This is a genomic window from Roseateles sp. P5_E8, from assembly GCF_054177665.1.
In genome coordinates this window covers 1-57,671 of record NZ_JBGCUM010000006.1, presented here as the reverse complement: position 1 = coordinate 57,671, position 57,671 = coordinate 1, and the positions used below count along the sequence as shown (strand labels likewise).

At 67.9% G+C, this 57,671-nt stretch carries 46 protein-coding genes (1 of these 46 running past the window's edge); 31 read left to right on the top strand and 15 right to left on the bottom strand.

The window, feature by feature from the left end; all coding sequences use genetic code 11:
- The 10 genes from ACXRVZ_RS05115 to ACXRVZ_RS05070 form a co-directional block, all read right to left on the bottom strand.
- Positions 1-349, bottom strand: the start of a protein-coding gene (locus tag ACXRVZ_RS05115; protein WP_457420810.1) for an ABC transporter ATP-binding protein. It extends 647 nt beyond the left edge of the window; the window shows 349 of its 996 coding nt (coding positions 1-349); it begins with the start codon at positions 347-349; its stop codon lies beyond the left edge, outside the window.
- The gene (locus tag ACXRVZ_RS05110; RefSeq protein WP_457420808.1) at positions 346-1,326 is read right to left on the bottom strand and encodes an ABC transporter ATP-binding protein; all 981 of its coding nucleotides are present in this window, start codon (positions 1,324-1,326) and stop codon (positions 346-348) included. The genes ACXRVZ_RS05115 and ACXRVZ_RS05110 overlap by 4 nt, the downstream gene beginning before the upstream one ends.
- Positions 1,323-2,267, bottom strand: coding sequence for an ABC transporter permease (locus ACXRVZ_RS05105; RefSeq protein ID WP_458232222.1), 945 nt, complete (start codon positions 2,265-2,267; stop codon positions 1,323-1,325). The genes ACXRVZ_RS05110 and ACXRVZ_RS05105 overlap by 4 nt, the downstream gene beginning before the upstream one ends.
- A 7-nt stretch (positions 2,268-2,274) precedes the next feature.
- The gene (locus ACXRVZ_RS05100) at positions 2,275-3,252 is read right to left on the bottom strand and encodes an ABC transporter permease (RefSeq protein WP_457420804.1); all 978 of its coding nucleotides are present in this window, start codon (positions 3,250-3,252) and stop codon (positions 2,275-2,277) included.
- Between the two features lie 328 nt (positions 3,253-3,580).
- Entirely contained in the window at positions 3,581-4,123 is a 543-nt protein-coding gene (locus tag ACXRVZ_RS05095; protein ID WP_457420802.1) for a hypothetical protein, read from the bottom strand.
- 16 nt (positions 4,124-4,139) lie between these two features.
- The gene (locus tag ACXRVZ_RS05090) at positions 4,140-5,048 is read right to left on the bottom strand and encodes a glycoside hydrolase family 16 protein (RefSeq protein ID WP_457420800.1); all 909 of its coding nucleotides are present in this window, start codon (positions 5,046-5,048) and stop codon (positions 4,140-4,142) included.
- Positions 5,049-5,078: 30 nt separating this feature from the next.
- Positions 5,079-6,410: a GH1 family beta-glucosidase gene (locus tag ACXRVZ_RS05085; protein WP_457420798.1), complete on the bottom strand. Its 1,332-nt coding sequence runs from the start codon at positions 6,408-6,410 to the stop codon at positions 5,079-5,081.
- Between the two features lie 9 nt (positions 6,411-6,419).
- Complete coding sequence (locus tag ACXRVZ_RS05080; RefSeq protein ID WP_457420796.1) at positions 6,420-7,238, bottom strand: carbohydrate ABC transporter permease; 819 nt, start codon at positions 7,236-7,238, stop codon at positions 6,420-6,422.
- Entirely contained in the window at positions 7,235-8,134 is a 900-nt protein-coding gene (locus ACXRVZ_RS05075) for a carbohydrate ABC transporter permease (protein WP_458232221.1), read from the bottom strand. The genes ACXRVZ_RS05080 and ACXRVZ_RS05075 overlap by 4 nt, the downstream gene beginning before the upstream one ends.
- A 619-nt stretch (positions 8,135-8,753) precedes the next feature.
- Positions 8,754-10,049: an ABC transporter substrate-binding protein gene (locus tag ACXRVZ_RS05070; protein ID WP_458232220.1), complete on the bottom strand. Its 1,296-nt coding sequence runs from the start codon at positions 10,047-10,049 to the stop codon at positions 8,754-8,756.
- Positions 10,050-10,398: 349 nt separating this feature from the next.
- Between ACXRVZ_RS05070 and ACXRVZ_RS05065 the strand changes: the two genes are divergently transcribed.
- From ACXRVZ_RS05065 to ACXRVZ_RS05020, 10 genes are all read left to right on the top strand, one after another.
- Positions 10,399-11,886 (top strand): glycosyl hydrolase family 18 protein, encoded by a 1,488-nt coding sequence (locus tag ACXRVZ_RS05065; protein WP_457420790.1) that lies wholly within the window; start codon positions 10,399-10,401, stop codon positions 11,884-11,886.
- 224 nt (positions 11,887-12,110) lie between these two features.
- Positions 12,111-13,166, top strand: coding sequence for a LacI family DNA-binding transcriptional regulator (locus tag ACXRVZ_RS05060; protein WP_457420789.1), 1,056 nt, complete (start codon positions 12,111-12,113; stop codon positions 13,164-13,166).
- Positions 13,167-13,883: 717 nt separating this feature from the next.
- Positions 13,884-16,907, top strand: a complete 3,024-nt coding sequence (locus ACXRVZ_RS05055) for a TonB-dependent receptor (protein WP_457420787.1) — start codon at positions 13,884-13,886, stop codon at positions 16,905-16,907.
- Between the two features lie 96 nt (positions 16,908-17,003).
- The gene (locus ACXRVZ_RS05050) at positions 17,004-18,536 is read left to right on the top strand and encodes a tryptophan halogenase family protein (protein ID WP_457420785.1); all 1,533 of its coding nucleotides are present in this window, start codon (positions 17,004-17,006) and stop codon (positions 18,534-18,536) included.
- Positions 18,533-19,243 (top strand): SapC family protein, encoded by a 711-nt coding sequence (locus tag ACXRVZ_RS05045; RefSeq protein ID WP_457420783.1) that lies wholly within the window; start codon positions 18,533-18,535, stop codon positions 19,241-19,243. The genes ACXRVZ_RS05050 and ACXRVZ_RS05045 overlap by 4 nt, the downstream gene beginning before the upstream one ends.
- 8 nt (positions 19,244-19,251) lie before the next feature.
- Complete coding sequence (locus tag ACXRVZ_RS05040; RefSeq protein ID WP_457420781.1) at positions 19,252-20,268, top strand: cupin-like domain-containing protein; 1,017 nt, start codon at positions 19,252-19,254, stop codon at positions 20,266-20,268.
- Positions 20,265-21,812 carry a tryptophan halogenase family protein gene (locus ACXRVZ_RS05035; RefSeq protein ID WP_457420779.1) on the top strand — a complete coding sequence of 516 codons (1,548 nt, stop codon included), beginning with the start codon at positions 20,265-20,267 and terminating at the stop codon, positions 21,810-21,812. Before ACXRVZ_RS05040 ends, ACXRVZ_RS05035 begins: the two co-directional genes overlap by 4 nt.
- 151 nt (positions 21,813-21,963) lie before the next feature.
- On the top strand, positions 21,964-22,125 hold the full coding sequence (locus ACXRVZ_RS05030) for a hypothetical protein (RefSeq protein ID WP_457420777.1): 162 nt from the start codon (positions 21,964-21,966) through the stop codon (positions 22,123-22,125).
- Positions 22,122-23,213 (top strand): serine hydrolase domain-containing protein, encoded by a 1,092-nt coding sequence (locus ACXRVZ_RS05025; protein WP_457420775.1) that lies wholly within the window; start codon positions 22,122-22,124, stop codon positions 23,211-23,213. The genes ACXRVZ_RS05030 and ACXRVZ_RS05025 overlap by 4 nt, the downstream gene beginning before the upstream one ends.
- A gap of 88 nt (positions 23,214-23,301) precedes the next feature.
- The gene (locus ACXRVZ_RS05020) at positions 23,302-23,733 is read left to right on the top strand and encodes a hypothetical protein (protein ID WP_458232219.1); all 432 of its coding nucleotides are present in this window, start codon (positions 23,302-23,304) and stop codon (positions 23,731-23,733) included.
- A 248-nt stretch (positions 23,734-23,981) separates the two neighbouring features.
- Here the strand turns inward: ACXRVZ_RS05020 and ACXRVZ_RS05015 are convergent, their stop codons facing one another.
- Together ACXRVZ_RS05015 and ACXRVZ_RS05010 are read right to left on the bottom strand one after the other, a co-directional pair.
- Positions 23,982-25,583, bottom strand: a complete 1,602-nt coding sequence (locus ACXRVZ_RS05015) for a rhamnogalacturonan lyase B N-terminal domain-containing protein (RefSeq protein ID WP_457424726.1) — start codon at positions 25,581-25,583, stop codon at positions 23,982-23,984.
- A 185-nt stretch (positions 25,584-25,768) separates the two neighbouring features.
- Complete coding sequence (locus tag ACXRVZ_RS05010) at positions 25,769-26,644, bottom strand: hypothetical protein (RefSeq protein ID WP_457424724.1); 876 nt, start codon at positions 26,642-26,644, stop codon at positions 25,769-25,771.
- 363 nt (positions 26,645-27,007) lie between these two features.
- Between ACXRVZ_RS05010 and ACXRVZ_RS05005 the strand changes: the two genes are divergently transcribed.
- The 7 genes from ACXRVZ_RS05005 (at position 27,008) to ACXRVZ_RS04975 (ending at position 34,170) form a co-directional block, all read left to right on the top strand.
- Positions 27,008-27,706: a PEP-CTERM sorting domain-containing protein gene (locus tag ACXRVZ_RS05005; protein WP_457424722.1), complete on the top strand. Its 699-nt coding sequence runs from the start codon at positions 27,008-27,010 to the stop codon at positions 27,704-27,706.
- 367 nt (positions 27,707-28,073) lie between these two features.
- Positions 28,074-28,853 (top strand): sugar transferase, encoded by a 780-nt coding sequence (locus tag ACXRVZ_RS05000; RefSeq protein WP_458232233.1) that lies wholly within the window; start codon positions 28,074-28,076, stop codon positions 28,851-28,853.
- Positions 28,853-29,839, top strand: a complete 987-nt coding sequence (locus ACXRVZ_RS04995; protein WP_457424720.1) for an NAD-dependent epimerase/dehydratase family protein — start codon at positions 28,853-28,855, stop codon at positions 29,837-29,839. The genes ACXRVZ_RS05000 and ACXRVZ_RS04995 overlap by 1 nt, the downstream gene beginning before the upstream one ends.
- Positions 29,836-30,981 (top strand): radical SAM protein, encoded by a 1,146-nt coding sequence (locus tag ACXRVZ_RS04990; protein ID WP_457424718.1) that lies wholly within the window; start codon positions 29,836-29,838, stop codon positions 30,979-30,981. The genes ACXRVZ_RS04995 and ACXRVZ_RS04990 overlap by 4 nt, the downstream gene beginning before the upstream one ends.
- 56 nt (positions 30,982-31,037) lie before the next feature.
- On the top strand, positions 31,038-31,856 hold the full coding sequence (locus tag ACXRVZ_RS04985) for a hypothetical protein (RefSeq protein WP_457424716.1): 819 nt from the start codon (positions 31,038-31,040) through the stop codon (positions 31,854-31,856).
- A 2-nt stretch (positions 31,857-31,858) separates the two neighbouring features.
- Complete coding sequence (locus ACXRVZ_RS04980) at positions 31,859-33,058, top strand: glycosyltransferase family 4 protein (protein ID WP_457424714.1); 1,200 nt, start codon at positions 31,859-31,861, stop codon at positions 33,056-33,058.
- The gene (locus tag ACXRVZ_RS04975; RefSeq protein WP_457424712.1) at positions 33,055-34,170 is read left to right on the top strand and encodes a glycosyltransferase family 4 protein; all 1,116 of its coding nucleotides are present in this window, start codon (positions 33,055-33,057) and stop codon (positions 34,168-34,170) included. The genes ACXRVZ_RS04980 and ACXRVZ_RS04975 overlap by 4 nt, the downstream gene beginning before the upstream one ends.
- Before the next feature lie 10 nt (positions 34,171-34,180).
- On the opposite strand, the gene ACXRVZ_RS04970 is transcribed toward ACXRVZ_RS04975, so the two are convergent.
- Positions 34,181-35,782: a hypothetical protein gene (locus tag ACXRVZ_RS04970; protein WP_457424710.1), complete on the bottom strand. Its 1,602-nt coding sequence runs from the start codon at positions 35,780-35,782 to the stop codon at positions 34,181-34,183.
- Between the two features lie 53 nt (positions 35,783-35,835).
- Between ACXRVZ_RS04970 and ACXRVZ_RS04965 the strand changes: the two genes are divergently transcribed.
- From ACXRVZ_RS04965 to groL, 14 genes are all read left to right on the top strand, one after another.
- Positions 35,836-37,095, top strand: a complete 1,260-nt coding sequence (locus tag ACXRVZ_RS04965; RefSeq protein WP_457424708.1) for a lipopolysaccharide biosynthesis protein — start codon at positions 35,836-35,838, stop codon at positions 37,093-37,095.
- The gene (locus ACXRVZ_RS04960) at positions 37,092-38,567 is read left to right on the top strand and encodes a GumC family protein (RefSeq protein WP_458232218.1); all 1,476 of its coding nucleotides are present in this window, start codon (positions 37,092-37,094) and stop codon (positions 38,565-38,567) included. Before ACXRVZ_RS04965 ends, ACXRVZ_RS04960 begins: the two co-directional genes overlap by 4 nt.
- Positions 38,564-42,262 carry a WD40/YVTN/BNR-like repeat-containing protein gene (locus tag ACXRVZ_RS04955; protein ID WP_457424704.1) on the top strand — a complete coding sequence of 1,233 codons (3,699 nt, stop codon included), beginning with the start codon at positions 38,564-38,566 and terminating at the stop codon, positions 42,260-42,262. Before ACXRVZ_RS04960 ends, ACXRVZ_RS04955 begins: the two co-directional genes overlap by 4 nt.
- Positions 42,259-43,773: an O-antigen ligase family protein gene (locus ACXRVZ_RS04950; protein WP_457424702.1), complete on the top strand. Its 1,515-nt coding sequence runs from the start codon at positions 42,259-42,261 to the stop codon at positions 43,771-43,773. Before ACXRVZ_RS04955 ends, ACXRVZ_RS04950 begins: the two co-directional genes overlap by 4 nt.
- A complete protein-coding gene (locus ACXRVZ_RS04945) occupies positions 43,745-44,701 on the top strand; it encodes a glycosyltransferase family 2 protein (RefSeq protein ID WP_457424700.1) in 957 nt (318 codons plus the stop codon). The genes ACXRVZ_RS04950 and ACXRVZ_RS04945 overlap by 29 nt, the downstream gene beginning before the upstream one ends.
- A gap of 3 nt (positions 44,702-44,704) precedes the next feature.
- Positions 44,705-45,643, top strand: coding sequence for a class I SAM-dependent methyltransferase (locus ACXRVZ_RS04940; protein ID WP_457424698.1), 939 nt, complete (start codon positions 44,705-44,707; stop codon positions 45,641-45,643).
- 5 nt (positions 45,644-45,648) lie between these two features.
- A complete protein-coding gene (locus ACXRVZ_RS04935; RefSeq protein WP_458232217.1) occupies positions 45,649-48,090 on the top strand; it encodes a TIM-barrel domain-containing protein in 2,442 nt (813 codons plus the stop codon).
- Positions 48,091-48,101: 11 nt separating this feature from the next.
- Entirely contained in the window at positions 48,102-48,893 is a 792-nt protein-coding gene (locus ACXRVZ_RS04930) for a polysaccharide biosynthesis/export family protein (RefSeq protein WP_457424694.1), read from the top strand.
- Positions 48,890-49,840, top strand: coding sequence for an NAD-dependent epimerase/dehydratase family protein (locus tag ACXRVZ_RS04925; protein WP_457424692.1), 951 nt, complete (start codon positions 48,890-48,892; stop codon positions 49,838-49,840). Before ACXRVZ_RS04930 ends, ACXRVZ_RS04925 begins: the two co-directional genes overlap by 4 nt.
- 81 nt (positions 49,841-49,921) lie before the next feature.
- On the top strand, positions 49,922-51,010 hold the full coding sequence (locus ACXRVZ_RS04920) for a glycosyltransferase family 4 protein (RefSeq protein WP_457424690.1): 1,089 nt from the start codon (positions 49,922-49,924) through the stop codon (positions 51,008-51,010).
- Complete coding sequence (locus ACXRVZ_RS04915; RefSeq protein WP_457424688.1) at positions 51,007-51,681, top strand: PIG-L deacetylase family protein; 675 nt, start codon at positions 51,007-51,009, stop codon at positions 51,679-51,681. Before ACXRVZ_RS04920 ends, ACXRVZ_RS04915 begins: the two co-directional genes overlap by 4 nt.
- Before the next feature lie 65 nt (positions 51,682-51,746).
- Positions 51,747-52,865, top strand: a complete 1,119-nt coding sequence (locus ACXRVZ_RS04910) for a hypothetical protein (RefSeq protein WP_458232216.1) — start codon at positions 51,747-51,749, stop codon at positions 52,863-52,865.
- A 199-nt stretch (positions 52,866-53,064) separates the two neighbouring features.
- The gene (locus tag ACXRVZ_RS04905) at positions 53,065-53,355 is read left to right on the top strand and encodes a co-chaperone GroES (protein ID WP_458232215.1); all 291 of its coding nucleotides are present in this window, start codon (positions 53,065-53,067) and stop codon (positions 53,353-53,355) included.
- 90 nt (positions 53,356-53,445) lie between these two features.
- On the top strand, positions 53,446-55,098 hold the full coding sequence (gene groL / locus ACXRVZ_RS04900) for a chaperonin GroEL (RefSeq protein WP_458232214.1): 1,653 nt from the start codon (positions 53,446-53,448) through the stop codon (positions 55,096-55,098).
- 77 nt (positions 55,099-55,175) lie between these two features.
- Here groL and ACXRVZ_RS04895 read toward each other — a convergent pair whose 3' ends face one another.
- Positions 55,176-56,003, bottom strand: a complete 828-nt coding sequence (locus tag ACXRVZ_RS04895) for a MipA/OmpV family protein (RefSeq protein WP_457424680.1) — start codon at positions 56,001-56,003, stop codon at positions 55,176-55,178.
- 28 nt (positions 56,004-56,031) lie between these two features.
- On the bottom strand, positions 56,032-57,671 hold a 1,640-nt coding region (locus ACXRVZ_RS04890), incomplete at its 5' end, for an O-linked N-acetylglucosamine transferase, SPINDLY family protein (protein ID WP_458232213.1).

Genomic DNA, 57,671 nt, shown 5'->3' with positions numbered 1-57,671 from the left:
TCCAGCGCGGGTTCAGCGAGGCGTACGGATCCTGGAAGATCATCTGCATGCGCCGCCGCAGCGGGGCCGCACCCGAACCCGCCAGCGTCTTGACGATGTCTTCGCCGTCGAAGATCACGGAGCCGCGCGTCGCGCCGTAGAGGCCGACCAGCAGCCGCGCCACCGTGCTCTTGCCGCAGCCGCTTTCRCCGACCAGCGCCAGCGTTTGGCCGCGCTCGATGGCGAAGGAGACGCCGTCGACCGCATGCACGAAGGCCTTGGGCTTGCGCTCGACGACGCGGTTCAGCCAGGGCGGCGACACGTCGAACACCTTGGCGAGGTCTCGCACCTCGACGAGAGGCTGGCTCATCGTGCCACCTCCACGGTCACCGGCCGCCAGCAGGCGGCGCTGGTCGCCCCGACCGAGGCCAGGTCAGGCCTCTCGACGCGGCAACGCTCGACGACGCGACCGCAGCGCGGGTTGAAGGCACAGCCAGGCGGGATGGCCGTCAGCCGCGGCATGGACCCATCGATCTGCAGCAGGCGCTCGCGGTCCTCGTCCATGGCCGGGATGGAGCCCATCAGGCCGACGGTGTAGGGGTGGGCGGGGCGGTGGATGACATCGGCGACGGGCCCGATCTCAACGATGCGGCCGGCGTACATGACCGCAACTCGGTCGCAGGTCTCGGCGATGACGCCCATGTCGTGCGTGACCAGCATGACGGCCGCACCCTGGTCTTTGCAGACCTTCCTCAGCAGCGCAATGATCTGCGCCTGGATGGAGACGTCCAGCGCCGTCGTCGGTTCGTCCGCGACGATGAGCTTGGGCTCGCCCGCCAGCGCAAGCGCGATGACGACGCGCTGGCGCATGCCGCCGGAGAACTGGTGGGGGAAGTGATCGATGCGCGCTTCAGGCGCCGGGATGCCGGTCGACGCCAGCAGTTCGATGGCGCGCTTGCGAGCCTGGGCCGCCGTGAGGTCGAGGTGGGTTGTTATCGTCTCGACGAGCTGGTGTCCGACCGTGTAGAGCGGGTTCAGCGAGGTCAACGGGTCTTGGAAGACGGCGCCGATCTCGCGGCCGCGCACGCGGCGCATCTGCTCGTAGGGCAGGTTGTCGATGCGCCGGCCCGCCAACTTGATCTCGCCGGCGGCGATGCGGCCCGGCGGGTCCAGCAAGCCGATGATGGCCGCGCCGGTCAGCGACTTGCCGGCGCCGGATTCGCCGACGACGCCAAGGATCTCGCCCGGCGCGATGGCGAAGGAGATGTCGTCCAGCGCCAGCAGCGTGCCGCGGCGGGTCGGGAACTCCACCCGCAGGTGGCTGACTTCTAACAAGGGTGCAGTCATCGCAGACGGGGATTGAGCGCGTCGCGCAGCCAGTCACCGAGCAGGTTCACGCTGAGCGTGATCAGCACCAGGGTCAGGCTGGGCCAGGCGGTGATCCACCACTCGCCCGAGAACAGGTAGTCGTTGCCGTTGCGGATCAGCGTGCCCAGCGACGGGCTGGTGACCGGCACGCCGACGCCGAGGAAGGACAGCGTCGCCTCCGTGATGATGGCCGAGGCGATCTGGATGGTGGCCAGCACCAGCACCGGCCCGAGCACATTGGGCAGCACATGGCGGCGCATGATGCGGAAGGACCCGACGCCGATGACGCGGGCCGCCTGCACATATTCCTTGTTGCGCTCCACCATCGTGGAGCCGCGCACGGTGCGTGCGTACTGCACCCAGCCGGTCAGCGAGATGGCCAGCACGAGGACGACGAAGGCCAGCGCGTCGGGCGCATTGGGAAAAAGGCTGCGGCCGACGCCGCTGATCATCAGCGCGACCAGGATGGACGGGAAGGACAGCATCACGTCGCAGATGCGCATGACGAAGGCATCAACCCGCCCGCCGACGAAGCCCGCCAGCAGACCCAGGCTGACACCGATGACGATGGACAGCAGCACCGACGCAATGCCGACGAGCAGCGAAATGCGCGCGCCGTACATCAGCGCCGACAGGATGTCGCGGCCCTGGCCGTCCGTGCCGAGCAGGAACTTGGGCTCGCCGCCGCTGATCCAGGCGGGGGCTTTCAGCGAATCCATCAGCTCCAGCGTCGCCAGGTCGAAGGGGTTGTGCGGCGCGACGACTTCGGCGAACAGCGCGCAGACAAAGCAGATCAGCGTGACGGCGGCCGCCAGCATCGCCACCGGCGACGAGCGGAAGGAGTGCCAGACGTCGCCGTCGAAAAAGCCGCGCAGCGCGGAGGCCGACGGCGTGGGATTGGGGTTGGCGTCGACTGCCATCTTGCTTTCAGTGCGCCTTGCCTTCGACGCGCAGGCGCGGGTCGACAGCGAAATAGAGCAGATCCACGCCAAGGTTGATGACGACGAAGATCAGCGAGATCAGGCAGAGGTAAGCCGCCATGACGGGGATGTCGGCGAACTGCACGGCCTGGATGAAGAGCAGCCCCATGCCTGGCCATTGGAAGACCTGCTCGGTGATGATGGCGAAGGCGATCAGCGAGCCGAGTTGCAGGCCGGTGATGGTGATGACCGGCACCAGCGTGTTCTTCAGCGCATGGCCGAAGTAAACGCTGCGGTTGGTCAGCCCGCGGGCGCGCGCGAAGCGGATGTAGTCGGTGCGCAGCACCTCCAGCATCTCGGCGCGCACCAGACGCATGATGAGCGTGAGCTGGAAGGCCGACAACGTGACGGCCGGCAGGATCAGATGCAGCAGGCCGTCGCGCGTCAGCAGGCCGGACGTCCAGCCGCCGAAGTCCACCACCTCGCCGCGGCCGAAACTGGGCAGCCATTTCAGCTCGACCGCAAACACCCAGATCAGCACGATGCCGATGACGAAGTTGGGCAGGCTGACGCCGAACAGCGTGCCCGTCATCAGCAATTGCGCGCTGGCCTTGCCGCGCCGCAGGGCCGCGTAGACGCCCAGTGGAATGCCGAAGCCGAGCGCGATCAGGCCGGCGACGAGGGCCAGTTCCAGCGTCGCCGGAAAGCGCTCGACGATGAGGCTGGACACCTTGCGGCCCTGGCGCAGGCTGATGCCGAATTCGCCCTGGGCGGCATTGACGGCGAAGCGGGCGAACTGCACCGGAAAGGGCTGGTCAAGCCCCAGGTCCTTGCGCAGCGCGGTGCGCTGCTCTTCCGTCGCGTCCTGGCCCAGCAGGTTGGTGACCGGGTCGCCGACATACTGGAACAGCATGAAGGCGATGAAGGCCACCGACAACATGACGACGACGGCCTGGGCCAGCCGGCGGAGGATGAAAACCAGCATGACGTTTTGGCCCTAGATCCGGCAGTCGGGCGCACAGCACCAGGCCGGCAGGTGGGCAGCGTGGGTCACCAAAGTGGTGAGCGTTGCGCAGTTCTCAGGTTGTGGATGCACCAAGACTTTCGCCGAGTAACAAGCGGCCAATTGCCGGATCTGGGTTGCAGGCCTGCCGCGCGGATGCGCCGCAGAAGGACGCGATCATGGCGAAGGCTGCGAGGCCCGGACGCCCGGGAAAGCCCTAGACAGCAAAAGCGATGCCCGCATCGCGATGGAGGCAGTCAGCTTACCCGAGCGAGCGCATCCCGCGCCGCCGGGCAAGCCGCTCAGCGTCTCACTGCGGCGCTGACGCGGCCGCTGCGGGCAGCGACCACGCAAAGCCCTCAATGCCTTTGGCGAACTGATCCGTCAGCTCCTTGTACGGGCTGCCCGGCGGGGCCTTCAGCAGCACGACGAGGCGGTAGCCGCCATTGACGGCGACGTAGCTGATGGCACGCAGGCCGTTGGGCAGCTTGCCCTCGTAGCGGCCGGCTTCCACGCCACCCACCAGCGTCGGCTTGGCGGCATCGCGGGTGAGGCTCTTGTCGAAGGGGTTGCCGATCTTGACCGCGCCGTCCAGCGGGTCGTAGGGCTTGGCCGGGTCGGGCTCGGCGTAGTTCCACAGGACGATGAAGACGGCCTTGGGGTCATCGGTGCGGGAATAGACCGCCATGCCGGCGGGCTTGCCGGCCTTGTCGGGCTTTTCCTCGCGGTTCACCGCCGTCACGCCGTCCGGCGCGTTGAAGCTGCCGTAGGCAGTCTTCACCTCGGCGGGATGGGTGGCCGGTGCGCAGAGCAGGCCGGCGATCAGCGTCAGGGTCGAGAGCAGACGTTGCATGGGTCGAGCTCCTTGCTCAGTTTTCCTTGTAGATCCGCACCCAGTCGACCTTCATCTGCGCGGGCAGCACGGTCGTCGCGTCGGGCGAGCCGGGCCAGTCGCCGCCGATGGCCAGGTTGAGGATGACGAAGAAGGGCTTCTCGAACACCCAGGTGCCGCCGGCCGGCAGCAAGGCGGGCGTGAGGCGGTGGAACTCCACGCCGTCGACCTGCCAGATGATCTCGTTGGGCCGCTTGATGATGGTGTAGGTGTGGAAGTCGTTGGCCACCGGGCCGCCGAAGTCGCGCGGCTTGCCGATGCCCTGGGCGCCCGAGTAGCCGGGGCCGTGCAGCGTGCCGTAGGTCGCGTTCGGCGTCTTGCCGATGAACTCCATGATGTCGATCTCGCCACCGGCCGGCCATTGGCCGGTCTGACCCAGGCTCCAGAAGGCCGGCCAGATGCCCGGCCCCGAAGGCAGCTTCATGCGCGCCTCGACCTTGCCGTAGGTGAAGTTCGCCTTGTTGCTGGTGTGAATGCGGGCCGAGGTGAAATCGCAGGGCTTGTCGTTCCAGCAGGGGCCGGGGTTGCTGGCCTTCTCGGCGGTGATGACCAGCATGCCGGCGCCGTCCATCTGCGCATTGCGCGCGTTCGACGTGTAGTACTGGAACTCGTGGTTGCCCCAGCCGCTGGCCTCCTTGTTGCCGAGGTCGTAGTTCCAGTTGGCCGCGTTGGGCACGGTGCCGGCGCTGCCGTCGAACTCGTCGCTCCAGACCAGGCTCCAGATGTTGGACGGCGCGGGCGTGGAGGCCGCCGGTGCGGCAGGTGCGGCCGCAGCGGGCGTGGCTGCCGTGGCCGAACCACCGCCACCGCCGCAGGCGGTCAGCGCAAAGGCCAGGGCGGATAGGAAGCCGCGCCAGGGGCGGGGTGCTGGGGTGATGCTCTTCATGGTCTCGTCTCCGGAGTCGTTGTTATGGGGTCAGCCGCGCCAGTCCTTGAGGAAGGCGCGATACCAGTCGGCGCTGGCCTTGGGCGTGCGGACCTGGGTGCCGTAGTCGACATGGACGATGCCAAAGCGCTTCAGGTAGCCGCTGGCCCATTCGAAGTTGTCCATCAGGCTCCAGACCATGTAGCCGGCCATGGGCACGCCCTGCTGCATGGCGCTGGCCACGGCCGCGATGTGGCTGCGCAGGTAGGCCACGCGGTCGTCGTCCTGCACACGGCCGAGCACGACCGTGTCATCCTTGAAGGCGCCGCCGTTCTCGGTCACGTAGACGGGCGGCAGGTCGGCGTAGTCGCGCTTGAGCAGCACCAGCAGGTCGGTCAGGCCTTGCGGATAGATCTCCCAGTCCATGTCCGAGACCGGCAGGCCGCGGCCCTTGGCGTTCCACTCCTCGCCACTGGCCGACACGACGCTGCGGGTGTAGTAGTTGACGCCGAGGTAGTCCATGGGCTGGGCAATCGCCGCCATGTCGCCAGCCTCGACGATGGGCGCGTCGGCGCCCAGCTCGGCCAGCACGTCTTCGGGGTAGGCGCCCTTGAACAGCGGGTCGGCATACCAGCGGCGGCCGCGGGAGTCGGCAAGGGTCGCTGCGGCGATGTCGGCCGGCATGGCCGTGGCCGGCACGCAGGACGCGAGGTTGAGCACGATGCCCAGTTGGCTCTTGGCGCCATCGGCACGCAGCGCCTGCAGGGCCAGGCCGTGGCTGAGCAGCAGGTGGTGGGACACCTGCGTGGCGATCTTCTTGCTCTTGATACCGGGCGCGAAGTTGCCCTGCTCATTGCCCAGCGTGGCCACGACCCAGGGCTCGTTGTGCGTTGTCAGGCCGTGCAGCCGGTCGCCGATGCGGGCCTGCACATGGCGGGCGTAGTCGACGAAGCGGTGCACGGTGTCGCGGTCATTCCAGCCGCCGCGGTCCTGCAGGCCTTGCGGCAGGTCCCAGTGGTTGAGCGTGGCCCAGGCCTGGATGCCGCGCGCCTTCAGGCCGTCGACCAGGCGCTCGTAGAAGTCCAGGCCTTTGGGGTTGAAAGCGCCGTGGCCCAGCGCCTGCACGCGCGGCCAGGCGATGGAGAAGCGGTAGGCGTTGACGCCCAGCGACGCAATCAGGTCGAGGTCTTCATCGAGGCGGTGGAAGTGGTCGCAGGCGACCTCGCCGTTGCTCGCGTCGGCAATCGCGCCGGGCTGCTTGCAGAAGCGGTCCCAGATGGATTCGCCCTTGCCGTCCGCGAAGGCGGCGCCCTCGATCTGGAAGCTGCTGGTGGCCACGCCCCAGACGAAGTCGGGCGGGAACTGACGGTGCAGAGGATTCATGGGCTGTTCTTATTTGACGGCGCCGGCGGTCAGGCCCGCGATCAGTTGGCGCGACGAGATGACGAAGAGAACGATCAGCGGCAGCGTGGCGATGGCCGAGCCGGCCATCAGCGCGCCCCACTCGGTGCTGGTGGTGCTGAACAGGCTGCGCAGGGCCAGCGGCAGCGTGTAGTTGTCGGCGTTGCGCAGCACGATCAACGGGCTCATGAAGTTGTTCCATGAACTGATGAAGGTGATCAGCCCCAGCGTGCCGAGGGCCGGCTTCATCAGCGGCAGCGCGATGCGCCAGTAGATGCCCAGCTCGCTGGCGCCGTCGATGCGCGCGGCGCTGAGCAGTTCCCTGGGCACCGTGCTGGCGGCGAACTGGCGCATCAGGAAGATGCCGAAGGCGCTGGCCGCACCGGGCAGGTAGAGGGCGCGGTGGGTGTCTATCCACCCTAACGCGTCCATGACCATGAAGCTGGGGATCATGTTCATGAAGCTCGGCACCATCATGGTGGCCATGACGAGGGCGAACAGCGCCTTCTTGAAGCGGAACTCCAGCATCGCGAAGGCATAGCCGGCCATGGAGCAGAACAGCAGCGTGAGGCCCGTGGACATGAGGCCCACGTAAAGGCTCCAGCCGACGTTTTTCCAGAACGGCAGGCGGGTCGTCAGCACCTTGATGTTGTTGAGCAGTTCGTCGCTGAAGAACAGCGGCGGCGGCACATTGAAGATGTCGGTGCGCGACTGCGTGGCGAACACGAACATGAAATAGAACGGCGCCAGCATGAAGAGCGCGCCGATGCCGACGATGGCGTAGGCCAGGAGCTTGGGGGTCTGCTTCATGCCTGCACCTGCTTGTCCGCAAACGCCTTGTTCGTCAGCCAGGTCAGCAGCGCAATGATCCCGAACATGATCCAGGCCAAGGCGCTGGCGCCACCGAAGTCGCTGAAGTCAAAGGCCAGGCGGTAGAGGTACATGGCCACGGTCATGGCAGCCTGGTCGGCGCCGCCCTTGCCATTGGTCAGGATGAAGGGCTCCTCGAAGATCTGCAGCCCGCCGATGACGGACAGCGTCACGCCGAACAGGATCATGGGCTTGATGCCGGGCAGCGTGATGCGCAGGAACTGCTGCCAGGGGCCGGCACCGTCAAGCTTGGCGGCCTGGTAGAGGTCGTGCGGGATGGTCTGCAGTGCGGCCAGATAGAGCACGAGGTTGAAGCCGACGTAGCGCCAGAACACGATGATGGCCACCGCCGGCTTGATGGCGTCGGGCGAGCGCATCCAGTTGATGTTGTCTGTGCCGAACATCGCGTGCAGGGCCTGGTTGACGAGGCCGTAGTCGGTCGAGAACAGCGAGCCGAACAGCATCGCGATGGCGACGGTGGACGTGATGTAGGGCAGGAAGTAGGCACCCGAGAACAGACCGCGCCAGCGCCCGAACGACCGATGCAGGAAGACCGCCAGCGGGATGGCCACGAGGTGCTGGGGCACGCCGGTGGCGATGGCCAGCCAAAGCGTGTTGCGCAGCGCCTTCCAGAACCAGCCGTCGGTCAGCGCGAAGACGAAGTTATCGAAGCCGACGAACTGCATGGCCTCGATGCCGCTGGTCGGCTCCCAGGACTGGAAGGCCAGCCAGGCCGAGAACAGCAGCGGGAACAGGCCGAAGACGGCGAACAGGATGAGGAAGGGGCTGACCAGGAGGTAGGGGGCCCAGCGGGAGGGGATGCGGAAGCTGTGCATGGTCAGTGGTCTTCCACGGTTTGGCGTGGCGTTGTCTTTGTGGCTAGGCCCATGCCGGGATTTCGCCCCGGCGGGCGACCTACTTTCTGGACCGCCAGAAAGTAGGCAAAGAGCTCCCCCCGACCGCCCCGCCCTTCGGGTCCCCTGCGGTACTCAAGCCTCGAGGCCCCGCCCGGAACTCGCGCCGCTACGCTCTGCTCAGACAACCGTGCGGAGTCAGTTCTTGAAGTGCGCTTCGCGCACGGCCTCAAGTCTTTCCGTTCCTCGGCGGGGCTAAAGGGGGCATACGAAATACATCCACCGGCCGGCTGTTGGGCTTGGCTGTTGGCTGCTGGCTGTTCGCGAACCTCCCCTTCTAAACCGCCGAGAAGCGCAGAAGCCCGGGGCGCGAGCGCAGCGAGCTTCAACATCTGACTTCGCACCCCTTTGTTTGAACGGAGCGTAGCGAAGTGAGTTGGGTGCGGCCCCGGGTTTCGAGCATCGCAGGGGACCCCGCAAGGGGCGGTTTCGCAGGGGAGAGCTTTTTGCCTACTTTTTGGCGGCGCAAAAAGTAGGTCGGCCGCCGGGACGAAATCCCGGCTGGGCCTGGCCAGCACGCCACCTTCTGAACAGCCTCCCATCACCGATTCGCCCGATGAACAAGCAGCGCCTGGGCATCTTCCAGCGCCTTGGGGATGGCCTTGCCGTACTCCAGCACGTTGTCCAGCTCAGCGTTGATGACCTCGTCGGCGAACTTGTGCTGCTTGTGCATCTTGACCACGGGGATGCGCCGCGCCGCGTCACGCCACAGCAGGCGGGCGTGCTGGCCGCCCAGGAAGGGCACGGGCTGGTCGAAGAAGGCGTCTTCCTGCGAGGCCAGCAGGGCCGGGAAGGCGTCCTGCGAGCGGAAGGCGTCGAGCTGGCGCTGGCGATCCATCGTCAGCTCCTGGATGAGCTGCCAGGCCAACTGCTTGCGCTCTGGCGCCGAGCGGCGCGGGATGGCGTAGTAGGTGCCGCCGTAGGAGCAATAGGCGTTCTCGGGCAGTTGCGCCACGCGCCACTTGCCGGCCGTGCCGGGCGCCACCCAGTTGGCCATCTGGCCGGCCATCCAGCAGCCGGACATCTCGGTGGCCAGGCGGCCGCGCTTGAGCATCTCCGCCCAGTCGTTCTGCCAGACCTCCACCCGTGCGTCCAGGCCCTGCTGGCGCACCTTCTTCGCCAGCTCGAAGGCGCGCACGAAACGCGCCGACATGATCTGCGCCCGACCCTGGTTGTCGACGAACTGGCCCTCGCCCGGCGGGGTGCCGGCGCGCACGATGATGTCCTTGAGCAGCCGCACGTCACCGATCAGATAGGCGCCGGTCTTGGCCTTGAGCTGGGCACCGGCCTCGACATAGCTCTCCCAGGAGCGCGTCAGGTCCGCCTCCTTCAGGCCAGCCTGGGCCAGCAGGTCGACGCGGTAGAACAGCGCGCCCGGGCCGATGTCGCTGGGCATGGCAACGAGGGCACCCTGGCGGTTGCGCGCCGTCTCGATGGCGAAGGGCACGAACCTGTCCTTGAAGCGCTCGGCACCGAAGGCCGGCGCGGACAAGTCCTCCAGCCCCGAGCCCAGCGAGAAGCGGCCCAGGTAGCTGGTCTCCAGCGCGATGACGTCGGGCAGATGGCCCGAGGTTGATAGCGCTGTCGTCATGGCCGTGTGATGGTCGTCGTACTGGYGGCTGATGACCTGGGCGCGCACCTCCGGGTGGCGCTGGCTCCAGCCCTTCAGCAAGTCCTTGGCGATGACGTCGACGAGGGGGAAGGCGGCCACGGTCAGCGTGCGTTCCGGAGCCGCCGCGACGGCCGCTGCCGGCCCGGTGGCTGATACCAGTGCTGCGGCGAGCGAATCCGCCAGCAGCTGGCGACGTGTGGTGAGAGGGGTCGGAAGGCGGGACATGGGTTCTGAAAGCGCTTTCAAGATTGTGCCCCGCGACGTTTCCAGGCCCAGCCGCACAAACCCTAATCACGACTGCAAACAGTTGCGCCGCCCCATGAGAACCGCACGGCCACCCATCGGCCAGCTACGTTTGCTCCATGGACAAGGGTTTTCACTCGTGACGATGTCACCCACCATTCGCAGAGTGGTATGCAAGAGGTTGTAGTTTTCCAAGGCTGGTTGCATACCAGTTGGCAACCTCAACACCTGGGATGGGCCGATTGTCGGCCCGGGAGTTCGGCCAGGTGATGTGCGGGGATGCGGCAAATGCCCAGCCCCGCTGTTGAAGCCCTTGAACAGGATATGTTTCATGAACCCGCTTTCCACCGATATCCCCGCTCACCAGCTGCAGCGGCTTGCCGCCATCACCGCCGCTGCCTTTGCTTCGTTGGCCGCGCCCACGTTGGCTGAAGCAGCAGACTGCGCGACGGCGTGGTCGGCCTCCGCCGTCTACACCGGCGGCGCCGTCGCCAGCAAGGGCACGACCAACTACAAGGCGAACTGGTGGACGCAGGGCAACGACCCGGCCACCAACAGCGGCCCCGCCGGCAGCGGCCAGCCGTGGACTTCGCAAGGCGCCTGCACGACCGGCCCGGCCCCGAGCCCGGGCCCCGCGCCCGGCCCTGCACCCACACCCGGCCCGGCCCCTGGCCCGGCGCCAGGCCCCGCACCGGCCCCCGGCCTGAGCGACCCGGCCGCCAAGTCGGCCACGCAGTCGTCACGCGCCTACACCGTCTACTACCCGAGCTGGAGCGACAACTGGTTCGATGCCACCGGCAAGACGATGAACCAAGTCTTCCAGGCCAGCAACTTTGCGCGCATCCCGGCCAACTACACGCATGTGGTGGCCGCCTTCGCGCAGCCCAACTTCGCCTGGGGCGGCATGGCGGCCAACAACTGGTCCGGCACCGGCATCAACTTCAACGGTCGGCCGTCGGACATCAAGGCCGCCATAGACGTGCTGCACGCCCGCAACATCAAGGTCATCCTGGCCGTGGGCGGCGCGACGTACAACAGCTGGGGCACGCTGTCCGCTGAGGGCCATGCCGGCAGCGGTCCGACCATCACCGCGCTGTCCAACATCATGAAAGACGTCGGCTTCGACGGCCTGGACGTGGACTTCGAGATCGAGGGTCTCGACGCCTATGCCGGTGCCGTCAAGGCGATGCGCAAGGCGGTCGACCTGGCCGGCGGCGGGCGCATCCTCAGCGTGGCGGGCTGGTCCACCGGTGCCGACTGCACGGGTGCGACGCAGAACGACCCGCAGTGCGCGGGCGTGGGTGTCAGCTACTGGGGCGGCAAGGCCGGGCTGGAGCGGCAACTGGTCAACAGCTACCCGGCGCTGAAGACCGCGTTCAACCTCGTCAACATCATGGCCTACGACGCGCGCTACGAGCACTTCGACGGCGTGACGTCCTGGAAGCAGTACCGCCAGCTGTTTCCAGCCAGCACCATCGTCTCCATCGGCTTCGAGACGGCGCCTGAAGGCTGGTCGGGCGCACAGCTCGTGGTGAACAACGCCGACGCCCAGTGCACGGGCTCCGTGATCCTGCAGAACAGCTACGGCGTCAACATCAACCAGGCCTACTCGGTGGAGCGCTATCTGAACGCGGTGACCGGCAGCACGCTGGCCAACAAGAACCCGCGCGATGGCGCCATGCTGTGGCAGGCGTTGAAGACGGCGACCGGCAGTTGCGGCAGCGCGCCGCTGGCCTCGCCGGGCTCCATCGGCGTGAAGGCTGCCAACAGCCTGGGCCTGGTGAACGACCCGGCGCTGCAGAACGCGCCCTGGAAGTAGGACCCTCTCTCCACTGCGCCGGCCCGCCCGGCGCCCTCACGCCCGGCCTCCCTAGCTTCACCCCAACCCAGGGTGTTGCCTAGGTCGCGCCGGGCCCTTTTTTGCCGATTATTGAAAGCGCTTTCAGATTGGTGCGCAAAATTGCCGCATGGCTACCCAAGCTGGCGGGTCAGCCCCACGACGGCCCGAACAGCACCGCACCTACACTCGGCCATCGCCGCGCCATGCTGATGAACGACACCCCTCACCCTGCCAAGAAAGCGCCTTCAAGCCGCACGGACGGCGTCGTCACGCTGGAGCAGGTGGCCGCGCTGGCCGGCGTGTCGCCCAGCACGGTGTCGCGCATCCTGAACGGCACCGCCGCCGTCAGCAAGGCCAAGAAGGACGCGGTGGACGCCGCCATCCTGGAGCTGGGCTTTCGCCCCAACCCGGTGGCGCGCGGCCTTGCCGGCGGGCGAACGCTGTCGGTCGGCGTCGTCACGCAGATCATCTCCAGCCCCTTCTACGGTGAGGCGCTGCTGGGCATCGAACGTGAACTGGAGCAGGCCGGCTATGTGCCGCTGTTCGTCTCCGGCAACTGGCATGCGGACGACGAGCGCAAGGCCATCGAGACGCTGCTGTCGCGCCGCGTCGACGGCGTCATCGTGCTGGCCGGGCGCATCGCCGACGCCGAGTTGACCCGGGTCTCCGACAGCCTGCCCGTCGTGGTCGTGGGCCGCCAGCTGAGCGGGCCGCAGCTGTTCAGCTTCAGCTTCGACAACCGTGAGGGCGCGCGGCTGGCCACGCAGCATCTGATTGAGCAAGGCCACCGCCGCATCGCCTTCATCGCCGGTGACCTGATGCACGACGACGCCGTCGAACGCCAGAACGGCTACTTCGACGCGCTGGCCGCGGCCGGCATCGCGCAAGACCCCAACCTCATCGTGCAGAGCGACTACACCGAAGCCGGCGGCATGCTGTCGGTCAGCCGGCTGCTGGAGCGCGACGTGCGCTTCACGGCGCTGTTCGCCTCCAACGACCAGATGGCCATCGGCGCCTGCCTGGGCCTGCACCGGCGCAACCTGCGCGTGCCGGACGACGTCTCCCTCGTCGGCTTCGACGACCTCATCATGGCGCGCTATTCCATGCCGCCACTGACGACGGTGCGCCAGTCCGTCTACGAGATCGGCATCGAGGCGGCCAAGGCCATGCTCGCCATGCTGCGCGGCGTCAAGCCCAAGGCCACGCTGCCCGGGCCGGAGCTGGTGGTGCGTGAGAGCACGCGGCGGGTGGGGCGTTGACCCCTCGTCCAGTCTTGCCGCGCTGAACGCGGGCAAGCCTGACCGGTCCCCCGAGGGGACGGCGATGCTCGCGGGGGTTGCCCCGCTCGCACATCGCCAGGCGGGCCGGCTTGGGAGCGGCCCGGCGCTCGGCCCGAAACCGTTGACCCCTCGCCCAGTCTTGCCCCGCTGAACGCGGGCAAGCCCAGTCGGTCCCCCTGGGGGACGGCGACGCTTGCTGCATCGAGCCGCAAGCACATCGCCAAACGGGCCGGCTTGGCGAACTGAAGTCGGACACAAGCAGTCCCTGCGGACTGCTTGTGCCTACGGAAGGCCATGAGCCTCTGGCTCATGGCAGGCCCGGCGCTCGGCCCGAAGACCAAATCACCGACCATCCGCGCGGACTGTTGTTCCGCCCGGGAAAACCATGTGGCTGATCTCGGGGCCCTGTCGCATGATTGCATGAAAGCGCTTTCAGTCGTTTCAGCAGGCTGCCGCTTTTCAACCCGAAACTACCCGTAGCCGCCGCGCCAACGCCGCCAAACCCAATGGGGATGGGGCTTGCAAGCCGGCGATGCCCCGGAACAACACCCCTTGGTCCTTCTGGCCCGGCGTTGCCGCCGAGCCGCAGACCAAGGGTGTTGCCTAGGTTGAAAGCGCTTGCATTGACGTACGCTTGAAAGCGCTTTCAGTTCGTCATCGAGCCCACTCGACAAGACCACAACTCTGGAGACAAGTATGAGAACAACCCGCCCCGCCCCTCGCCTCACCGCCCTGGCTGCCGCCAGCGGCCTGCTGTTCGCCAGTGCCGCCGCGCTGGCCCAAGGCGGCAACCCCAATGCCGGCCCCACGCCGTCCACCTCGGTGCCCCAGGCGCTGGCCAGCACCACGCAGCTGGAGACGGTCGTCGTGACCGGCATCCGCAAGTCGCTGGAAACCTCGGTCAACCTGAAGCGCTCGTCGTCGGGCCTGGTGGACGGCATCGTGGCTGAAGACATCGGCAAGTTCCCCGACACCAACCTGGCTGAATCGCTGAGCCGCATCAGCGGCGTGTCCATCGACCGCGCCAACGGCGAAGGCACCCGCATCACCGTGCGCGGTATGGGCCCCGACTTCAACCTGGTGCTGCTCAACGGCCGCCAGATGCCCGGCGCCAGCGTTGACGGCAGCGCGCCGGCCTCGCGCTCCTTCGACTTCTCCAACCTCGCCTCCGACGGTGTGGCGGCGCTGGAGGTCTACAAGACCAGCCGCGCCAGCAGCCCGACCGGCGGCATGGGCGCGACCATCAATGTCCGCACCCAGCGCCCCTTCGACATCAAGGAAACCATCGCCAGCGTTGGCGTGAAGCTGGTCAGCGACCAGTCTGCCCGCCGCCTGCCTGGCGAGGAGCAGGGCAAGCGCGCCACGCCTGAGCTGAGCGGCATCTACAGCACGCAGTCCAACGACGGTATGTTCGGCATCGCGCTGATGGGCACCTACCAGGTACGCGACTCCGGCTACTCGCAGGCCAACGTCAGCAGCGGCTGGAAGACCTTCAACGGCGTCCAGGACAACGACTGGGGCGGGACCAACGCCGTCTGGGGTGGCCTGCCGCCGGCCTCGGCCAACGTCATCAAGAACCGACCGGCCGCCAACTCCATCTACAGCGTGCCGCAGAACCTGAACTACTCGTTCACCGGCGTGCACCGCGAGCGCCTGAACGGCCAACTGGTGCTGCAGTTCAAGCCCACCAAGGACCTGGTCGGCACGCTGGACTTCGTCATGTCGGAGCAGAAGTTCCGCCAGCGCCGCAATGACATCTCCGCCTGGTTCAACTTCGGCGGCCAGTTCGGTGAATACACAACCGGCTCGCCCTCCTCTCCCGTCATCTACGGCGAGACCATTCCTGGCGGCAACTCCGATCTGGCGATGGGCGCCTCGCGCATCAGCACCAAGAACAAGAATCAGCAGATCGGCCTGAACCTGAAGTGGAAGGCCACCGACGCGCTGAGCTTCGACTTCGACGCCCACCACTCCACCGCCACCTCGGGCGCCAATGACCCACTGGGCACCAGCGTGGTGTTGGGCACCGCGTCGCTGAACCGTGGCGACACCTTCGCCGACTTCAGCAATAAGTTCCCGGTGCTGGGCATCAAGGGCACGACGCTGGACCCGACCAAGCAGGAGCTGCAGGGCTCGGTGTTCGGCAACAGCTACCAGAAGAACGAGGTCAACCAGCTGCAGGCCAAGGGCAACTGGAAGATCGACGCTGACAGCAGCCTGGACTTCGGCCTGACGCTGACCGAAGTCAAGAACCGCTCGGCCTTTGCCAACGTGCAGCGCGACACCTGGGGCGGCGCCGCCGCAGGTGGCCCCGCCGCGATGCCGGACGACATCTGGAAGACCGACTCGATCAGCAAGTACTTCAGTCGCATCCCCGGCTCGAACGACCCGCGCCTGTTCAACCAGTTCTTCTATTTCAACTTCGAAGACCTGCGCGCCGCAGCCATCAAGACCCTGGGCTCCGACACCCTGTTGAAGGCATCGTTCGACTGGAACGACGATTTCCGCACCACGGAAAAGTCGCAAGCCGCCTTCGGCCAGTACAACCTCGCCTGGGACTGGGGCGTGCCCATGGAAGCAGCCATCGGCGCCCGCTACGAGCGCACGAAGGTGGGTTCGCCGTCCGTGGAGAAGATTCCGGTGTCGGTGGCCTGGGTATCCGACAACGAAGTGCCCATCACGTTCAGCGGCACCCGCTCCGGGTCGCGCGACGGCAAGTACGGCTACTTCCTGCCGTCCATCGACTTCAGCGCCGATGTGACCAACGACATCAAGCTGCGCGCCAGCTACGGCCAGACCATCGGCCGCCCGGGCTGGAACGCCATCCAAGGCGGGCAGCGACTGGACACGCTGGCCCGCGTCGACGGCGGCATATCGTCCGTGGGCAACCCGGACCTGAGGCCGCTGAAGTCGAGCAACCTCGACTTCTCCGCCGAGTACTACTACGCCAAGAGCAGCTACGTCGCGGCGAGCTACTTCCGCAAGTCCCTCAAGGACTACAACCAGGCAGTCGTCACCAGAACCAATCTGTTCGGCCTGCACACGCCCATCGGCAGTGCGATGTACAACCAGGCCCAGACGGCCGGGGGCTGCGGCGCCGATTCAGGTTGCATCCGCAAGTACATCTTCGCGAACTTCCCGACCGCTCCAGGGGTGAACCCAACCGGCGCCCCCGGAAGCGGGCTTGGCACCATCACCGCCCAGCCGACCGACCCGCTGCTGATGTTCAACCTGGGCACGTTCGCCAACAACGACCGCAGGAACAAGATCAACGGCATCGAGCTGAACGCGCAGCACATCTTCGGCAACAGCGGCTTCGGCGTGTCGGCCAACTTCACCAAGGTGAAGTCCAACCTGGCCTACGACAACAACAAGCGTGGCGGGCAAACCGACGTGCTGGTCGGCATGGGCGACTCGGGCAACCTGGTCGGCTTCTTCGAGAACGAGGACTGGACGACCCGCCTGGCCTATAACTGGCGCGGCAAGTTCCTGGCGGCCAACTACGACGGCGTGGAAGGCGCCCAGCCGCTGTACGTCGAACCCTTCGGCCAGTTGGACTGGAGCGTGGGCTACAACGTCAACCAGCATCTGCGCCTGCAGTTCGACGCCATCAACCTGACGGACGCGTACACCCGCACGCACATGCGCAACGAGAACCAGATGGGTGCCGTCACCCAACTGGGCCGTCGCGTAATGATCGGCGCGCGCTACAGGTTCTAAGCTCAAGTCTGGTTCGGCGGCGCTCCGTTCAGGGGTGCCGCCCTTGTTCGCCGATGGGCGAGGCCGCGCGAGCGGCCCTTTTTGTTTGAGGCTCCTGTGGACGACAGACTGCGTGAGGTGGTGGTGCTGGGCGGCGGCTCGGCGGGCTGGCTGGTGGCCGGCCTGCTGGCAGCCGAGCATGGCGAGCTGAAGATCACGCTGATCGAATCCAGCGCCGTGCCGACCATCGGCGTCGGCGAAGGCACTTGGCCGTCCATGCGCGACACGCTGCGCCGCATCGGCCTGTCCGAGGCCGAGTTCATCCGCCGCTGCCAGGTCTCGTTCAAGCAGGGCTCCCGCTTTGACGGCTGGGCGCGTGGTGCGCCGGGCGAGCAAGGCGACCGCTACTACCACCCCTTCATGCTGCCCGTCGGCCATGGCGACGCGGACCTGGTGCAGGCCTGGCTGGCCAGCCAAGGCCAGCGCCCCTTTGCCGACGTCGTCAGCCCCTCCGTGCAGGTCTGCGAGGCCGGCCGCGCGCCCAAGCAGGTGCAGACCCCCGAGTTCGGCGCTGTCGCCAACTACGCTTACCACTTCGACGCCGGCCTGTTCGGCCAGATGCTGCGCGAGCATGCCGTCACCAAGCTCGGCGTGCACCATGTCATAGCCCACGTCGACGCCGTGCTGTCGCACGAGAACGGCGACATCGCTGCGCTGCAGACCCGCGAGCACGGAGACATCAAGGCCGACCTCTTCATCGACTGCTCGGGCCTGACGTCCCGCCTCATCGGCCAGCACTTCGGCGTGCCGCTGAAGAGCGAGCGCGACGTGCTCTTCAACGACGCTGCCCTGCCCGTGCAGGTGCCCTATGCCACACCTGACGCGCCGCTCGCCTCGGTCACCGTCGCCACAGCCTGGGCCAAGGGCTGGATCTGGGACATCGGCCTGCCCACGCGGCGCGGCGTCGGCTGCGTCTACTCACGCGCCCACGCCAGCGAGGACGAGGCCCAGGCTGCCCTGCAGGCCTATCTAGACGCCACCGGCGCACCACCCGAGCGGCCCACGCCGCGTTCCATCCGCTTCGACCCAGGCTACCGCGAGCAGTTCTGGGTGCGCAACTGCGTCGCCATCGGCCTGTCCTCCGGCTTCATCGAGCCGCTGGAGGCTTCGGCCCTGGCCCTGGTCGAACTCTCCGCCCAGCGCCTGTGCGACGAACTGCCGATGACTCGATCCTCCATGGACGCCGTGGCCCGCCGCTTCAACGACGACTTCCGCTACCGCTGGGCGCGCGTCATCGACTTCCTGAAGCTGCACTACGCGCTCAGCAGCCGCGACGACAGCGACTACTGGCGCGCCCACCGCGACCCCGCCACCTGGCCCGAGCGCCTGCGCGAGTTGCTGCCCATGTGGACGCTGCGCCCGCCGGCCCGCCATGATTTCGGTCGCATCGACGAGGTCTTCCCCTCGGCCAGCTACCAGTACGTGCTCTACGGCATGGGTTTCCGCCCTGACGCTTCAGCCCTCTCCCCCGCCAAACTTCAGGCAGCCCAGGCCGCCTTCGACGAGGCCGCCCGCCAGGCCCGCCGCTTCGTGCCCGCCCTGCCCGGCCACCGCAGCCTGATAGACCATATTCACAAGACCGAGACATGACCCGTCCCACCCTGCTCGACAACGTCACTCACCGCCATCTGCGTGTCCGCAGCGAGCGCTCCGCCGCCCTGGGCGACGCCCGCCAGTCGGCCCTGGCCCTGCCGGCTGAGTTCCGCCAGCTGCAGGCGCATTTCCCCATCGTCTTCCAGCTGGTTGAAGGCGACGCCGGCTTCCAGCCCGTCGCCTTGTTCGGCCTCGAGGAAGGTCAGAACCTCTTCCTGACCGACGCGGGCTGGGACGCACCCGTCGTGCCCATGGCCCTGCAGCGTGATCCCTTCATGATCGGCCGCGCCCCCGACGACAGCCTGCAGCTGCACATCGACATGGACAGCCCGCGCATCGTGCGGCCCGAGGAGGGCGAGGTCGGCACCGCCATCTTCATGCCGCACGGCGGCTTCAGCGACTACCTCGATCATGTCGTGCTGCTGATGGAGCACCTGCACGCCCAGGCCCAGCACCTGCCGGTCTTCATCGAGGCGCTGACCCGCCACCAACTGCTGGAGCCCTTCGTCATCGACATCGAGACCCCCGGCGGGGAGCAGGGTCGGTTGTCGGGCCTGTTCACCATCCACGAGGAGCGCCTGGCCGCCCTGCCCGGCGCCGCGCTGGAGGTGCTGGCGCGCGAGGGCCATCTGCTGCCCATCTACATGCAGATCGCCTCGCTGGCCCAGTTGCCCGTTCTCGTCGAGCGCGCCAGCCGCCGTTGAACTGACCCATGCGAGCAGTACCCGCCTGGACCGGGGCGTTTGACCCCAACGACCTACCCGCCGAGCTGCTGACCGGCGACCGGCCCTATGTGGTGCGCGGCGCCTTTGCGCACTGGCCGGTCGTGCAGGCGGCCCGCCAGTCCGACGAAGCCCTGGCCCGCTATCTGATGGGCTTCTACAACGGCGTGCGTATCGGCCTTTTCCAGCTGGCGCCCGAAGCGCGTGGCCGCGTCTTCTATGCCGACGAGACGCTGACCGGCTTCAACTTCAGCCGCTACGCCGCCACGCTGGACCAGGTGCTCAACGGCCTGCTCGGCCTCAGCGCAACGCCCGAGCCCCCTGCCCTCTACGTTGGCTCGACCACGGTGGACGCCGTGCTGCCGGGCTTCCTCGACGTCAATGCCCTCGGCCTGGGCGCGCAGGCAGCGAGCCAGGCCCTCGTCAGCCTGTGGCTGGGCAACCGCACCCGCATCGCTGCCCACTACGACCTGCCCGACAACCTCGCCATCGTCGCTGCCGGCCGGCGCCGCTTCACCGTCTTCCCGCCCGAGCAGCTAGCCAACCTCTACATGGGCCCGCTCGACCCGACCCCGGCCGGCCAGCCCGTCAGCCTGGTCGACTTTGAGAAGCCCGACTTCGAGCGCTTCCCGCGCTTCGCCCGTGCGCTGGACGCCGGCGAGACGGCCGAGCTTGAGCCCGGCGACGCCATCTTCATCCCCAGCATGTGGTTCCATCACATCGAGGGGCTGGCGCCGGTCAACCTGCTCATCAACGCCTGGTGGCGCCAGACGCCCGAGTACGTCGACTCGCCGCTGAGCACGCTGCACCTGGCGCTGATGACGCTGCGCGACCTGCCCGTGAAGGAACGCCGCGTCTGGCAGCACCACTTCCAGCATTTCGTCTTTGGCGCCGATGACAGCACCTGGGCCCACATCCCCGAGGCCGCCCGCGGCCTGCTCGGCCCCATCGATGACACCCTTTCGCGCCAGGCCCGCGCGCAACTCCTGACTCAGCTGAAACGATGAACACCACCACCAAGCCCTTCAACCGCGTCGTCATCGCCGGTGGCGGCACCGCCGGCTGGATGATGGCCGCGCTCATGAGCAAGCTGCTCGGCAAGCACCTCGACATCAAGCTGGTCGAGTCCGAGGAGATCGGCACCGTCGGCGTCGGCGAGGCCACCATCCCCGCGCTGCACACGTATCACAACCTGCTCGGCATCAACGAAGCCGAGTTCATGGCGGCGACCAATGCGACCTTCAAGCTCGGCATCGCCTTCGAGGGCTGGAAGAACATCGGCGAGGACTACTTCCACTCCTTCGGCTCGACGGGCAACGACCACTGGAGCGCCGGCTTCCAGCATTTCTGGCTCAAAGGCCGCGCCGAAGGCATCGCCAAGACCTACACCGACTACAACCCCGAGACGGTCGCCGCCTTCGCCAACCGCTTCGCCCACCTGCCGCGCAATGGCCTGAACTACGCGTACCACATGGACGCCGGCCGCTACGCCAAATACCTGCGCGCGATGAGCGAGGGCTATGGCGTGCAGCGCATCGAGGGCAAGATCGCCGCGGTGCTGATGGACGGCCCCGACGGCCGCGATGGCGACATTACCGCCTTGCAGATGCAGGACGGCTCACGCATCGATGGCGACCTCTTCATCGACTGCACGGGCTTTCGCTCCATGCTGATCGGCGAGGCCCTGGGTGTGGGCTACGAGGACTGGTCCTACTGGCTGCCCTGCGACCGCGCGGTGGCAGTGCAGACCGCCTCGGTGCGCGAGGCCTGGCCCTACACCCGCTCCATCTGCCACCCCTTCGGCTGGCAATGGCGCATCCCGCTGCAGAACCGCGTCGGCAACGGCCTGGTCTACAGCAGCAAGGAACTGAGCGACGCCGACGCGCCCGAGGTGCTGAAGAAGAACGTCGAAGGCGAGCTGCTGATCCAGCCGCGCGTCATCAAGTTCCTGCCCGGCCAGCGCGACAAGGTCTGGCACCGCAACTGCGTCGCCGTTGGCTTGGCCAGCGGCTTCGTCGAGCCGTTGGAATCCACCAGCATCCACCTCATCCAGCGCGCCGCCATCCGCCTGATGCAGACCTTCCCGCAGGGCGGCATCCAGCAGGCCGACGTCGACGAGTTCAACCTGCAGTCCAAGCGCGAGCTGGAGCACATCCGCGACTTCATCGTGCTGCACTACACCGTCAACGAGCGCACCGACTCCAAGCTCTGGAAGCATGTGCGCGAGATGGAGCTGCCCGCCACGCTGCGCCACCGCATTGACCTCTTCCGCGAGACGGGCCGTGTGTTCCGCACCAGCGACGAGCTGTTCGCCGAGAACTCCTGGGTCCAGGTCATGATGGGCCAGGGCATCACGCCCGAGCGCTACCACCCGGTGGCCGACCTGATGGGCAAGCAGGAGCTGAGCACCTTCCTCGGCGACATCCACCTCAAGGTCTCGCGCACCGTGGCCGGCCTGCCGCAGCACCAAGCCTATGTCGAACAGCTGTGCGCGCCGTATCGCAATGCGACGTTGGCGCAGCTGGCGGCAGTGCCGGCGCGGGTGACCTGATCAGCGGCGACCGACCGCATCGACGGGCGCCGCCTACGGGCTAGACTGGCTCACGCCACGATCTGGGGGAGCCATGCACAGTGCCGCCACGAGCCCCCCCGGAACCGCAGGTGAACGCCGCGCGACGCCGCGCCGCCACCGGCCGGGCGGCATGACGCTGTCCCTCGGCATCGCCTTGCTGCTGGCCGCGTGTTCGACGCCGACCGTCGCGCCGCCTTTCACGACGGCCATGCCCGAGGAGGTTGGCCTGTCCAGCGAGCGGCTGGCGGGCATCGATGCCTTCATCGCGAGCACAAGGTCGCCGGCGCCGTGACGCTGGTGGCACGCCGCGGCAAGCTGGTGTCGCTCAAGGCCCATGGACTGGCGGATATGGAAGCGCAGCGCGCGATGCGCGTGGACGACCTGTTCCAGCTGCAGTCCATGACCAAGCCGATCGCGACCGTCGCGGCCTTGCAATTGATGGAGCGCGGTCTGCTGCGCCTGTCCGACCCGGTCGAAAACTTCCTGCCGGAGTTCGCCAACCTGCAGGTCGCCGTTGCGCGCGAAGGCGCACCCGGCGGCTTTGATCAGGTCCCGGCCTTGCGGCCGATGACCATTGCCGACTTGCTGACGCACCGCGCCGGCTTTGCGGGATTGCCACCGCGCGACACGCCAGGCGCCCACTTGCAACGCGAGGCCCTCGCCGGCCTGCCGGCAAACCGCAACTTCACGCTCCAGCAGTACGTCTCGCGCCTGGCCACGGTGCCGCTGGACGCGCAGCCCGGCGCCGGGTTCCGCTATGGCCCGGCCACCGTCGTGCTCGGCCGCATCATCGAGGTCGTCACGGGCCAGCCACTGGACGTGGCGCTCCAGGCGCAGATCTTCGGCCCGCTGGGCATGAACGACACCTCCTTCCGCGTGCCCGAGGACAAGCGCGCCCGCGTCGTCCCGGCGTATGCGCTCAAGCCGGGCCAGGGCCTGGTGCGGCTGCCGCTCGACAACCTGGCACCGCTGTTCCTCTCTGCCGGCGGCAATCTGTTCGGCACGGCCACGGACTACCTGCGCTTCTGCCAGATGCTGCTCAACGGCGGTGAGCTGGACGGCGTGCGCATCCTCAGCCGCCAGTCTGTCGAGCTGATGCGCTCGACGCAGGTGGACAGCATCCCGCTGCCCTTCTTGCCCGGGCAGTCGTTCGGCCTGGGCGTGGCGGTGCGCAAGGCGGGCGATCCGACCGCGTGGCTGGGCTCGCCCGGCAGCTACGGCTGGAGCGGTGGCTACAACACCTATTTCAGGATCGACCCCAGCGAGCAGGTGGTCTTCGCGCTGTTCGTGCAGCTCGACTTCTCACCCTTCCAGCTCGAGTTGCAGCACGGCTTCCACGATGCCGCCGTGCAGGCATACCTGCCCGCCGCGCCTCGCTGAAATGCAGCCTCGGAGGCTGAGCGCGAATCGCGGCTCCTGGCCAGAAGAAGCCGGTAGGCAAAGTCTGCTTTCGGGTAGGCTAAATCTCATGAGAACCATTGCCTTTGCCGCGCTGGCGTCGTTGTTGGTGTTGGCCTGTGCAATCGCAGCTGGCTATCTATGGTGGGCACAGCCCACCGTTTCAATCGAGAGGCAGGGCGCGCGTTCCGTTGTGGTTCACACGGAGCTGCTCGGAGACTATCCGTCTGACGTTGGGTCGATTCAGATCAAAGAGGCAGCGTCGGAAAAGACGGTTTGGAGCGCATTGCCGGAAGGCGAGATGGTGCAGATCCATTCCTTTGTGCTCAGAGCCGGAACCAACGATTGGAGACCAAGCGTGTTTTGGGGGCGCTTTCGCCCGGCGAGTACCGGCGAAGCTGCGACGTTCAGTTTGGACTCTGGTGTAAGGTACATCGTTCGCGTGTGTGCGCCCTCGGTCTTCCCGCTATGCCGGTCGGAAACCTTTGTCTTCGACGAATAGCCTAGGTGGCGGGAGCGCGGAGGGCGGTCCCCAGCGGTTCCTTGCGACGTTCGGCCGCCCGTCTGCCTCCTCCCGCAAGCTGCTGGTTAGACCCGCGCGTTCAACGGCAGCTTTCCGGCGGTCACATCACCAGGACCGACTTCCGCTCTGGGTCGAAATCCGACCTCGACATCTTCAGCTCGCAGCCACCCAGCAGGCTCCATTAGGACGGGCGAAACGCCGACCAAGGCGCCCCGCCCTCTGCGCCGTCAGTACATGTCCACGGCGTCCACCGCAAACCCCGCACTCAGGAACGCCGTGCTGCCGCTGCCCGATGCCGCGTTGATCGTCAGCGTGTTCGTGCCCGCCACGAAGGCGCTGGCCGGCACGCTGTAGCTGAACGTCGTGTTGTTGCCGCGGTAGGTGCCGATGGTCAGCGAGCGCGAGTCGGGCTGGGTCGACGGGCTGGGCACAGCAGACGTCCAGCCATTCACCGTGATCTGCGGCCTTGCGTTGGCGTAGGCCGCCGAGATGCCGATGCGCACCGTGCGCGCGGCGAGCTGGGCGCTGGTCAGCGTGAACGTGATCTTGGTGCCGCTGTTGACGTCCTTCCAGATCGCGCCGGGGAACTTGTTCGTGGCGCTGCCCACGGCGTAGGTGACCGGGCCCCACGACGGGTTGCGCGAGTCCGACGGATGTCGCACGTTGAAGGTCTGGCCGTTGAGGAACTCCAGCGGCGTGCCGTCCCAGTTGCCCACGCGCCAGAGCACGCTCTGCGCCGACGGGTCGGCCGTGATGGCGCGCGTGTTCAGCGTCGTCGTGCCACCGCTGGCCACCGACACCTGCTCGGTGAAGACGCCCAGCTCGCCCTTGTAAACGGTCATCGTGTAGGTGCCCGGCTTCATGTTGGCGACGGTGACGGCGCCGCTGCTGGAGGCCGTGCCCCAATGCTGCGCCGTGCCGTTGGCAAAGCCCACCGTGTAGGTATAGGCCGTGTCCATGCTCGACAGGCCGTTCAGCACCACCTTGCCGCGACCGCTGACCCAGCCCTGCAGGCCCAGGCTGGACATCCAGCTCATGTCCGGCGCGGCCGGCGTCGATCCCGTCGTGAACACCAGCGCATAGGGGCCGTGCAGGCCCATGCGGTGGGCCTCGGTCTGGTTGTGGCCCGAGTTCATGTAGTTGTAGACCTCAGTGTCGCCGCCGCTCTGGTTCTGGATGTCGCGGAAGAAGGGGCCGCCCGAGGCCGACTCGCGGTTGCCATAGGCCATGAACACGCCCACGCCGCTGCCCGTCACCCCGCGCACGGCGAGGTCCTTGGCGCGCTGGTTGCCGTAGTACTTGGAGCGCGAGGTGCCGTCGCTCATGCCGAACACGTCGCTGCTCTCGATGGCGCCGGTGTTGCTGCGCAGGTTGGACTCGGCCGGCACGCCGGTGAACACGCTGCCATTGAGCCGCGTGATCCAGCGCAGCTCGCCCACCGCCGGCTCGGCCGTGACGTGGGTGGCCATGTAGATGACGTTCTCGTTGCGCCGCACGACGAGGTAGTGCTTCAGCGTGGAGGCCGTGATGGTGATGACGGCCGTCGTACCCGAGGGCGACAGCGCGTAGGTGGCCGGTGCGCCCAGGCCCGAGCTGATGTGGGAGAACTTGGTCTGGCCCTGCAGCTCAGCGCCGGCATTGAGCTTGATGGACGTGATGTCGCCACTGCTCTTGTTGACCTTGAACACCAGGCCCGCACCGCTGTCGACGGTGAGCACGCCGCTGGCGTCGGTGACGCCGAAGGCGGCCAGCGCCGACGTGGAAGAAAAAGTACAGGCGGCCGCAGCCAGGCCGAGCGCCGTCAGGCGCCCGCGCAGGGGGAAGTTCATCGGTAGTCTCCAGTCGTTGTGGTCCGCAGGCCGGCGTGTAGCGCCGCTGCGGTGCCGCGCCCTGTACTGCCGGTGCGGTCAAGCGCAGTCTAGGAAGCGATGCAAGCCATCGCCCTCAGGCGCGCTACCGAGAAACGCCATTCACTCAGCCGATTGATTGCAGGCAGGGTCTGCACAGCCCCTCCCTATCGACAGCCGGTAACGGGAGGCGGTGCCGGCGGCGGCGGGATGTCGCTGCGGCCCAGTTGTTGGGCCAGATCGGCGCCCTGCTGCCAGGCGGCGGCTGAGTCGCTGCGCGTGAGTAGCAGCGTCGCCGCGTGCGCGCAGGCCGCGCCGATGGCGTGGGTCGGGCCGTAGTGGCCGCAGGCGTTGGCCAAGGTGATGGACGGCGCAGGCGGCGCGGCCCAGGGCTGGTCGCGCAGCGGCTGCAACAGCGCCTCGCGCTGGGCCGGCAGCAGCGCCGGCGGCAAGGCGCGGCCGATGCGCTCGCCGAGAGTCAGGGGCTGCTCGTGCCAGTAGCGCGCGGCGGCGAGGCCCTGCCAGGCCTCGTCTGCGGCGGCGGGGTTCTCGTCCAACCAGGCCAGCCAGTGCACGGCGTTGTCAGGCTCCAGGCGCAGGCGCTCCTGCAGCAGTTCGCGGCGGCAGGCTGACGTGGCACAGGCTTCCGCAGCCCAGCGCAGCGCCTGTGCGTCCTGCGAGCGCAGGGCGGCCTGGCGCACCTGCTCGGCCCAGGCCGCGTCGTCGTCGGCGGGCTTCTGCATCAGCAGGGCCAGCACGGCATCGCCGCCCGCGCCGCTGGCCAGCGTGGCAACCGCGCGCTGCAAAGCCATGGCCTGGTCGTGCGGGCGAAGTGGCGGCGCGGGCAGGCAGTCTCGCGCGGGCGACACGTCCGCCTTCAACGGCGTGGGCTGGCTGGCGGCCACTGGCTCGACGGGCTGCGCCACTACCGCGTCGACCGGCGCAACGGCTGGCGCAACGACTGGCGCGTCTTCAGGCCACGCACACCAGATCGCGGCCGCGCCCGCAAGGGCAAGCAGAACGAGCAGGTGGCGGATCGACATGGATCGCTATTGAAACCGATGCGCGCGCCGACTCTTGCCCCCCGCAAGTCCGGGGGTCTGTTCAAGCCGGATGACTAGGACTCCGCCACGGGTGTTGGCGTTTCGGGATGAACCGTGACAGCAGGCACGCACCAATTCGGCATGCACGCTTGGCCATGCATCCCCCAAGGCGCGAGCTCGATACGGCCCGCCACCGCGCACGCCATAGGTGCAGATGCAGGTTCTTTGCACCGGAAAAAACGCTTCATCAAACTTGATGAAGTCAGCATCCCGCCCGATCCCGGGCACTCATTTGTAGGGGTACTCAGTCACATCTGGCCGCATTAGTCTCGTTGCACAAAGCGTTTTTTCTTGGGGGCCTTCATGAACGTTCGTGCGATTGCTGTTGCTGTTTCGGCGTGCTGTGCAGCAGGTTCGGCCTCTGCCGCATTCATTGCTGTCGACTACGGTTCGTACACCGTCGTTTACGACGATTCGACCGGGTTTGGAGCTCCAACGTTCAACGGCGAGAGTGGATCATCCAAGTCATTTGGCTGGTCCATTCCCAGCAGCTTCAACAGCGTCAATCCCGCCGGGCCGGTGTTCAACCTGCCGCAGTTCCTGATCAAGGCCAATACCGGCTTTGCATTGAATGGCCCCGTGGAGCTGTTCGTCGGCAACTTCGTCTTTTCAGAGACCAACAGCCCCAGCAGCGTTGCAACCACAAGCGCATTGCTGACGGGTTGGGCAGTCAAGGATGAAGACTACGGTGCTGCGGCACTCGTATTGAAGGACCTCGACCGCACGGTGATCGCCTCGGCGGACCCGCTGACGATAGGCACGTACAGCGGCACGACGACGGCGGCAGCGGGCAGCTTTTCCAACCTTGGCTTCTGGAACGGCCAACTGACCTTCAGCGCGGCGGGCGGGTACTCGGCCGCCGTGGTGAGCCAGGAGCAAAACCTGTTCAAAGTCAGCCTGGTCTCGGCAGCCGTCGTGCCTGAGCCCGCGACCGTCTCCCTGATGCTCGTGGGCGGCTTGGCCATTGGGGCCCTGGCCCGGCGTCGCCGCACGGCGCCTTGATGGGCGGTCCTGGCACTCGTTTCTTGATTGGCGAAATGTTCACCGTTATTGCCAAGCGCAGGCACTGAAAGGGTGAAGGTAGGCGATTGATTCTCAGAGACAGGCTTTAGATGCGCTCCCGGAATTGGCAGGCTGAACCGCTGACGGCGCTAACGACCGTATGGCGCTTGTTCGGTCGCACCCCAAATCCGGCGGAATAACTCCAACCATTGCCACCCCTGGAAAGGGCATTGCCGGCAGGCAGTCTCGCCGCGCGTTTGCCTGAAGAAATCGAATAAAAGCGATAGAGAGACTGGTCTGGATATTGCATGTCGTCTGTTGCGACTTGCCGGTGCCACTGCCAGCAGTGCTGGTGTTTGTATTGGCAATGTTTTCGCAGCCCGTAGTAATCGCTGCGTTGCATTCGAATTGCTCGCGCAGCCTTTTCCAGGATGCTCGCATGATTGATTCAGCTCAATTTCAAACTGCGGAATCAGAAGTCGACCACTTCGGTTCACTGCGAATGTCGCCGGCGCATGCGCCAGCAACACGCGGCGCTTCTCGATGGCTGAAGCGGTGCTTCGAAGTCATGTTCGCGCTGGCGGTGCTGGTCATTGCGTCGCCAGTCATCCTGCTCATTGCCATCATCATTCGGCTGGACAGCCCAGGCCCCGCCCTGTTCTTCCAGAAGCGCCTCGGCAAGGACGGCAAGACCTTCACCTTCCTGAAGTTCCGCACGCTCTATGTCGACGCCCGGCAGCGCTTCCCCGAGTTGTATGCCTACCAGTACTCGCCGGAGGAGCTCAGCGACCTGCGTTTCAAGGTTGACGAAGACCCGCGCGTCACCCGTCAGGGCACCTGGCTGCGGCGCACCAGCCTGGATGAGCTGCCCAACTTCTGGAACGTGCTGACCGGCGACATGGCGCTGGTGGGGCCGCGACCGGAGATCCCCGAAATGCTGCCCTACTACAAGGGCGACATGTTGCTGAAGTTCAGCGTGCGGCCGGGGGTCACGGGCCCGGCGCAGATTTCAGGGCGTGGCCGCCTGACCTTCTTCGACACGGTGGGCTTCGATCTGGACTACGTCCGCAAGCAGTCATTTCTCTATGACATGCAGATCCTGCTGACCACGCTGCGCAAGGTGCTGGTCCAGGACGGAGCTTTCTGATGCTCCCGCTCGAATCTCCCACCGGGGCGCCGTTACGCGTATTGATCACCGGTGCGGGCGGCTTCATCGGTGCCGCCCTGGTGCGCCGGCTCACCACGCTGGGCGCCGAAATCACCGCCGTAGCGCGCCGCCCGGGGCGGCTGGACGCAGACGCCAACGCCTACCGCTATGTGCCTTGCGACCTGCGGTCCGTGGAGCAGATCCGCGCCGTCGTGAAGGAGGCGCAGCCGCAGTTGGTGTTCCATCTCGCGGCGCACCCCGACGGCGCCGAGGACTGCGAGCACACGCAGTCCGTCATCCAGCACAACATCGTCGGCCTGTCCCATCTGCTGGATGCTTTGCTGACCCTGCCGGCGGTGTCCTTGATCTATGGCGACTCGGCCAAGGTCTATGGCAATGGCGCCGTGCCCTACCGCTCCGATCAGGCCCTGGAGTCCTTGTCGAGCTACGCCGTGTCCAAGGAAACGGGCTGGCGGCTGATCGATGTCTATCGCCGGGTGCACGGCCTGCAGGCGGCCGGCCTGCGTCCGACGCTGGTGTACGGGCCGGGTCAGGGCTTCAACCTGTTCACCTACCTGATCAATGCCGTCAATTCGGGCCGGGAAGAAATCGCCCTGGACGGTGGCGCGCAAACCCGCGACCCGCTGTTCATCGACGATGTGATTGACGCCTTCATTGCCGCGGCCTCGCATGTGCGCCACATCAACGGCATGAATCTGCCGATAGGCGGCAATCGCGAGATGAGCGTGGCCGAGATCACCCACCTGACGGTGCGCCTGCTGGGCGGCCGCCAGAAGGTGATGGTGCGGCCCAGCTCGGTGCGGCCGACCGAAACCATGCGCAGCTGGTGCGACAACAGCGAGGCTAAGGCGTTGCTCAACTGGTCGCCCAGCGTCAGCTTCGAGGAAGGCCTGTTGCGCACGGCCGGCCTTTCACAACCCGCGGCTCAACCCGCAATGCTTGTCGCCCAGCGAGAGAACACATGACATTCGCCATTGCCGAGCGCCTGCTGAAGAAGGTCCCCCAATACACCCGCAACGCGCGGCACCTGAATTCGGTGGTGCAACACGGCACGCCGCGCAAATGGGCCAACCTCGCCAAGGTCGAGTACGAACGGATGCGCCGCAAGGTAAGGGTCGACAGCCACCCCTACCTGCTCATCATCGACCCATGCAACTTCTGCAACCTGCGCTGCCCCCTGTGCCCCACGGGGCTCAACGACCTGGGCCGTGAGCAGTCGATGATGTCGTTCGAGCATTTCAAGCACTACTTCGAGCCGCACCGCCCCTACCTGTTCGAGACCTATCTCCACAACTGGGGCGAGTCGATGATCAACAAGGAGGTGTTCCGCATGATCGACCATGCGCAACGCTCCGATGTCGGCACCAACCTGAGCTCCAACCTGGTGATCGCCACCAGCGACGACCTGGACAAGCTGATCGACAGCGGGCTGGAGTACCTCGTTGTCTCGCTCGACGGCGCAAGCTCTGAAACGTATTTGAAGTACCGCATCCGCGGCGACTTCGAACGCGTCGTTGACAACATGGCCGAGTTGATCCGGCGCCGCAATGCGCGGGGCAAGAAGACGCCTGTGGTCGAGTGGCAGTACATCGTCATGAAGACCAACGAGCACGAGATCCCCCAGGCCGAGGCCATGGCCAAGAAGCTCGGCGTCGATTTGATCCGCTTCATCCCGGTGGGCATGCCGTTCGAGTTCCGCGAGCGCAAGGAAGTGGCCGACCAGTGGTATCCGCAAAGCGTGAAGGGCCGCGTTGAAAGCGACCACACCGAACAGCAGTACGGCCAGGCCAACAAGCCCGCGCCCTGCTTCTACCTGTACCGGTCGATGGTGGTGAACCCGGACGGCGGTGTCTCGCCCTGCTGCGTGGTCTACCGCAAGAACCGGGACTTCGCGCAGCTCGACGAAGGGCCCATCGACGTCAAGGCCATCTTCAACAACGACAAGTTCGTCAGCGCTCGTTCGCTGTTCTCGGCGGAAGTCGTGGAGAAACGGCGGCCCACGGTCTGCGACACCTGCGACATCTTTGCCTATCACCCCAGCAAGCAGCGCGCGCCCTTGCCGCAGCGCCAGGGTGAGCCGATCCGAATCGAGCGCAAGAAGTCCTGAGTTGGCTTCGTCCCGGCACCTTTTGCCGGGCTGGCATTGCGCGTAATGTGGGGCTCATGACAAAAGAACAAGCACCGCCGCAATTTGGCGATACCGCTGTAAGGCTGGGATATCTGAGTGAAGGCCAGGTGCAGGACGTCCTGCAAGACCAGGCCCGCCGCCGCGAGGCCGGGGTGTCCAGCCCGATCGGCAGCTTGTTGCGCGAGCGCGGCCTGCTCACGCCGGAGCAGATCACGGCGGTGCTGCGCCAACTGGCCGGCGGAGACATGCCACTGTCCGAGGACGGCATCCGGCTGGCGGCGCGCCTCAAGGTGCTGCATGCCGCCGCCGGCAATGTGATTGGCGTCACCGGCACCCTGCCCGAGGACGTGTCGCGCACCACCGTCGAACTGGCCGTGGCACTGGCGGTGATGGGCCAGGGCCAGGTGCTGGTGGTCGACGCCAATGTGCGCGCACCCTCCCTGCACCAGTTGCTGGGCACGCAGCTGACGCCCGGCCTGGCCGAGCACATTGCCGCCACGGGCGCGCGCCCGCTGCCGCTGGTCACGCGCGTGCCCGCCCTGGGCGCCGTGCCCGCCGGCGGGCCGTTGCCAGACCTTGTGGCCTCCTGCATGTCGCCGGCCGCCGCCGCCGTGATTGAAGACTACCGGCAGAACTACCGCTTCGTGCTGGTGAACCTGGGCCACATCACTACCCAGCCAGAGGCCGCCGTCACGGCCTCGCGTTGTGACGGTGTGCTCATCGTGCTGCACGCCGGCCTCTCGCAGCGGCCCGAACTCAACGACATGCAGCGCATGCTGGACGGGCTGAGGGTGAGCCGCTCCGGCATCGTCATCGCCCGGCCTGCCACGCGGCGCGAACGTAAAGCGGCCTGATCATGACGACAGCACTCGCCCTGCCGGCCCGCCAACCAACCGTCGCCAGACCGAGCGTCCGCCGCATCGGCGTGCTGCACCTGATCCACACCATGGCCTACGGCGGCGTGGAGACGGCGGTGCTGAACTGGATACGGGCGCTGGACCGCGAACGCTTCGACGTGCACCTGGCCTGCTTCGCCAACCCGGGCGGCACCGAGCAGCCTTTCGTCGACGCCGCCGAGCGCCTGGGCATCCCGGTCGCCCGCCTGCCCTGGCACCGCGGCAAGCCGGTGCTGCGTGCGGCGCGCGGGTTGGCGGCCCTCGCGGCGAAACGAGACATCAGCATCGTGCACGCCCACAACTGCTATGCCGACGTCGTCACGCTGGCAGGTTCTTGGCTGTCGGGCCGGGCCTTCCGCACCATCACGACGGCCTACGTGTGGTTCGACTACGACCACTGGAAGCGCAACCTGATCCAGTCCGTGGACGTCTGGGCCATGCGGCACTTCGACTGCGTCACGGCCCATTGCGAGAACACGCGGCTCGAGACGCTCAAGCGCGGCTTTGGCGAGGCCGAGGTGCGCACACTGATCTGCGGCTTCGAGACCCACCGCGCGGAGCTGGACGCCGCGACCCGCATGCAGCGCCGCGCTGAGCTGGGGGCGGCCGAGGGCCAGACGGTGCTCATCAACGTGGCCCGCTTCTACCCCGAGAAGGCCCAGGTCTTCCTGCTGGAGTGCTTTGCCCGGCTGCTGCAGCAGCGGCCCGGGCTGCTGCTGTGGCTGGCCGGCGTGGGGCCGCTGGAGGCCGAGATCCGCGCGGCGGCCCAGCGCCTGCAACTGGGCGGCAGCGTACGCTTCCTCGGCTTCGTGCCCGATCTGCCGCCGCTGCTGGCCCTGGCTGACATCCAGGTGCATCCGGCCCACATCGAAGGCGTGCCGCTGGCCATCTGCGAAGGCCTGGCCGCCGGCTTGCCCATCGTGGCGTCTGACGTCGGCGGCCTGCCGGAGATCCTGGCCGGCGGCCGCAACGGCGTGCTGGTGCCCGGGCTGGACGTCGAGCGCTTTGCCGCCGCCGTGCTCAGCCTGGTCGACGACCCCGAGCGGCGCCAGGCCCTGGGCGCGCGCGGGCGGCACTTCATCGAGAACGATTATTCGCTGCGCACCGCCGTGGCCCACGTGGAGGCCACGTACGACGAACTCAGCGGCCCCGCGCCATGAACGTCGGCATCTTCCTGGTGATGACCGGCCGGCAGGCCGGCGGACCCGAGACCTATGAGCGCTGCCTGGTGCATTCGCTGGCCCGCGTCGACCCGGACACGCGCTACCGGACCTACAGCCTCGACCCCACCGCGCCGGCGCTGCTGCCGCCGGCCACCGAGCGCATGCGCCACCAGGTGCTGAACTCCGGCCACCGGGTGCTGAGCACGGCGGTCGGCCTGCCGCTGGCGCTGCTGCGCGACGGCATCGACCTGCTGCACGCGCCCTTCACGCCGCCGCCGTTCTCGACACGGCCCTATGTCTTCACCCACCACTGCTTCAGCACCTTCAACCACCCGGAGTTCTATTCGCCGCCCATCCTGCTGCGCCTGAACACGCTGATCAAGCGCGGGCTGCGCTCGGCGCGCCGCATCGTCTGCGTGTCCCAATGCACGCTGGACATGACGGCCGACCTCTTCAAGCTGGACCGCTCGCGCATGCACGTCGTCTACAACGGCGTGGGCGACCAGTACGTGCCGACCGACCCGTCCGCCGCGCGCCGGCTGATGGCCGAGCGCCACGGCCTGGACAAGCCCTATCTGCTGTTCGTCGGCAAGCTGGAGGCGCGCAAGAATATCGTGCGCATGCTGGACGCCTTTGCGCGCTTCAGGCGCGAGGCCGGCGAGCCGGTGCAGCTGGTACTCGCCGGCCGGCGCACGCCCTTGAGCGAGGGGCTGGACGAGGCCATCCACCGCCTGGGCCTGAAAGACGACGTGGTCGAGATCGGCTATGTGCCCGACGAGGATCTGCCGCTGCTCTACGCCGGCGCGCAGGCCTTCGTCTTCACGACGCTGTGGGAGGGCTTCGGCATCCCGGTGATCGAGGCCATGTCCTGCGGCACGCCCGTCATCACATCCAACCTGTCCTCACTGCCCGAAGTGGCGGGCAATGCCGCCCTGCTGGTCGACCCCTACCGGCCCGAGGACATCGCCGAGGCGATGCTCAAGCTGTGGAAGTCCCCCGCGCTGGCGGCCCACCTGCGCGAGCGCGGCCTGGTCAACGCACGCCGCTTCAGCTGGGACGAAACCGCCCGGCAGACGCTGGCGGTCTACCGCGAGGCCGCCCATGCTTAGGGCAGCGCCCTCACTCGAAGCGCCAGCGCGAGAGCCACACCTCGCGCCGGCCTTCGGGGCGGTCGCGGCCGCCCTGGTCGGCGATCAGCAGCTTGCTGATCTGATCGACCTGCAGCACGCCATCGCGGCGCTTGGCGGGGTCGGGCTTGAAGCTGGCCAGGTCGATGCTCAGATCGGCCCAGTCGCTGCCCGGCTCGACCATGGCGAAGAAGGTCTCGCCGCCCTTCTCCTCCAGCTGCACGAAGATCGCGCCGGGGCGGTTGCTGCGCAGCCGCAGCGTCATTCGCGCGGTGGTCGCCGGCAACGTGGTGCCCAGCTCGCGCAAGGCCCAGACGAAGTCGCGGTGCCGGTTCTCGAAGCTCCATTGCGCCACGCCATCGGGCTTGAGTTCCATGCGGCTGCCGCCGCCGGCCTGGAACAGCTGCTGCTCGCTGCTGAAGCCCACGTCGAAAGCCGCCTTGGTGGCGGGAACGCGGGCCGGCAGAGCCGGCGCGGCCGAGGCCACGGGGGCGCTCTCCACCCGGCCGCCAAGCGCTCGCTTCCATTCCTCCAGCGCCGGCTTGGGCTTCACGTCGCCGTCCCACAGGCCGATGTTTCGCCACATCAGGTTGACCTCGTTGTCGGGCTTGTCGCCGCCCATGCGCTCGTAGAGGCGGTCGTAGTCGACGGCCAGGAACCAGACCACGAACAGGTATTGGTCGCGCTCCGCAAACTGCGCGAGCTCCTTGACGTAGCGGGCCTGCAGGCCCGGGTCGCCCTTCATAGTCAGCTTGTTCTTGGGCATGTTGATGGTGCGCGTCAGGTAGCCGGTCTCGCAGATCGCGATGGGCTTGCTGGTGTAGCTGCGCAGCCAGTTCAGCGGCTCGCGCCAGGCCTCCTCGCCATCGCCCAGCGCCGGCTCGCCGAAACGTTCGCCGAAGGGCGAGGCGTGCGGGTAGAAGCTCAGGCCGATGTAGTCGCTGGCGTCCACCAGCGCCTTGACGCGCTGCGCCACCTCGGGCTTGCGCAGGGACTGCAGGCCGAACGAGATGCCAATCTGCATCTGCGGGAATTCGCGCTTCAGCGCCGTGGCCACATGCCGATACAGCGCCTCGAACTGCGGCCAGCGCTTGGGCTCGCGGTTGGCCAGCTCGCCCGCCTCGATGCCCAGGTTCAGATAGGCCGGCTTGAACTGCCGCACCGCGCGGCGGGCGTATTCCAGGTAGGCCGCCTTGACCTTGTCGTCGTCCAGGGACGCGAATTTCAAGCTCCAGGGCAGCGGCACGTCCTTGTCGGTGCGGCCCGGCGCCAGGCTCTTGCGGTCCTTGGCCAGCGGCGTCAGGCCCAGGTAGACGGGGCGGCCACGCGGCACGGCGCGCAGCGCGTCGTCCCAGTCGTTCTGGACCTTCTTCGGCAGCGGCTTGCCGTCCATCACCTCCTCCCAGGGCAGGCCGTCGTCGAAGTGCAGCGCATGCACCGTGGCGTTGTCCTGCAGCAGCTCGGCCACCCGGCCCAGCGCCTGCGCCGTGGCGTCGTAGGGGAACGGCGTGAAACCGAACAGCGGCCGCGCCTGGCTGACGAAGGCCGCCGCCAGCAGCGCCAGCAGCAGCGCGAACTTCGAAACATGACTCATCGCTGGGTCTCCAGCCACGCGCCCGGCGGCGGCGGCAGTTGCGGGGGTGGGCGTTGAAGCGAAGCCTCTACCAGGCGGTGTGCGTCAGCCTGCCCAAGGGCCTGGGCGGCCTGCTGACGATTGTGCTCAACGGCGTGCTGCTGACGAGGATGACAGCTGCCGAGTTTGGTGTCTATGCGCTGTGTCTGCTGATTTGCACACTGGCCGACGGCGTCATCGGCTCGGCCGTCGACATGAGCGCGGTCAAGCTGGCCTCCGTGCACCGTTTGCAGGACAGCCGGCGCTCAGCCGCCATCGAGCAATGGGCGGCGCTCATCAAGATCGGCTTCGGCCTGCTGCTGCTCCTGGCGCTCAGCCCCTGGCTGGCGCCGCTGTCGACCGCGCTGTTCCACCGCGAGGACCCGCTCCTGCTGGCCCTCGCCCTCATCGTGGCCGTCGGCGTGCTGGCCATGCGCTCGGTGGCCCTCAACATGCAGCTCGCGCAGCGCTTCGAGGCCTATGCCGGGCTGGAGCTGTGGGCGCAGACGCTGCGCGTCGTCGGCATCCTGGCGGTGCTGCAGTGGTGGCAACCCAGCGCGCTGGCGCTGACGCTGGCGTCCGTCGCGGGCACCACGCTGGCCGTGCTGGGCGGCCTGCGCATCGCCCGCCTGGGCTGGCCGGCCGCGCCGCTGCGCTGGGCCGACGGCCGCGAGCTGCTGGTCTCGCTGCGCTGGATGCTGGCTACTTTTGCGCTGTCCGCCATCTATGTGCGGCTGGACCTGCTGGCGCTGACGCGGTGGTCCGGCATCGAGCAGGTCGGCCTGTTCGCCGCCGCCCAGGTGTTCGCCTTCGTGCCCGAGCTGTTTGGCATGTGGGTGGCGGTGGTGTTCAGCGGGCGGGTGCTGCCCTCGCATGCCGACGGCAGCCTGCGCCCCTTGATGCGCCGCGTGCAGGGCAGCATCGCCAGCCTTGCGGTCGTGGCGGCCTTGCTGACCTGGCTGCTGCTGCAATGGCTACCGGCCTGGATGCCCGCCGCCTTCGTGCGCTCGACCGACATCCTGTGGCCGCTGCTGCTGGGCGCGCTGGCCGGCATGGTGGCGCTGCCAGTCACCGTGCCCTTCGTGATGTTCTCGCGGCCGGGCTTCATCCTGAGCTACGACCTCGTCAGCCTGCCCCTGCTGGTGCTTGCCTACTACTGGGCCATCCAGCACTTCGGCGCCGTTGGTGCGGCCTGGGTCAGCGCCGTCAGCCGCATCATCAAATCGACTGCCTTGCAAGCCTGTGCCTGGGTGTGGGCGCAGCCGGGGCCGCGTGCCACCCTCTCGATGCAATGACCCCAAGCACCCCCGTCGACATGCCGAGCCTGATCGGCGCCAACCTGCTGAGCGATCTGGGCCGGGCCCTGCGCTATCACATCTGGCTGATCCTGGCCGTGGCGGTGGGCACGGTGCTGGTGGCCTATGCCTCCCTGCAGTTCATCAGCAACGAGTACGTCTCCTCCGCCCGCCTGCTGGTCAAGCTCGGGCGCGAGAACGTCGAGCTGCCCGTCACGGTCGAGAAGGGCGGCCTGCTGTCGACGGGCGTGCGCAAGGAGGAGATCAACTCCGAGATCCAGCTGATCGGCTCGCGGCCGCTGATCGAGGCCACCGTCGACCAGCTCGGCCTGCAGGCCTTCAAGCTGGAGCCCGCTGCGCCGGTCACCTGGTTCCAGCGAGTGAAGGCGCAGCTGCGCGGCATGGTGCGCGCCGTGAAGCAGCAGTTCCGCGAGGGGCTGATCCTGCTCAACCTGCGGCAGAGGCTGACCGAACGGGAAGAAGCCATCCTGCTGGTGCAGAAGACCCTGGCTGTCGAGCGCGAGAAGGATTCCGACGTCATCTCCGTGTCGGTGCGCCTGCCGTCGGACCTGCTGGCCATGCAGGTGGTCGACACGCTGCTGCAGCTCTACCTGGAGCGGCGCGTGGAGGTGCGGCGGGACCGCGGCATCAGCGACTTCTTCGACGAGCAGCTGGGCACGCTGAGGCAGCAACTGGGTTCGCTCGATGCCGGCAAGCAGCGCCTGCGTGACCAGGGCAAGATCTCGGGCATCAACGAGGAGCGCGGCCTGCTGCTGAGCCGCCTGCAAAACCTCTACGCGCAGATCGCCAACGACGAACGCGAGCTGCGCCTGCTGGCGCCCGCGCGCAGCCTGGCCGCCAGCGTGGCGCTGCCGCCGGCCCTGGCGGCATCGGCCGCGCTCAGCTCCTTCCCCAATGTGGAGCAGCTGCGCAGCAAGGTCACCGAGCTGCGCCTGCGCCGCACCGACCTGTTGCAGAAGTTCACCGAAGGCGCTGAGCCCGTCGAGCGGGTCGACAGGGAGATCGCGCAGATCGAGTCCACGCTGCGCCAGGCAGTGCAGGCCGAGCTGTCCGAGCACCGGGCGGTGTCCGGCGCCATCGAGCAGCGCCTGCTGGCGCTCAACGCGGGCGAGGTCGGGCTGGAGGTCATCGAGCGTGACCGCGGCCTCGTCCAGCAGAACTACCTGAGCTATGCCAAGCGTCGCGAGGAGGCGCGCATCTCCGAGGCTCTGGACCTGCGCCGCGTCTCCAACATTGCCGTGCTGGCCAAGGCCGACAAGCCCATCGAGCCCGTCGCGCCGCGCAAGATGCTGATCATCGGCCTGGCATTCCCCTTCGGGCTGCTGGCGGGCTTCGGCATTGCGCTGCTGCTGGAGTACCTGAACCAGACCATCCGCGATGAGCGCGACCTGTCGGCCGCCGACCGCGCGCTCTTCCTGGGCCTGTTGAGAACCTTTCGGGGGCCGCCATGAGTCATCAACGATCACGGCTGATGCCGCTCTGGCTGCTGGTCATCGCACTGGTCAGCCTGCTCGGCCTGCGCACGACGCGGGCGCAGGCGGCTACGTGGTCGCCGATGGGGCCGGACAGCGCCACCGTGCTGACCGCCGCCCACCAGCCGGGCAATGGCGCGGTGATGCTCGCGGGCACCTATTTCGGCGGGCTCTACCGCAGCAGCAACTGGGGCTACACCTGGGCGCCCATCGACGGCGGGTTCACGGCATCCGCCGTGTTTGCGCTGCAGTTCGACGCGCGCCAGCCCGGCCGCGTCTACGCCGGCATGTTCCGCGACGGCGTCTGGCGTTCCGACGATGCCGGCCTGACCTGGGCGCATCGCTCCGTGGGCCTGGCCGACGGCAACGTGCAGGCGCTGGCCATCGACCCGACGACATCGTCCCGCGTGCTGGCTGCCACGGCCAGCGGGCTCTACCTGAGCGACGACGCGGCAGGCAGCTGGACGGCCGTGCCGTCGCTGGCCGGCGTCATCACCCGCGCCATCGCGCACGACCCGAAGAGCCCGTCCACCGTCTACCTCGGCAGCGTGGGGCGTGGCGTGTTCAAGTCACTGGACCGCGGCAACACCTGGGCGGCCTTCTCGGGCGGCCGCACGTTCAACACCGTCAACGCGCTGAACTTCGACGCCCAGGGCCACCTCTATGCAGCCACCGACAGCGGCGTCTTCCAGCTGCCGGCCGGCGGCACTGTGTGGGTCAACCTGACGTTCGATCTGCCCAAGGATGTGACGGTGGTGCATCTGCTGCCCCACCCGACTGCGCCCAATGTGCTGTTCGTCGCGACGGCGGTCGGCACCTACGTGATCTCCAACTGGGCGACCACGCCCAAGTGGTTCCTGTGGAACATCGAGGGCTCGCGCTTCATCGCTTCCGACGAGAAGGGCCTGATCGTCCACGTGGCCGCGCAGATCGGCGCGATGCGCGCGACGACGGACTTCGGCACGACCTGGGTGCGGGCCGACCGGGGCATCCAGACCGCCTTCGTCGCCAGCATCGCCACCGGGCGCTCGGGCAGCAGCTGGCGCATGCTGGCGGGCACCGAGGCGGGCGTTACATCGCTGGACATCGGCCAGCCCTGGAAGACGGCGCTGAAGCTGAACCAGGGCGTGTTCGACCTCCAGTTCACCGGCAGCAACGTCTATGCGGGCACCGAAGCCAGCGGCATCTCGCGCAGCCTCGACGCCGGTGTCACCTGGGCGGACGCCAGCACCGGCATCGTGCCCAGCCGCGTGTCCGGCCTCAGCTACACCAGCGCCACCAGCACGCCCACGCTGCTCGCCGCCAGCGGCGCCGGCGCCTACCGCAGCACGGACGACGGCGCGACCTGGTCACCCATCCGGCTGACCGAGGTGTCCTATGTGCTGTCGGTGGCGGCGGACCCGGTGCGCGCGCCCATCGTCTGGCTGGGCGCCAGCAACGGGCGGGTCTACCGCAGCATCGACAGCGGCCAGCACTTCGGCTACTCCGGCAGCGGCCTGCCCGACGAGGACATCGTGCAGCTGGTGCATGCGCCGTGGGCGGCGGTCTACGCCGTCACGGCCAGCGGCAAGCTCTACTCGACGATGGACGACGGCGTCAGCTGGTTCCCCACCGCCAGCACCTGCGGCGCCCCGGCCGTGGCCTTGCAGGTGGACGCGACGCGGCCCTGGGTGCTCTACCTGGCCACGCGCGGCGGCGGCATCTGCAAGAGCGAATCCCGCGGCCTGAGCTGGGCGCCGGCCAACACCGGCATCACCCAGCCGACCTTGAGCGCCCTGTGGATAGACCCGCGCAACCCGCAGCAGCTGTGGGCCGGCGGCCAGGGGCGCGTGTTCCGCAGCACCAACGGCGGCCAGGCCTGGACGGCTCAGACGACCGGCCTGCCTGCGGGCCCCGTGACCGCCATCACCAGCGACCCGGTGGACAGCAGCCGGGTCCATGCCCTCGTCTACGGCGCGGGGCTGTATGAAAGCCGGGACAGCGGCAGCAGCTGGATGCTCAAGTCCAGCGCCGTCCCGGCCGCCAACGCGCTGACGCTGGTGACCCATCCGACGCAGCCGGGCAGGCTGTTCACCGGCACCCTGAACAGCGGCGTGCAGGGCAGCGGCGACTACGGCGCCACCTGGGCCGGCAGCAGCCGCGGCATGAGCCTGTTCGTGCGCTCCATCGCCGCCGACCCGGGCAATGCGTCAACGCTGTATGCCGGCACGCTGGACGGCTCGGTGTTCCGCAGCGGCGACGGTGCCACGAGCTGGGCGCCCGTTGCGCAGATCGCCCGCAACGTGTTCCGCGTGCGCAGCCCGTCGGCGCAGCGCGTGCTGGTCGGCACATCGTCGGGCGTCGTCGAAAGCCTGGACGGCGGCACCAGCTGGGCCACGCTGGGCCAGGGCGCGATGTACGTGATGTCCATGGCCAACGACCCGGCCGACGCGCACCGCGTCATGGTCGGCAGCGTCGCTGGCCAGGCCTGGCTGGGCGAAACCAGCGGGCTGAGTTCGCGCAGCGTCGGCGCGGGCCTGCCCGCCCTGGAATTGCAGGCCATGGCGGCCTGCCCCGACGGCAGCGTCTGGACGGCACCGGAGCGCGCCGGTGTCTGGCGCAGCAGCTTTGCGACGCCCGGCGCGTGGACCAACCCGGGCAGCGCGGGCCTCGGCAACGCGCAGGTGCTGTCGCTCGGCTGCGACCCGCGTTCCGGCCTGCTGTACGCGGCCACCAACGGCAACGGCGTCTGGCTGAGCCTGGACAAGGGCGCGAACTGGATCGCCATCAACCAGGGCCTGGTCGGCAACGTGGTGCGCGCCGTGCTGCCCAGCCCGACGAAGGCCTGGCAGGTCTGGGCGGCGGTGGGTGACGGCACGGTCTATCGCTCCGACAACGCCGGCCAGCAATGGGTCGTCGCCGGCAGCGGCCTGCCGGCCGGTGGCGTCAACCTGCTGGCGATGGGCCCCGACGGCGTGCTCTTCGCGGCCACCACCCAGGGCGTCTACCGGCTGCCCGCAGGTGGCAACACCTGGGTGGCGGCCACGGGCGCAGGGGCGGGTGCGATCTCGCTGCTGTGGGCCGACCCGCTCGTCAGCGGCAAGGTCTTCGCCGCGTCGGCCGGTGGAGGGCTGTACGGCAGCAGCGACGGCGGCGCCAACTGGCGGCTGTCTGCAACCGATGGCACCAGCGCCACGATGACGGCCATGGGCGGCAGCAGCGGCGCCGGCAGCCGGCTCTACCTCGGCACGGCCGGCACGGGCCTGGCGTGGAGCAGCGACGGCGGCGCAACCTTCGGCCAGGTGCAGTCGCCCGAGAGCCAGCCGCAGGTGGTGCTGGACATCGCCACCGACGCAACCGACGCACAGACCCTCTACCTCGCCAGCGGCGGCCAGGGCGTGCTGCTCAGCCGCGACGGCGGCGGCCACTGGGAGCTGGCCAACAACGGCCTGCACACGACGGGCAGCCTGGAGGTGCTGTGCCTGGCGCGCCACCCGACGCGCAGCGGCGAGGTCTATGCCGGCACGCGCGCCGGCGTCTTCGTCAGCCGCGACTACGGCGGCAGCTGGACGGCGATGAACCAGGGCCTGTTCAACAAGAACGCCACCGCGCTGCATTTCGACACCGTGCTGGCCGACACGCTCTACGTCGGCCTCGAGGGCGGCGGCATCTGGTTCTACGACACGCGGCCATGAGCTTCGCATCGGCACCCCATCGCGCAGCTGCTGCCTGGCACAAGGTGCTGGCGGTGGTGGGCGGCAGCGTCGGCGGCGGCACGTTGCTGACGCTGGGCAGCGGCGCGGTGTCGTCGCCGTGGGTGGTGCTGGCGATGCCGGTGGCGCTGACCGTGCTGGTGGTGCTGATGCTGTCGCCGACGCTGTCCTTCCTTCTGACCGCGCTGATCGTCCCCGTCGAGCGCCTCGGGCGGCTCACCGACGACAGCGCCATGTACACGATCTCGCTGATGCGCATCGTCGGCACCATCACGCTGGGCAGCCTGCTGCTGACGGCCCTGCTGCGCCGACAGCGCCTGTATTTCGGCAGCGCCTTCTGGGTCTACTCGCTGTACTTCGGCATCGCCATCACCGGCGTCTTCCACACCACCCACACGCTGGGCACGGTGCGGCATTGCGGCGCCATTCTGGGCAACCTGCTCTTCCTCTTCCTCGCCGTCAACCTGGGGCGCTCGCACAAGCTGGCGCGCAACGCGGTTGCCGTCTGGCTGTTCTCCACGGCCGCGGCCGGCATCTACACCATCCTCACCTGGCACTTCGGGCCCGGCGTGACCGAAGCGGGCCTGGGCGACACCGACTCGCGCTTCTCCACCGTGCTGAAGGACACCTCCGAATGGGAGGCCCTCGACACGGTCGCGCGTGCCACCGGGCCGACCTCGCATTCAGCCGTCTACGGCATGAACCTCATCACGTCGCTGCCGCTCTACCTGTACTTCCTCAAGCACATGGCCTCGCGGGCGTGGAAGTGGCTGATCCTGGTCGCCATCGCGGTCACGCTCTACAACGTGCTGCTCACCAACACGCGCGCCGTCATGCTCGTCGCCGCCCTCACCCTCGGCGTATGCGGCCTGCGCGGGCTGTACCGCGTCAGTGCCGGCGGCGTGGCCGTGGCGGTGTTCGCCGTGCTGGCGATGCTGCCGCTGGTGCCCAGCGCGATCTGGTCGCGCGTGCTCGACACCTCCCAGTACAGCGAGTCCAAGTCCGCCACGCTGCGGGCACGCTTCGAGTACTGGGAGGCCGGGCTGAGCATCATCAACGACCACTGGCTCACCGGCATCGGCGTGGGCAACCAGCTGGAAGTGCCCAAGCGCATCAACTTCATCAGCGCCGAGGAAACGACGGTGCACAACGAGTTCCTCTACACGGCCATGGAAGTCGGCGTCTTCGGCTGGCTGGTGTTCTTCGGCTTCGTGGCGCTGATGTACGCCGCGGCCCGGCGCGCCCAGCGCATGGCGCCGCACCGCCTGCCGCCGCGCGAGCTGCATGCCGACTTCTTCGTGGCCATCCAGGTGTCCATGCTGGCCACGCTGGTCTTCGGCCTGCAGGTCGACGTCTTTCATTTCCCGCTCAAGGGCTGGTGGCTGCTGGCTGGCCTGGCTTTTGCACAGTACCGAGCCATGGCAGACGCCGCACCGCTTCCACATCCGCCCGAGGCCACCGCCCATGTCCACACCCACGCCCTGGTTCGATAAGTCGTCAGACACCCCGCCCATCGCGCCCGGGGACACCACGCCCGTCGACATCTCCGTCGTGCTGGTGGGCCTGAACGCCTGCAAGTACATCGTTGAATGCATCGCCTCGCTGCGCGCCGCGAAGTGGCCCGGCTGCACCTTCGAGATCATCTACGTCGACAACGGCTCCAAGGACGACTCGGTCGCGCAGGTCAGCACGCTCTACCCCGACGTGGCCTTGCTGACCAACCCGGACAACCGCGGCTACTGCCCGGCGGCCAACCAGGGCTCGCGCATCGCACGCGGCAACTACCTGTTCTTCCTCAACGACGACACCATCGTGCTGGACGACGCCATCGCCCGGGCCATGCGCACCTTGCAGGCCATGCCCGCAGTGGGCGTGGTGGGAAGCCGGCTGCTCAACCTCGACCGCAGCGATCAATGGTCGGGCCGGCGTTTCCCGTCGGTCTGGTCGGCCTTCCTGGGCCGACGCTCCTGGCTGGCGCGCTGGCTGCCCGACGCCGCACCGCTGGCCGACTACCTCTGCAAGGCCGAGGTCGCGCGCGGCGAGCCCTTCGAGGCCGACTGGGTCAGCGCCGCCGCGCTGCTCGTCAGCCAGAAGGACTTCTGGGCCATCAAAGGCTTTGCCGAGGACTACTACTACTGGCACGAGGCGGTGTTCTGCGACCGCATGCGCGCCGCCGGCCGCAGCGTGGTGTTGGACCCGCAGTCGCTGATCATTCATTACGAGGGCAAGGGCAGCGGCAAGCGCACCTACCCCGTGCTGCGCTGGCATATCCGCGACTTCCACAAGGGCGCCTTCCGCTGCTTCTGCGAGCACTACGGCCTGTCGCGCCTGAACCCGCTGCGCTGGCTGGTGGGCGCCGGCCTCTACACGCGCGCCAGCCTGCTGCTGGCTGGCAACTGGTTCGTCGCACCCAGGAAGTGAGCCATGAATCTCATCTCATCACTTGAAGCCCGGCGCAACCTGCTCGGCCTGGTCTGCCCGGGCTGCCGGCGGCCCGCGCTCTCGGCCAGCCAGTTGGGCTATGCCTGCCAGGCCTGCGCGCGCCGCTATCCGATGACCGGCGGCTACCCCGACCTCATCATTGGCGAGCGCTTCGACGACGCCAGCGACGAAACGCTGCTGCGCTACGAGGAGCGTTCCAACGAGGACCTCACGCGCGGCTACTGGCAGCCGCTGTTCCGGCGCCTGTTCGCCAAGCAGAAGCGCGAACCGCGCCTGCTGTCGGTGGGCTGCGGCACCGGCGTGGACGTGGACCTGCTGCGCACCGATGGCTATGACAGCGTCGGCATCGACTGCGGCAACCGCACCAGCGTCTGGCCGCGCCGCAGCAATGCCGACCGCCTGGTGCTGGCCAACGGCAAGCACCTGCCCTTCGACGACAACAGCTTCGACGCTGCTTTCTGCGGCTGCGTGTTCCCGCACGTCGGCGTGATGGGCGACAGCAACATCACCGCGCCCGATGTCGACCATCAACGGCTGGAGCTCGCCCGCGAGATGGTGCGCGTGCTGCGGCCGGGCGGCTACGTCATCGTCAGCAGCCCCAACCGCTGGTTCCTGTTCGACATCTTCCATGGCCGCACGCCGGGCAGCTACAGGCCGCGCTTCAACCCGCCGGGCTCACGATTCCTGCTGTCGGTGGGCGACTACGAGCGCCTGTTCCGCCAGGCCGGCACGGGTGGTGCGACGGCGCTGCCCGTCGAGAACTACTGGGGCTTCATCCGCAGCCAGCATTCGCTCAAGGGCAAGCTCTTCGGTGCGCCGGTGCGCTTCGTCTTCTGGCTGGTGTCGCGGCCGGGCTTGGCCTCGCTGCGCGGCTCGCCGATCAACCCATGGGTGGTCGTCATGCTGCAAAAGGCTGGATGAACGTGATGGCCGCGCTGCTCCGCTTCGTGTTGGCGCTAGGGCTGATGCTGGGCTCGGCGACGGCGTGGTGCGCCATCCGGCCTCTGAGCCTCTCGCCCGGCAACGAAATCTTCAGCAATGGCGTCCAGTTTCCGCTGGCCGGCGGCGGGGACCTGCGCATCGAGTTCCTGGCCCACGGCACGGTGCGCATCGAAGCCAGGCCCGCTGGCGTCGCATCGCTGCTCACCGGCGCCGTCATCTCCATCACGCCGGCCGCCGGCACGGTCGAGACCTTCGAGGACGAGGCGCGCTTCATGTTGCGCCAGGCCGGCCTCAACGTCGTCGTCACCAAGAACCCGTTGCAGGTGGTGGTGCTGCGCGACGACGGCAGCATCATCTCCGCCACCGTGCCCGGTGGCCTGCAGGCCGACAGCAGCACCGGCCTCGTCGTGGCCCTGCTGCATGCGCGGCCGGGTGAGCGCTACTTCGGCATGGGCCTGGCCGGCGKCCCGCTGGACCGGCGCGGGCGCAGCCTGACCATGCGCAACAAAGACAACGCCGCCTACGGCGAGCTCACCAACCCGCTCTACTCCAGCACGCCCTTCTATTACGGCCACGTCGGTGGCGCCACCCACGGCCTCTTCCTCGACAACCCCACCACGGCCGTCTTCGACTTCGGCGCCTCCAACCCCGAGGCCCTCAGCATCGGCGCCACCGGCGGCACGCTGAACTACTACGTGATGGCCGGCCCCACGCCGGCGGCCGTCGCCTCCGCCTTCACGGCGCTGACCGGCGCGACGCCAGTACCGCCGCGTTGGGCCCTCGGCTACCAACAGGCCCACTTCGGCTATGCCAGCGCCGAGCAGGTGCTGGGCCTGGCGCGTGAGTTCCGCGCCCGCGCCATCCCCGCCGACGCCTTCTACCTGGACCTGGACTACACCGACCATCTCTTCACCTTCACCTGGAACCCGCTGACCTGGCCCAATCCCAAGGGCTTCAACGACGAGATGGAGTCCCTGGGTTTCAAGCGCGTCAACATCCTGGAGCCGCTGGTCACGGTGTTCGACCCGCGCTGGTCCATTGCCGCCAACAACAGCCTGCTCGTCACCTACCCCGGCGGTTCGCCGCTGGTCACCAACATCTGGATGGGCGACGTCAGCTTCTTCGACTTCACGAAGCAGGCCGCGCGCGACTATTTCCGCGGCGAGCTGAAGACCTTTGTCGCCACCGGCGTCAGCGGCCTGTGGGCCGACCTCAACGAACCCGCCGCCAACGACATGCCCTGGGGCGTCTACGACTTCGAGGGCAGCCCCCGCTACGACTACGCCGGCCGCAACACCTACGCGCTGTGGGAGGCCGCCACGCTGCGCGACGCGCTGCTGGAAGCCCAGCCCATGCTGCGCCCCTTCATCGTGTCGCGCTCGGGCTTTGCCGGCATCCAGCGCTACGCCGCCAACTGGAGCGGCGACACCGACTCCACCTGGGACTCGCTGCGCGTGCAGGTGCAGATCGCCAACCACATGGGCCTGTCAGGCCAGAACTTCTTCGGCGCCGACATCGGCGGCTTCCTCGGTGCGCCCGACGCAGAGCTGTTCCTGCGCTGGCTGCAGTTCGGGGCGGCCACGCCCTATATGCGCAACCACTCGATCAACACCGTGCCGCAGCGCGAGCCATGGCGCTATGGCGAGCCCTATACGGCCGCTGCCAAGGCCATCATCGAGTGGCGCTACCGGTTGATGCCCTATCTCTACGGCCAGTTCGTGCAGGCCGAAGCCAGCGGCGCGCCAGTGCTGGCGCCGACCTTCTTCCACTTCCCGGCCGACGCGGCCACGCAGACGGGCAACAGCGAGTTCATGCTCGGCAAGGCTCTGCTGGTGGCGCCGGTGTTCACGCCGGGCGCCGCCAGCCGCAGCCTCTACCTGCCCGCCGGCGCGAACTGGGTGGACTACTACACCGACGCGCTGCATGCCGGCGGCCAGACCGTCACCGTCAACGCCCCAATCCACCAACTGCCACTGCTGGTGCGGGCCGGGAGCATCGTGCCCATGGGCCCGGTGCGGCAGTACGCCTCGCAGGTGCTGGCGGGCGAGTCGCTGACGCTGGACATCTTTGCCGGCGCCGACGGCAATTTCACGCTGCGCGACGACGACGGCGCCACGCTGGCCTACCGCAACGGCGCCTACCGCGACACGCTGCTGAGCTGGCGCGAAACCACCGCGGCCGCCGAACTGACGGCCGGCAACGCCGGCGGCAGCCTCACCCCGGCGGGCCGCACTTGGTGGCTGCAGGTGCGCCGCTGGGCCACCGCACCCACCCGCGTGCTGGCCGACGGCGCCGTGCTGCCGCGCGCCGCCGACCCCGGCCTGATCCCGGCCACCGGAGGCTGGGCCCACGCGGCAGCCACCGGCCGGCTGTTCGTGCGGCTGCCCGGCGCCCAGGTCTCCCAGACCGTGCGCATCGAACGCTAACGCCCCAGACCATGCAACCCAAACGACTCCATGCACGCTGGCCTTCCGCCACCGCTGCCGCCGCCCTGCTGCTGGCCCTGGCCGGCTGCGCCAGCAACTCGCAGAACGTCGGCCAGTTCGCGGTGCCGGCGGCCGACTACGCAGCCGATCCCGCCAACCAGGCCAAGGTCGTCGACGGCGGCGAACTGGTCTACCAACTCCAGGCGGGCGACCAGGTGGAGGTGAAGTTCTATTACCACCCCGAGCTGAACGAGCTGCTGACGATAGGCCCCGACGCGCGCATCTCGCTGCAACTGATTGGCGAACTGAACGTCAGCGGCATGTCGCCCCAGCAGTTGTCGGAACAGCTCGCCACGCGCTACGCCGGCACGCTGCGCAACCCGCAGGCCACCGTCATGCTGCGCAAATACGCCGCTTCCCGCATCTACGTGGCGGGCGAGGTCATGCAGGCCACGGCCCACATCATCGAAGGCAACCGCCTCACGGCGCTGCAGGCCATCACGCTCAGCGGCGGCTTCCGCAAGGGCGCCGAGCGCGGCAACGTCATCGTGCTGCGCAACTCCGGCAGCGGCAAGCCCACTTTCATCAAGCTCGACCTGCAAGGCCATCTGGAGCAGACGGCCCAGGCCGACCTGTTGCTGAGGCCCTACGACATCGTCTACGTGCCGCAGCGGCGCATCGCCGAGGTGGCCGACTTCTTCGAGGAGTACTTCAACAAGATCGTCCCGCTCTACCGCAACCTCGGTTTCCAATTCACTTACAACCTGCGCAACACCGTGCAGGTGCAGCCCGCACCGCAATGACAGCTTCCGCACCTGACATCACAGGCCCGATCCTGGTGCTGGGGGGGGCAGGCTTCATCGGCTCCAACCTCGTGACCCGATTGGTGGCGCAAGGGCAGCGGCCACGCGTGTTCGCCCGTCCGAGCCGGTCCGGCGCCAATCTGCGCACGGTGATGGACAAGATCGACCTCATCCACGGCGACTTCATGGACGACGCCGTGCTGCGCGTGGCCCTGCGCGGCGTGCACACGGTCTTCCACCTCATCACCACCACCTTCCCCAACATGGTGATCGAGAGCAGCAACTACGACCTGCTGTCCAACCTGCTGCCCACCATCCGGCTGATGGAGATGTCCCGCGAGATGGGCGTGCGGCGCATCGTCTATGCCTCGTCGGGCGGCACGGTGTATGGCGAGCCGCAGCAGATTCCCATTCCCGAGCACCACCCGCTGGCACCCAAGTCGGCCTATGGTCAGAGCAAGCTGACGATAGAGAACTACCTGAGCTTCTACGCGCGCACCACGCCGCTGGAGGTCAGCATCCTGCGCATGTCCAACCCCTACGGGCCGCAGCAGAACATCTATGGCGCGCAGGGCCTGCTGGCCGTGGCCATGGGCTGCGTGCTGGACGGGCGGGCCCTCAAGGTGTTCGGCGCCGGTCACACGGTGCGCGACTACATCTACATCGACGACGTCGTCGAGGCCATGCTCAAGGCCACGGTGGCCGCGCCGGGCATCCTGAACATCTCGTCGGGCGAAGGCCGCACCGTCAACGACGTCATCGCGGCGGTCGAAGCGGCCAGCGGCCGGCCGATCCTGCGCCAGCCGCTGCCCGAGCGTCCGGGCGATGTCGCCGTGAGCATCCTCGACAACCAGCGTGCACGGCAATTGCTTGCATGGACACCAAGCGTTCCGTTCGGTGAAGGGGTGGCCCGCAGCTGGGCGGCCTTGCAGGGGAGCTCAGGCTAGCTTCAGACCCGGCCCTACCTTGACCGCAGCAAGCGCACGAAAGGCAGGCCTGTGGGAATTCGGATCGGCATTTTTCCGGCCATGCTCGGTCGACGGGCGGGCGGGCCCGAGACCTACGAGCAGCAGCTGCTGCAGGCGCTGGCGGCCATCGACCGGCACAACGAATACCACGTCTGGTTGCTCGATCAGGCGGCGGCGAACGCGCTGCCCCTGGATCAGCCCAACTTCGTGCGCCACCTGCTGTGGCCATCGACGCGCTCGGTCAGCATGGCGGTCAGCTTGCCGCTGGCCCTCAGGCGCTGCAATCTCAGCCTGCTGCACGCCACCTTCGCACCGCCGCCGATCTGCCCGGTGAGGCTGGCCATGACCATGCATGGCTCGGTGACCTTCAGCCACCCCTACTTCTATCCGCCGCGCGTGCTGGCGCGTCTGAACCCCTTGCTGCGCCGGGGCGTGCGCCGCGCCAAGCTGACCGTGTGCGTCTCCGATTTCGTCAAGCATGAGCTGATGGAGCGCTTCGGCCTGCCGGAAGAACGCCTGCTAACCGTCTATCACGGCGTCAACAGCACCTTCAAGCCGCAGCCACCGGCCGCTGCAGCCGAGCGCGTGCAAAGAGACCACGGCCTGAGCAACCCCTATGTGATCTACGTCGGCAAGCTGCACGCGAACAAGAACATCGTCCGCCTGATTGAAGCGTTCGACCTGGCCACCCGCGGCCAGGAGCATGTCGAGCTGGTGCTGGTGGGGCGCATGTTCTATGGCAGTGACGACATCGAGCAGACGGTCCAGCGGCTGGGCCTRGCGCCACGCATCCACCGGCTGGGCCACCTGCCGCAGGACGCACTGCCCGACCTCTACGCCGGCGCGGAGTGCATGGTGTTTCCCACGCTCTGGGAGGGCTTCGGGCTGCCCATCATCGAAGCCATGGCCTGCGGTGCGCCCGTCATCGCGTCCAACATTGCCTGCGTGCCCGAGATCGCAGGCAATGCTGCGGTGCTGGTCGACCCGCTGTCCACCGAGGCCATCGCCACGGCCCTGGCCGACCTGCTGGCCAGCCCCGAGCGCCGCGCCGAACTGCGCGCCCGCGGCCTGGCCCGCGCGGCGGAGTTCACCTGGGAACGAACCGCGCGGCAGACCCTGCAGGCCTATGAGCGGCTGGCCGCGACATGATCCTGATCATCTCGCCCCACCTCGACGACGCCATGCTGAGCTGTTGCGACCATGCACTGACCTGGCGCAGACAGGGCCACGACGTGCGCGTGCTGACGCTGTTCAGCGCGGCCGGCCCCTGCGTCTCGCCGGTGCTCGGCGCTGCGTCATTTGATGCCGCAGGCCATATGCGCCGGCGGCGGCAGGAGGATGTCGCCGCGCTGGCCGCCATCGGTCTCAAGGCCGAGCACCTGGGACTGGTGGATGCGGGCTTCAGAGGCAGCGGCTCCGCCGATTTCCAGACCCTCGACCAGTTGCTGTGCGGCGGCGTCGGCCCGGGCGGCGGCGTGCTGCTTGAGCAGGCGGCGCAGGCCTTGCAGAGCCGATTCATTCGCGCGGACCGGGTGATGTGCCCCTTGGCCGTGGGCGGCCATGTGGACCATGTCATCACCCGGCGCGCCTGCGAAGCGGCGTTTGACGCCCAGTTGCTGGGTTACTACGCCGACATGCCCTATGCCCGGGCGCCTTGGCGCTGGCGGCCCGCGCAGCTGGCGCAGCTGCTGAGGGCGCGACGCAGCTGGCGCGGTTTCAGCGCGAACAAGGCGACTGTGCTGCGGCACTACAGGTCCCAGATGCCACTGCTTTTTCGCAGCAGACCTTACTTCCCGGAACTCGTGCTGGGGCCCCTTTGAGCCGTCTCATCCAACTACGATCTGCGTATCGTTTCACTCCCCAGGCAGTCATGCGCGGCACACTGATGACGGGCCTTCGCGGCCTTGCGCTGACCGCCTCGCTGCTGCTCGCAGCCTGCGGCGGGGGCGGTGGTGGCGCGGCAGACAGCCCACCGCCCGTGCCACCCGTGGTGGCGTTGCCCGGCGTGCTGTCCATCACCACCAATCCGCAGCTCGTGCCCACGCCGCCGACAACGACGGCTCTTGCTGCGGCCCTGGCCAGCGCGATGGACCTCGCGTACAGCACCGGCGCCCGGGGCCAGCAGATCAATTTCAGCTGGGGTGCGCTGGAGCCCAGCGCCGGCAACTATGACGCCGCCAAGCTCGCCGAGATCGGCAGCGCGCTGGATCGCGCGGCACGCCTGTCCCTGGTCCAGTACGTCGGGCTGCAACCCATCAACACGCTCTACCGCGACCTGCCCGCTGACCTCGTCGGCCGCGCCTTCGACGACCCGGTCGTCAAGCAACGGTTTCGCGCACTGCTGGACCGCGTTGTCGGCCTGAACGTCGGGCGCATCCAGTACCTGGCGCTTGGCAACGAGGTCGATATCTACCTGGCCGCGCATCCCGCCGAACTGGCCGCCTACACCGCCTTCTTCAGGGACGCGGCCAGCTACGCCCGCACGCTGGACGCGCGCCTCAAGGTGGGCGTCACCGGCACCGCCGATGGCGTGCTGGGGGCCAACGCCGACCTGCTGGCCGGGCTGAACAACGCCGGCGCCGACGTGGTGATGCTCACCTACTACCCCATACGTTTCGACGCCAACGGCACGATCACGGTGCGCGATCCGGCGGGTGTCGGCGCCGAGGTGCGCCGCCTGCTGACCTTCGCCGGCACCCGGCCGCTGGTCTTCCAGGAGGCGGGGTTTCCGTCATCGAGCCTCAACCTCAGCTCGCAGGCCATGCAGGCCGCCTTCTTCCGCGAACTTGCCGCCGCCTGGCGGGCGGCCGACGGTCGCATCCCTTATCTGAACGTCTTCCTGCTCCACGACTTCACCACGCAAACCTGCGCCGACCTCGCCGTGCACTACCAGTTCAGCGACTCCGCCAGCTTCCGCGCCTATCTCTGCTCGCTGGGCCTGCGCCAGTCGGACGGGCAGGCCAAGTCTGCCTGGCAGGCGCTGCTGGACGGGCTGAAGACCTGAGCCCGGCCACCGGCGGGCAGGCGAACTGAAGCCCGCCACCCCCTTGAAACGCCATCTTGCGTCCCTATAATGCAAGGCTGCTAGCACTCTAAGCATTCGAGTGCTAACGAAATCGGGTCGAACCTTCGGCCCTGTTTTTTTGGCGGCTGCCGCGTCAAGGCGCGGCGACCGCCTCAGTCCCACCTCTGAAGGAGACCCCATGAAGCTGCGCCCCCTGCACGATCGCGTGATCGTTMRSCGCCTGGAACAGGAAACCAAGACCGCCTCCGGCATCTTCATCCCTGACAACGCCGCYGAGAAGCCCGACCAGGGCGAAGTCCTGGCCGTCGGCCCGGGCAAGCGCAACGACAAGGGCGATTTCATCACCCTGAACGTCGCCGTCGGCGACCGCGTCCTGTTCGGCAAGTACTCGGGCCAGACCGTCAAGGTCGACGGCGACGAGCTGCTGGTCATGCGCGAGGAAGACCTCTTCGCCATCGTCCAGAAGTGATGGCCTGAGGGCGATAGCGCGATGCGCCGCCCTCGTCAAAACAGCGTCGAGAAATTGACTCTGACCCCAATTTAGATTCGGAGAATTCAAATGGCAGCAAAAGACGTGATCTTTGGCGGCGAAGCCCGCGCTCGCATGGTTGAAGGCGTGAACATCCTGGCCAATGCGGTCAAGGTGACGCTCGGCCCCAAGGGCCGCAACGTGGTGCTCGAGCGCTCGTTCGGCGCCCCCACCGTGACCAAGGACGGTGTGTCCGTGGCCAAGGAAATCGAGCTGAAGGACAAGCTCCAGAACATGGGCGCGCAGATGGTCAAGGAAGTCGCTTCCAAGACGTCTGACAACGCCGGTGACGGCACCACCACCGCCACGGTCCTGGCGCAAGCCATCGTCCGCGAAGGCATGAAGTACGTGGCCGCSGGCATGAACCCGATGGACCTGAAGCGCGGCATCGACAAGGCGGTCACTGCCCTGGTCGCCGAGCTGAAGAAGGCCTCCAAGGCCACCACCACTTCCAAGGAAATCGCTCAAGTCGGCACGATCTCGGCCAACAGCGACGTGGAAGTGGGCCGCATCATTGCCGAGGCAATGGACAAGGTTGGCAAGGAAGGCGTCATCACCGTTGAAGACGGCAAGAGCCTGGACAGCGAACTCGAMGTCGTCGAAGGCATGCAGTTCGACCGCGGCTACCTGTCGCCCTACTTCATCAACAACCCGGAAAAGCAAGCCGCGCTGTTGGACAACCCGTTCGTGCTGCTGTACGACAAGAAGATCAGCAACATCCGCGATCTGCTGCCGACGCTGGAGCAAGTCGCCAAGTCGGGCCGCCCGCTGCTGATCATCTCGGAAGACGTGGACGGCGAAGCGCTGGCCACGCTGGTGGTCAACACCATCCGCGGCATCCTGAAGGTCGTCGCCGTCAAGGCGCCTGGCTTCGGTGACCGTCGCAAGGCCATGCTGGAAGACATCGCCATCCTGACCGGTGGCAAGGTCATCGCCGAAGAAGTCGGCCTGACGCTCGAGAAGGTCACGCTGGCTGATCTGGGCCAGGCCAAGCGCGTTGAAGTGGGCAAGGAAAACACCACCATCATCGACGGCGCCGGCGCTGCCGCTGACATCGAAGCCCGCGTCAAGCAAGTGCGCATCCAGATCGAGGAAGCCACCAGCGACTACGACCGCGAGAAGCTGCAAGAGCGCGTGGCCAAGCTGGCCGGCGGTGTTGCCGTCATCAAGGTCGGTGCAGCCACCGAAGTCGAGATGAAGGAAAAGAAGGCCCGCGTCGAAGACGCGCTGCACGCCACGCGCGCAGCCGTTGAAGAAGGCATCGTGGCTGGTGGCGGCGTCGCGCTGCTGCGCGCCAAGCAAGCTGCTGGCGCCATCAAGGGCGACAACGCCGACCAAGACGCTGGCATCAAGCTGGTGCTCAAGGCCATCGAAGCGCCCCTGCGCGAGATCGTCTACAACGCCGGTGGCGAAGCCTCCGTCGTCGTGGCCGCCGTGCTGGCCGGTTCGGGCAACTACGGCTTCAACGCCGCCAACGACACCTATGGCGACATGATCGAAATGGGCATCCTGGACCCGACCAAGGTGACGCGCACTGCCCTGCAGAATGCTGCTTCGGTCTCGTCGCTGATGCTGACGACCGAGTGCATGGTCGCCGAGTCCCCCAAGGACGAAGCAGCCGGCGGCGGCGGCATGGGTGGTGGCATGGGCGGCATGGGTGGCATGGGCGGTATGGACATGTAAGTCCACGCCGGCGACACACCCGTCGCTGACAAACGAAGGGGCTGCTCAGGCAGCCCCTTTTCTTTTGCGCGTCGAAGTCAGTCGCTTGCTCGGGCTACAGAGCGCATCAGCGTGTAGCTCAGGCCGATGCCGTAGCTGAATCCCGTCGACTGCCGCACGAGCGCGCTGTCGCGGTTGGCCGCACCGGCGAGGCTGTCCACGCGCCCGAAGGCGTAGACGCGCAGGTCCGGCGTCAGGCTGGTCCCCACGCTGCCGCCCAGCCGCCAGGCGATCAGGCCGGCGCGGGCATCGAAGGCCGGCCGGTCCGGTCGGGCCTCGCCGGGGGCGACTCCGTAGAAGGTCGAACCCAGCCGGCGGTCGCCCAACAGCGCGCCGACGCTCAGCCCATAACCCAAGCCATCCGCCTTGGGGCGGTGCTGCCAGCTCAGCCTGGGCTCGATGCTCATGCCGCGATGCCGGCTCGGGTTGCGCGCCTCGAACACGCCGCGCAGCGGCAGCTCGAAGGTGATGCGGTCGCTGGCGCCGCGCCCATTGGCGAACCAGCGCGCCACCGGCCCCGCCTCTACCAGCGTGCCCAAACGCGCCATGCCCTCGCGCGCCCGCAGCACCTCGGAGCCCGAACTCAGCGAGCCCGCGAACGACACGTCCAGCTCGAAGCTGTCCGTGCGCACTGCGCGCAGGCCGGCGCCGTCGCCGTCGGCCCGCAGCAGCTTGCCGCGGTAGATCAGATAAGGCAGGGCCAGCGCGCGACGGGCCTGCTGGTCGGACCCCGGATAGGCCTGCTGCGAGATACCGGCCGCCGCGACGCCGACCTCCCACAGCGGCAGGTCCTCGCGCTTGGGCGCGGGCTCATCGGCCTGAGCACCGGCGCCGACGAGACTGAGGAGAAGAAGGAAACGCTTCATGACGATGCGGGAGCTGGGACGCCGCGCATCATGCCGTTAGTTGAGCCAGCAGGTCGTCCGCGAAGCGCGCGGCGTCGCACAACGGGCTGGCCGCCATGCGCCCGCGCAGGCCCGCGCGCAGCCCGGCCAGGGCCGTGCGATCCTGCATCCGCAGCCGGGCCAGGCGCGCGAAGTCATCTTGGTCGGCCGCCACCCATCCCTCCGCCAAGCCCAACGTCTGCAAAAAGCTCAGTCCCTGCCGCGAGATCGGCGCCGGGCCGGGCAACGTCAGCACCGGCACACCCATCCACAGCCCGTCCAGCGTCGTCATGCCGCCGCCGTGCGGGAAAGGGTCCAGCGCGACGTCGACACGGCCAAAGGCGGCGAGGTAGTCCGCCAACGGCCCGGGGCCTTCAAGATCCAGCCGCGCCGCATCGCCCGGCCAGCGCGCCCGCAGCGCCGCACGCTCGGCTTCGTGCTGCAGGCCCGGCGCCTTGATGAGCAGGCGGCTGCCCGGCGTGGCGGCCAGCACGCGCGCCCACAGCGCCAGCACCGCGTCGCCCAGCTTGTGCAGCGCATTGAAGCTGCCAAAGCGCGGCGCCTCGCCCAGCGGCGTGACGGCCGGCGCATCGGCGGACGGTGCGTAGACGGTGAAGCTGTGCGGCAGGCGCCGCAGCGGCTCGACAAAGCCGCCTTCCGCGCGGGGCGGCAACAGCCAGCGGTCGCCGATGAAGCCATCAATCTCGGCCAGGCCGGTGCTGCCGACATAACCCAGCCAGCTGAACTGCCGCGGCGCGGGCCGGCGCGCGAACACGCGCAGGCGGTGGCCGCCCGTGTGGCCATTGAGATCGACCAGGACGTCGATGCCGTCGGCGGCAATGCGCTCGGCCAACGCCGCGTCGCTCAGCCTTGCGGCATCCAGCCAGCGCGGGGCGGCCTGCCGCAGCTCCTGGGTCAGCGCGTCCTCGAAGCGCGCAACGGCGTAGACGAACAGCTCGCAACGCTCGGCCAGCGCTGGCAGCCAGGCCTGGGCCAGGCGCCCGACGGGATGGCCGCGCAGGTCCGCCGACACCAGGCCGACGCGCAACGGCCCGGCCGCCCGAACCGGCCGCGCCACGGCGGGCGCACGCACCGCGCGGCCGAAGTCGGCCGCCTCGGCCGCGCAGTCCAGGCCCCGATAGGCACGCAGCAGCAGCTGGTCGCTGCGCGCGGTCAGCAGCGTGGCGTCCCGCTCGATCAGCCGGCTCAGCACGGCATCCGCCTCGTCCAACGCGCCCTGGCGCTTCAGGGCCTGGGCCAGATTGCTCAAGGCCTGGGGCGATGACGGCGCCAGGGCCAAGGCCTCGCGGTAGGCCGAGATCGCCTGCGCATGCCGCCCGTCGGCCAACTTCAAGCCGCCGAGATTGCCCAGCACGGCCGCGCGCCGCTCACCTGCCACGCCGGCAGCGAGCGCCGCCTCCAGCACCGCTTCGCCGCGCTCGGGCCGCAGCAGCGCGAGGTTGCAGGCCGCCTCCGCATGGCCGGGGTCCAGCGCCAGCACATGCTCCCAGGCCTCGGCGGCGTCATCACCTTTGGCCTGCAGGTGCTGGCCCAGCATGAACCAGGCCTCGACACGCTGGGGCGCCAGGCTCACGGCCTCGCGCAGGCTGGCGATGGCCTCGGCCGTGCGGCCCGCAGCCGCCAGCGCTG

What these genes read in the sequence shown, in the direction of transcription:
- ACXRVZ_RS05010 (WP_457424724.1), bottom strand. Translation starts at nt 26,644, where the DNA reads ATGTCGATCCGCCACCTGCTCGTTCTGCTTGCCCTTGCGGGCGCGGCC.
- ACXRVZ_RS05000 (WP_458232233.1), top strand. Translation starts at nt 28,074, where the DNA reads ATGTTTTCGCAGCCCGTAGTAATCGCTGCGTTGCATTCGAATTGCTCG.
- ACXRVZ_RS05100 (WP_457420804.1), bottom strand. Translation starts at nt 3,252, where the DNA reads ATGCTGGTTTTCATCCTCCGCCGGCTGGCCCAGGCCGTCGTCGTCATG.
- ACXRVZ_RS05055 (WP_457420787.1), top strand. Translation starts at nt 13,884, where the DNA reads ATGAGAACAACCCGCCCCGCCCCTCGCCTCACCGCCCTGGCTGCCGCC.
- ACXRVZ_RS05030 (WP_457420777.1), top strand. Translation starts at nt 21,964, where the DNA reads ATGACGCTGTCCCTCGGCATCGCCTTGCTGCTGGCCGCGTGTTCGACG.
- ACXRVZ_RS05065 (WP_457420790.1), top strand. Translation starts at nt 10,399, where the DNA reads ATGAACCCGCTTTCCACCGATATCCCCGCTCACCAGCTGCAGCGGCTT.
- ACXRVZ_RS05020 (WP_458232219.1), top strand. Translation starts at nt 23,302, where the DNA reads ATGAGAACCATTGCCTTTGCCGCGCTGGCGTCGTTGTTGGTGTTGGCC.
- ACXRVZ_RS04915 (WP_457424688.1), top strand. Translation starts at nt 51,007, where the DNA reads ATGATCCTGATCATCTCGCCCCACCTCGACGACGCCATGCTGAGCTGT.
- ACXRVZ_RS04960 (WP_458232218.1), top strand. Translation starts at nt 37,092, where the DNA reads ATGACCCCAAGCACCCCCGTCGACATGCCGAGCCTGATCGGCGCCAAC.
- ACXRVZ_RS05035 (WP_457420779.1), top strand. Translation starts at nt 20,265, where the DNA reads ATGAACACCACCACCAAGCCCTTCAACCGCGTCGTCATCGCCGGTGGC.
- ACXRVZ_RS05105 (WP_458232222.1), bottom strand. Translation starts at nt 2,267, where the DNA reads ATGGCAGTCGACGCCAACCCCAATCCCACGCCGTCGGCCTCCGCGCTG.
- ACXRVZ_RS04930 (WP_457424694.1), top strand. Translation starts at nt 48,102, where the DNA reads ATGCAACCCAAACGACTCCATGCACGCTGGCCTTCCGCCACCGCTGCC.
- ACXRVZ_RS05040 (WP_457420781.1), top strand. Translation starts at nt 19,252, where the DNA reads ATGCGAGCAGTACCCGCCTGGACCGGGGCGTTTGACCCCAACGACCTA.
- ACXRVZ_RS04950 (WP_457424702.1), top strand. Translation starts at nt 42,259, where the DNA reads ATGAGCTTCGCATCGGCACCCCATCGCGCAGCTGCTGCCTGGCACAAG.
- ACXRVZ_RS04895 (WP_457424680.1), bottom strand. Translation starts at nt 56,003, where the DNA reads ATGAAGCGTTTCCTTCTTCTCCTCAGTCTCGTCGGCGCCGGTGCTCAG.
- ACXRVZ_RS04985 (WP_457424716.1), top strand. Translation starts at nt 31,038, where the DNA reads ATGACAAAAGAACAAGCACCGCCGCAATTTGGCGATACCGCTGTAAGG.
- ACXRVZ_RS04945 (WP_457424700.1), top strand. Translation starts at nt 43,745, where the DNA reads ATGTCCACACCCACGCCCTGGTTCGATAAGTCGTCAGACACCCCGCCC.
- ACXRVZ_RS04910 (WP_458232216.1), top strand. Translation starts at nt 51,747, where the DNA reads ATGACGGGCCTTCGCGGCCTTGCGCTGACCGCCTCGCTGCTGCTCGCA.
- ACXRVZ_RS05085 (WP_457420798.1), bottom strand. Translation starts at nt 6,410, where the DNA reads ATGAATCCTCTGCACCGTCAGTTCCCGCCCGACTTCGTCTGGGGCGTG.
- ACXRVZ_RS05045 (WP_457420783.1), top strand. Translation starts at nt 18,533, where the DNA reads ATGACCCGTCCCACCCTGCTCGACAACGTCACTCACCGCCATCTGCGT.
- ACXRVZ_RS04970 (WP_457424710.1), bottom strand. Translation starts at nt 35,782, where the DNA reads ATGAGTCATGTTTCGAAGTTCGCGCTGCTGCTGGCGCTGCTGGCGGCG.
- ACXRVZ_RS04980 (WP_457424714.1), top strand. Translation starts at nt 31,859, where the DNA reads ATGACGACAGCACTCGCCCTGCCGGCCCGCCAACCAACCGTCGCCAGA.
- ACXRVZ_RS04990 (WP_457424718.1), top strand. Translation starts at nt 29,836, where the DNA reads ATGACATTCGCCATTGCCGAGCGCCTGCTGAAGAAGGTCCCCCAATAC.
- ACXRVZ_RS05095 (WP_457420802.1), bottom strand. Translation starts at nt 4,123, where the DNA reads ATGCAACGTCTGCTCTCGACCCTGACGCTGATCGCCGGCCTGCTCTGC.
- ACXRVZ_RS05060 (WP_457420789.1), top strand. Translation starts at nt 12,111, where the DNA reads ATGCTGATGAACGACACCCCTCACCCTGCCAAGAAAGCGCCTTCAAGC.
- ACXRVZ_RS04975 (WP_457424712.1), top strand. Translation starts at nt 33,055, where the DNA reads ATGAACGTCGGCATCTTCCTGGTGATGACCGGCCGGCAGGCCGGCGGA.
- ACXRVZ_RS05015 (WP_457424726.1), bottom strand. Translation starts at nt 25,583, where the DNA reads ATGAACTTCCCCCTGCGCGGGCGCCTGACGGCGCTCGGCCTGGCTGCG.
- ACXRVZ_RS05090 (WP_457420800.1), bottom strand. Translation starts at nt 5,048, where the DNA reads ATGAAGAGCATCACCCCAGCACCCCGCCCCTGGCGCGGCTTCCTATCC.
- ACXRVZ_RS05080 (WP_457420796.1), bottom strand. Translation starts at nt 7,238, where the DNA reads ATGAAGCAGACCCCCAAGCTCCTGGCCTACGCCATCGTCGGCATCGGC.
- ACXRVZ_RS04940 (WP_457424698.1), top strand. Translation starts at nt 44,705, where the DNA reads ATGAATCTCATCTCATCACTTGAAGCCCGGCGCAACCTGCTCGGCCTG.
- ACXRVZ_RS05005 (WP_457424722.1), top strand. Translation starts at nt 27,008, where the DNA reads ATGAACGTTCGTGCGATTGCTGTTGCTGTTTCGGCGTGCTGTGCAGCA.
- ACXRVZ_RS04925 (WP_457424692.1), top strand. Translation starts at nt 48,890, where the DNA reads ATGACAGCTTCCGCACCTGACATCACAGGCCCGATCCTGGTGCTGGGG.
- ACXRVZ_RS04955 (WP_457424704.1), top strand. Translation starts at nt 38,564, where the DNA reads ATGAGTCATCAACGATCACGGCTGATGCCGCTCTGGCTGCTGGTCATC.
- ACXRVZ_RS04995 (WP_457424720.1), top strand. Translation starts at nt 28,853, where the DNA reads ATGCTCCCGCTCGAATCTCCCACCGGGGCGCCGTTACGCGTATTGATC.
- ACXRVZ_RS05075 (WP_458232221.1), bottom strand. Translation starts at nt 8,134, where the DNA reads ATGCACAGCTTCCGCATCCCCTCCCGCTGGGCCCCCTACCTCCTGGTC.
- ACXRVZ_RS05110 (WP_457420808.1), bottom strand. Translation starts at nt 1,326, where the DNA reads ATGACTGCACCCTTGTTAGAAGTCAGCCACCTGCGGGTGGAGTTCCCG.